Source organism: Pseudacidovorax sp., assembly GCF_017991995.1.
In the GTDB taxonomy this organism is placed as follows: domain Bacteria; phylum Pseudomonadota; class Gammaproteobacteria; order Burkholderiales; family Burkholderiaceae_C; genus Xenophilus.
In genome coordinates this window covers 1-55,506 of sequence record NZ_JAGOPN010000028.1, presented here as the reverse complement: position 1 = coordinate 55,506, position 55,506 = coordinate 1, and the positions used below count along the sequence as shown (strand labels likewise).

At 70.9% G+C, this 55,506-nt stretch carries 53 protein-coding genes and 1 tRNA gene (1 of these 54 only partly in view); 19 read left to right on the top strand and 35 right to left on the bottom strand.

Features of this window, described 5'->3' with window-relative positions; genetic code table 11:
• Positions 1–513 carry the final stretch of a translocation/assembly module TamB domain-containing protein gene (locus KBC94_RS27260; protein WP_366934738.1) on the top strand. The gene continues 3,570 nt to the left of window position 1, outside the view, so the window shows 513 of its 4,083 coding nt (coding positions 3,571–4,083); the start codon falls outside the window, past its left edge; the stop codon is at positions 511–513.
• 43 nt (positions 514–556) lie between these two features.
• Here the strand turns inward: KBC94_RS27260 and KBC94_RS27255 are convergent, their stop codons facing one another.
• Genes KBC94_RS27255 through KBC94_RS27225 form a run of 7 tightly spaced genes read right to left on the bottom strand, consistent with a single transcriptional unit; the run spans position 557 to position 7,443 of the window.
• Complete coding sequence (locus tag KBC94_RS27255) at positions 557–1,639, bottom strand: SMP-30/gluconolactonase/LRE family protein (protein ID WP_294378147.1); 1,083 nt, start codon at positions 1,637–1,639, stop codon at positions 557–559.
• A gap of 33 nt (positions 1,640–1,672) precedes the next feature.
• Positions 1,673–2,563 (bottom strand): alpha/beta hydrolase, encoded by an 891-nt coding sequence (locus KBC94_RS27250; protein WP_294378145.1) that lies wholly within the window; start codon positions 2,561–2,563, stop codon positions 1,673–1,675.
• A complete protein-coding gene (locus KBC94_RS27245) occupies positions 2,560–3,348 on the bottom strand; it encodes a shikimate dehydrogenase (RefSeq protein ID WP_294378143.1) in 789 nt (262 codons plus the stop codon). The genes KBC94_RS27250 and KBC94_RS27245 overlap by 4 nt, the downstream gene beginning before the upstream one ends.
• 13 nt (positions 3,349–3,361) lie before the next feature.
• Positions 3,362–4,180 (bottom strand): TIM barrel protein, encoded by an 819-nt coding sequence (locus tag KBC94_RS27240; RefSeq protein ID WP_294378140.1) that lies wholly within the window; start codon positions 4,178–4,180, stop codon positions 3,362–3,364.
• The gene (locus KBC94_RS27235; protein ID WP_294378137.1) at positions 4,177–5,604 is read right to left on the bottom strand and encodes an FAD-dependent oxidoreductase; all 1,428 of its coding nucleotides are present in this window, start codon (positions 5,602–5,604) and stop codon (positions 4,177–4,179) included. The genes KBC94_RS27240 and KBC94_RS27235 overlap by 4 nt, the downstream gene beginning before the upstream one ends.
• A gap of 30 nt (positions 5,605–5,634) precedes the next feature.
• Positions 5,635–6,432 (bottom strand): alpha/beta fold hydrolase, encoded by a 798-nt coding sequence (locus KBC94_RS27230; RefSeq protein ID WP_294378135.1) that lies wholly within the window; start codon positions 6,430–6,432, stop codon positions 5,635–5,637.
• A gap of 9 nt (positions 6,433–6,441) precedes the next feature.
• Entirely contained in the window at positions 6,442–7,443 is a 1,002-nt protein-coding gene (locus tag KBC94_RS27225) for a tripartite tricarboxylate transporter substrate binding protein (protein WP_294378133.1), read from the bottom strand.
• 123 nt (positions 7,444–7,566) lie between these two features.
• On the opposite strand from KBC94_RS27225, the gene KBC94_RS27220 reads away from it, so the two are divergent.
• A complete protein-coding gene (locus tag KBC94_RS27220) occupies positions 7,567–8,457 on the top strand; it encodes a LysR substrate-binding domain-containing protein (protein WP_294378130.1) in 891 nt (296 codons plus the stop codon).
• A gap of 64 nt (positions 8,458–8,521) precedes the next feature.
• Positions 8,522–9,145: a DUF2878 domain-containing protein gene (locus tag KBC94_RS27215; protein ID WP_294378128.1), complete on the top strand. Its 624-nt coding sequence runs from the start codon at positions 8,522–8,524 to the stop codon at positions 9,143–9,145.
• Between the two features lie 69 nt (positions 9,146–9,214).
• Here the strand turns inward: KBC94_RS27215 and KBC94_RS27210 are convergent, their stop codons facing one another.
• Positions 9,215–9,691 (bottom strand): GNAT family N-acetyltransferase, encoded by a 477-nt coding sequence (locus KBC94_RS27210; RefSeq protein WP_294378125.1) that lies wholly within the window; start codon positions 9,689–9,691, stop codon positions 9,215–9,217.
• 190 nt (positions 9,692–9,881) lie between these two features.
• Here KBC94_RS27210 and lplT point away from each other — a divergent pair, with 190 nt between their 5' ends.
• From lplT to KBC94_RS27195, 3 genes are read left to right on the top strand one after another with little or no spacing between them, the layout of a single operon-like run.
• Positions 9,882–11,126 carry a lysophospholipid transporter LplT gene (gene lplT / locus KBC94_RS27205; protein WP_294378123.1) on the top strand — a complete coding sequence of 415 codons (1,245 nt, stop codon included), beginning with the start codon at positions 9,882–9,884 and terminating at the stop codon, positions 11,124–11,126.
• Positions 11,123–12,262, top strand: a complete 1,140-nt coding sequence (locus tag KBC94_RS27200) for a glycosyltransferase family 1 protein (protein WP_294378121.1) — start codon at positions 11,123–11,125, stop codon at positions 12,260–12,262. Before lplT ends, KBC94_RS27200 begins: the two co-directional genes overlap by 4 nt.
• A gap of 22 nt (positions 12,263–12,284) precedes the next feature.
• Positions 12,285–13,460, top strand: a complete 1,176-nt coding sequence (locus tag KBC94_RS27195) for a nucleotide sugar dehydrogenase (protein WP_294378118.1) — start codon at positions 12,285–12,287, stop codon at positions 13,458–13,460.
• 142 nt (positions 13,461–13,602) lie between these two features.
• Here the strand turns inward: KBC94_RS27195 and KBC94_RS27190 are convergent, their stop codons facing one another.
• From KBC94_RS27190 to KBC94_RS27165, 6 genes are read right to left on the bottom strand one after another with little or no spacing between them, the layout of a single operon-like run.
• The gene (locus KBC94_RS27190) at positions 13,603–14,505 is read right to left on the bottom strand and encodes a 2OG-Fe(II) oxygenase (RefSeq protein ID WP_294378112.1); all 903 of its coding nucleotides are present in this window, start codon (positions 14,503–14,505) and stop codon (positions 13,603–13,605) included.
• Entirely contained in the window at positions 14,502–15,413 is a 912-nt protein-coding gene (locus tag KBC94_RS27185) for a phosphatase PAP2 family protein (RefSeq protein WP_294378109.1), read from the bottom strand. The genes KBC94_RS27190 and KBC94_RS27185 overlap by 4 nt, the downstream gene beginning before the upstream one ends.
• A complete protein-coding gene (locus KBC94_RS27180; protein WP_294378107.1) occupies positions 15,410–17,086 on the bottom strand; it encodes a glycosyltransferase family 39 protein in 1,677 nt (558 codons plus the stop codon). Before KBC94_RS27180 ends, KBC94_RS27185 begins: the two co-directional genes overlap by 4 nt.
• Positions 17,079–18,137, bottom strand: coding sequence for a glycosyltransferase family 2 protein (locus KBC94_RS27175; RefSeq protein WP_294378105.1), 1,059 nt, complete (start codon positions 18,135–18,137; stop codon positions 17,079–17,081). Before KBC94_RS27175 ends, KBC94_RS27180 begins: the two co-directional genes overlap by 8 nt.
• A 20-nt stretch (positions 18,138–18,157) precedes the next feature.
• The gene (locus tag KBC94_RS27170; protein ID WP_294378180.1) at positions 18,158–19,102 is read right to left on the bottom strand and encodes a lysylphosphatidylglycerol synthase domain-containing protein; all 945 of its coding nucleotides are present in this window, start codon (positions 19,100–19,102) and stop codon (positions 18,158–18,160) included.
• Positions 19,103–19,107: 5 nt separating this feature from the next.
• Positions 19,108–19,965, bottom strand: a complete 858-nt coding sequence (locus tag KBC94_RS27165) for a phosphatase PAP2 family protein (RefSeq protein WP_294378102.1) — start codon at positions 19,963–19,965, stop codon at positions 19,108–19,110.
• Between the two features lie 118 nt (positions 19,966–20,083).
• On the opposite strand from KBC94_RS27165, the gene KBC94_RS27160 reads away from it, so the two are divergent.
• On the top strand, positions 20,084–21,118 hold the full coding sequence (locus KBC94_RS27160) for an NAD-dependent epimerase/dehydratase family protein (protein WP_294378099.1): 1,035 nt from the start codon (positions 20,084–20,086) through the stop codon (positions 21,116–21,118).
• Positions 21,119–21,152: 34 nt separating this feature from the next.
• Here the strand turns inward: KBC94_RS27160 and KBC94_RS27155 are convergent, their stop codons facing one another.
• The 7 genes from KBC94_RS27155 to KBC94_RS27125 form a co-directional block, all read right to left on the bottom strand.
• A complete protein-coding gene (locus KBC94_RS27155) occupies positions 21,153–22,652 on the bottom strand; it encodes a sugar ABC transporter ATP-binding protein (protein ID WP_294378096.1) in 1,500 nt (499 codons plus the stop codon).
• Positions 22,649–23,743: a strictosidine synthase gene (locus KBC94_RS27150; RefSeq protein ID WP_294378092.1), complete on the bottom strand. Its 1,095-nt coding sequence runs from the start codon at positions 23,741–23,743 to the stop codon at positions 22,649–22,651. Before KBC94_RS27150 ends, KBC94_RS27155 begins: the two co-directional genes overlap by 4 nt.
• Positions 23,743–25,959: an SMP-30/gluconolactonase/LRE family protein gene (locus KBC94_RS27145; protein WP_294378089.1), complete on the bottom strand. Its 2,217-nt coding sequence runs from the start codon at positions 25,957–25,959 to the stop codon at positions 23,743–23,745. The genes KBC94_RS27150 and KBC94_RS27145 overlap by 1 nt, the downstream gene beginning before the upstream one ends.
• A 12-nt stretch (positions 25,960–25,971) precedes the next feature.
• Positions 25,972–26,994: a sugar ABC transporter substrate-binding protein gene (locus tag KBC94_RS27140; protein ID WP_294378086.1), complete on the bottom strand. Its 1,023-nt coding sequence runs from the start codon at positions 26,992–26,994 to the stop codon at positions 25,972–25,974.
• 69 nt (positions 26,995–27,063) lie between these two features.
• Positions 27,064–28,035, bottom strand: a complete 972-nt coding sequence (locus tag KBC94_RS27135; RefSeq protein WP_294378083.1) for an ABC transporter permease — start codon at positions 28,033–28,035, stop codon at positions 27,064–27,066.
• Positions 28,036–28,061: 26 nt separating this feature from the next.
• Entirely contained in the window at positions 28,062–30,341 is a 2,280-nt protein-coding gene (locus KBC94_RS27130; protein ID WP_294378081.1) for an AMP-binding protein, read from the bottom strand.
• A gap of 259 nt (positions 30,342–30,600) precedes the next feature.
• Complete coding sequence (locus KBC94_RS27125; protein ID WP_294378078.1) at positions 30,601–31,491, bottom strand: AraC family transcriptional regulator; 891 nt, start codon at positions 31,489–31,491, stop codon at positions 30,601–30,603.
• 187 nt (positions 31,492–31,678) lie between these two features.
• On the opposite strand from KBC94_RS27125, the gene KBC94_RS27120 reads away from it, so the two are divergent.
• From KBC94_RS27120 to KBC94_RS27100, 5 genes are read left to right on the top strand one after another with little or no spacing between them, the layout of a single operon-like run.
• Positions 31,679–33,805, top strand: a complete 2,127-nt coding sequence (locus tag KBC94_RS27120) for a molybdopterin oxidoreductase family protein (RefSeq protein WP_294378075.1) — start codon at positions 31,679–31,681, stop codon at positions 33,803–33,805.
• 18 nt (positions 33,806–33,823) lie between these two features.
• On the top strand, positions 33,824–34,129 hold the full coding sequence (locus tag KBC94_RS27115) for a ferredoxin family protein (protein ID WP_066118326.1): 306 nt from the start codon (positions 33,824–33,826) through the stop codon (positions 34,127–34,129).
• Complete coding sequence (locus tag KBC94_RS27110; protein WP_294378065.1) at positions 34,126–35,460, top strand: FAD-dependent oxidoreductase; 1,335 nt, start codon at positions 34,126–34,128, stop codon at positions 35,458–35,460. Before KBC94_RS27115 ends, KBC94_RS27110 begins: the two co-directional genes overlap by 4 nt.
• Positions 35,454–36,482 (top strand): GTP 3',8-cyclase MoaA, encoded by a 1,029-nt coding sequence (gene moaA / locus KBC94_RS27105; protein ID WP_294378063.1) that lies wholly within the window; start codon positions 35,454–35,456, stop codon positions 36,480–36,482. The genes KBC94_RS27110 and moaA overlap by 7 nt, the downstream gene beginning before the upstream one ends.
• A 60-nt stretch (positions 36,483–36,542) precedes the next feature.
• The gene (locus tag KBC94_RS27100) at positions 36,543–37,619 is read left to right on the top strand and encodes an RNA methyltransferase (protein ID WP_294378059.1); all 1,077 of its coding nucleotides are present in this window, start codon (positions 36,543–36,545) and stop codon (positions 37,617–37,619) included.
• Here the strand turns inward: KBC94_RS27100 and KBC94_RS27095 are convergent.
• From KBC94_RS27095 to KBC94_RS27075, 5 genes are read right to left on the bottom strand one after another with little or no spacing between them, the layout of a single operon-like run.
• Positions 37,543–38,340 carry a cyclase family protein gene (locus KBC94_RS27095; protein WP_294378056.1) on the bottom strand — a complete coding sequence of 266 codons (798 nt, stop codon included), beginning with the start codon at positions 38,338–38,340 and terminating at the stop codon, positions 37,543–37,545. The genes KBC94_RS27100 and KBC94_RS27095 overlap by 77 nt on opposite strands.
• 27 nt (positions 38,341–38,367) lie before the next feature.
• Positions 38,368–38,754, bottom strand: coding sequence for a Rid family hydrolase (locus tag KBC94_RS27090; RefSeq protein WP_294378053.1), 387 nt, complete (start codon positions 38,752–38,754; stop codon positions 38,368–38,370).
• Positions 38,751–39,737, bottom strand: coding sequence for a Bug family tripartite tricarboxylate transporter substrate binding protein (locus KBC94_RS27085; RefSeq protein ID WP_294378050.1), 987 nt, complete (start codon positions 39,735–39,737; stop codon positions 38,751–38,753). The genes KBC94_RS27090 and KBC94_RS27085 overlap by 4 nt, the downstream gene beginning before the upstream one ends.
• Positions 39,738–39,777: 40 nt before the next feature.
• Entirely contained in the window at positions 39,778–40,209 is a 432-nt protein-coding gene (locus KBC94_RS27080) for a hypothetical protein (protein ID WP_294378048.1), read from the bottom strand.
• Positions 40,210–40,220: 11 nt separating this feature from the next.
• Positions 40,221–41,360: an aminotransferase class V-fold PLP-dependent enzyme gene (locus tag KBC94_RS27075; protein ID WP_294378046.1), complete on the bottom strand. Its 1,140-nt coding sequence runs from the start codon at positions 41,358–41,360 to the stop codon at positions 40,221–40,223.
• A 38-nt stretch (positions 41,361–41,398) separates the two neighbouring features.
• Here KBC94_RS27075 and KBC94_RS27070 point away from each other — a divergent pair, with 38 nt between their 5' ends.
• The gene (locus KBC94_RS27070) at positions 41,399–42,094 is read left to right on the top strand and encodes a Crp/Fnr family transcriptional regulator (RefSeq protein WP_294378043.1); all 696 of its coding nucleotides are present in this window, start codon (positions 41,399–41,401) and stop codon (positions 42,092–42,094) included.
• A gap of 131 nt (positions 42,095–42,225) precedes the next feature.
• On the opposite strand, the gene KBC94_RS27065 is transcribed toward KBC94_RS27070, so the two are convergent.
• The 7 genes from KBC94_RS27065 to KBC94_RS27035 all read right to left on the bottom strand — a co-directional run bounded on the left by KBC94_RS27065 (position 42,226) and on the right by KBC94_RS27035 (position 47,137).
• A tRNA-Arg gene (locus KBC94_RS27065) sits at positions 42,226–42,300 on the bottom strand.
• A gap of 48 nt (positions 42,301–42,348) precedes the next feature.
• Complete coding sequence (locus KBC94_RS27060) at positions 42,349–43,104, bottom strand: 1-acyl-sn-glycerol-3-phosphate acyltransferase (RefSeq protein ID WP_294378040.1); 756 nt, start codon at positions 43,102–43,104, stop codon at positions 42,349–42,351.
• Between the two features lie 40 nt (positions 43,105–43,144).
• A complete protein-coding gene (locus tag KBC94_RS27055; protein ID WP_294378037.1) occupies positions 43,145–44,428 on the bottom strand; it encodes a dihydroorotase in 1,284 nt (427 codons plus the stop codon).
• 138 nt (positions 44,429–44,566) lie between these two features.
• Positions 44,567–45,529, bottom strand: a complete 963-nt coding sequence (locus tag KBC94_RS27050) for an aspartate carbamoyltransferase catalytic subunit (protein ID WP_294378034.1) — start codon at positions 45,527–45,529, stop codon at positions 44,567–44,569.
• Between the two features lie 87 nt (positions 45,530–45,616).
• Positions 45,617–46,114, bottom strand: a complete 498-nt coding sequence (gene pyrR, locus KBC94_RS27045) for a bifunctional pyr operon transcriptional regulator/uracil phosphoribosyltransferase PyrR (protein ID WP_294378031.1) — start codon at positions 46,112–46,114, stop codon at positions 45,617–45,619.
• Complete coding sequence (gene ruvX, locus KBC94_RS27040; protein ID WP_294378029.1) at positions 46,111–46,521, bottom strand: Holliday junction resolvase RuvX; 411 nt, start codon at positions 46,519–46,521, stop codon at positions 46,111–46,113. Before ruvX ends, pyrR begins: the two co-directional genes overlap by 4 nt.
• A complete protein-coding gene (locus tag KBC94_RS27035) occupies positions 46,514–47,137 on the bottom strand; it encodes a YqgE/AlgH family protein (protein WP_017757870.1) in 624 nt (207 codons plus the stop codon). The genes ruvX and KBC94_RS27035 overlap by 8 nt, the downstream gene beginning before the upstream one ends.
• On the opposite strand from KBC94_RS27035, the gene KBC94_RS27030 reads away from it, so the two are divergent.
• Entirely contained in the window at positions 47,138–48,634 is a 1,497-nt protein-coding gene (locus KBC94_RS27030; protein WP_294378023.1) for a deoxyribodipyrimidine photo-lyase, read from the top strand. It begins immediately after the preceding gene.
• 68 nt (positions 48,635–48,702) lie between these two features.
• Here the strand turns inward: KBC94_RS27030 and xdhC are convergent, their stop codons facing one another.
• Positions 48,703–49,521 carry a xanthine dehydrogenase accessory protein XdhC gene (gene xdhC, locus KBC94_RS27025; RefSeq protein ID WP_294378019.1) on the bottom strand — a complete coding sequence of 273 codons (819 nt, stop codon included), beginning with the start codon at positions 49,519–49,521 and terminating at the stop codon, positions 48,703–48,705.
• 116 nt (positions 49,522–49,637) lie between these two features.
• On the opposite strand from xdhC, the gene KBC94_RS27020 reads away from it, so the two are divergent.
• Positions 49,638–50,144 (top strand): hypothetical protein, encoded by a 507-nt coding sequence (locus KBC94_RS27020; RefSeq protein ID WP_294378016.1) that lies wholly within the window; start codon positions 49,638–49,640, stop codon positions 50,142–50,144.
• Between the two features lie 45 nt (positions 50,145–50,189).
• Here KBC94_RS27020 and uraH read toward each other — a convergent pair whose 3' ends face one another.
• Positions 50,190–50,540, bottom strand: a complete 351-nt coding sequence (gene uraH / locus KBC94_RS27015) for a hydroxyisourate hydrolase (protein ID WP_294378014.1) — start codon at positions 50,538–50,540, stop codon at positions 50,190–50,192.
• A gap of 128 nt (positions 50,541–50,668) precedes the next feature.
• On the opposite strand from uraH, the gene KBC94_RS27010 reads away from it, so the two are divergent.
• Genes KBC94_RS27010 through KBC94_RS26995 form a run of 4 tightly spaced genes read left to right on the top strand, consistent with a single transcriptional unit; the run spans position 50,669 to position 55,348 of the window.
• Positions 50,669–51,334 (top strand): GntR family transcriptional regulator, encoded by a 666-nt coding sequence (locus tag KBC94_RS27010; RefSeq protein ID WP_234196637.1) that lies wholly within the window; start codon positions 50,669–50,671, stop codon positions 51,332–51,334.
• A gap of 7 nt (positions 51,335–51,341) precedes the next feature.
• Positions 51,342–52,301 carry an allantoinase PuuE gene (puuE, locus tag KBC94_RS27005; protein ID WP_294378012.1) on the top strand — a complete coding sequence of 320 codons (960 nt, stop codon included), beginning with the start codon at positions 51,342–51,344 and terminating at the stop codon, positions 52,299–52,301.
• A 12-nt stretch (positions 52,302–52,313) separates the two neighbouring features.
• The gene (uraD, locus tag KBC94_RS27000) at positions 52,314–54,113 is read left to right on the top strand and encodes a 2-oxo-4-hydroxy-4-carboxy-5-ureidoimidazoline decarboxylase (protein ID WP_294378010.1); all 1,800 of its coding nucleotides are present in this window, start codon (positions 52,314–52,316) and stop codon (positions 54,111–54,113) included.
• Positions 54,110–55,348: a M20/M25/M40 family metallo-hydrolase gene (locus KBC94_RS26995; RefSeq protein WP_294378008.1), complete on the top strand. Its 1,239-nt coding sequence runs from the start codon at positions 54,110–54,112 to the stop codon at positions 55,346–55,348. Before uraD ends, KBC94_RS26995 begins: the two co-directional genes overlap by 4 nt.
• Positions 55,349–55,506 lie beyond the last annotated feature (158 nt).

The following is a 55,506-nucleotide window of genomic DNA, read 5'->3' as shown; positions in this document are numbered from 1 at the left end:
CGCTTCAACGGTCCCGTGGACAACCCGCAGCTGGACATCCTGGCCCTGCGACCCAACATCAGCCAGCGCGCGGGCGTGCAGATCACCGGCTCGGCGCAGGCGCCGCGGGTCAAGCTCTATTCCGACCCGCCGCTGTCGGACGCCGAGGTGCTGTCGTGGGTGGTGCTGGGCCGGGCCTCCGCCGCCAGCGGTGGCGAGGCGCAGCTGATGCAGCAGGCCGCCCTGGCGCTGCTGGGCCGCCTGGGTGCGGGCGGCGAAGGCGGCAGCCTCGCCAGCCGCTTCGGCCTGGACGAGATCGGCTTCAAGGGCGGCGGCAACGGCGACGTGGCCGGCTCGGCCATCACGCTGGGCAAGCGGCTCTCGGACGACTTCTACGTGACCTACGAGCGCAGCCTGGCGGGCACCCTGGGCACGATCTACTTCTTCTACGACCTCACGCGCAACCTTACGCTGCGCGGGCAGGCGGGGATTCAGAGCGGGATCGACCTGATCTACACGGTGCAGTACGACTGACGGGCGCGTGCAGAGCACGGCAGTCGAGGGGCAGGAAGACCCGTCAGCGGGACGGCGCAAACCCGACCTTGCCCGTGCGCAGGCGATAGACCTTGCCCACGCCTACCGTCGCGACATACAGCGTGCCCGCCTCCGGACCGCGACCGAAGCCCACGTTGACGGGACTTTCACGGTTCGGCAGGGTGAGTCGCGCCACCAGGGCGCCGTCCGGCGTCATCACGTAGATACCGGGTCCCGACGGCGCACTCGGCAGGGCGAGATAGAGGTTGCCATCCACATCCGTCGTCATGCCGTCCACGCAGCCGGCCTTCTCCAGGTCGAGCAGGACCCGGGGTGCGCCCGGCCGACCGGCGGCATCCAGCGGATACGCCACCAGGCCGCCCGCCCCCGTGCGGTCCAGGGCCGGCCTGCCCTGCTCGCCGAGCGCATTGGTCCCGGGATCGCAATGGCCCACGTACAAGGTCCGCCCATCCGGCGACAGCTCGATGCCGTTCATCTTGGCGTCGTTGCCGAGGATGCGCGATACCGGCCACAGGCCCTTCGAACTGGCCTCGGGCGGATCGAGCCGGTAGACGGCGTTGATCCGCTGTTCGATGGTCTCGGGTCCGAACAGGCGAAGGTCCGAGAAGAAGATGCGGCCGGCGCGATCAATCGCCACATCGTTCGGTGCATTGAACTGCCGGTTCTCGTGGAAATACGCGACCACGCGATAGCCACCGCTGCGCAGGTCGGTCACCGAGACGCGACGACCGCCGTAGTCGGCCCCTTCCGCGGCGACCAACCGATCCTGCGCGTCGATGGCCAGGCCGGCCGCCATGTTGCTGGGCTCGCGGAAGATGCGCGGCGTGCCACCGGGCGGCACCACCCAGATGCGACCGCCCTGCACACCGGCCGCATCGCTGCAGCCGACCGAGCGTGTGATCTCGGTGAAGTAGACGCTGCCGTCGGACGCACTGGCGATGCCTTCCATCACGCCGCAGCCGCCCGCGTGAACCAGCTCGAAGGAAGGTGCGGGAAAGAACTCCTGCTGGCGCGCCGGTGCGGCATCGCCGAGTTGGCTCAGCCGCATGGGCGCCGTTTGCGCATGGGCCTGCAGCGCCAGCACGAGCCCCGCCAGCAGAATCATCGGTCGCATGTCATGTCTCCTTGTTCTCGGCGTTCAGGCGTGGCGTTGGAGGAAGGGCAGGACATGCGCCAGCACCTCGTCCGGTGCCTCCTCGGCCATCAGGTGACCGCAGTCGACGGCCGCGCCCTCGACATCGTCGGCCCAGGCCCGCCAGGTCTCGACCGGATCCGGTGCACCTGCAGTCGACGCAGACCACAGCACCTGCAGGGGGCAGGCGATGCGGCGGCCGGCCGCGAGATCGTCGCGGTCGTGCTGCAGGTCGATCGAGGCCGCCGCGCGGTAGTCCTCGACCATGGCATGCCGCACCGACTCCCGGGCGAATGCCCGGTGGTACTCGGCCAATGCCTCGGGCGTGACCGCGTCGACCTTGAGCACCGCATTGCGCAGCGCCCAGTCCAGGAAGTAGCCCGGATGGGCGCGCAGCATGCGCTCGGGCAGGTCGAAGGGTTGCGCGAACAGGTACCAGTGGAAGGCCTTGAGCCCGAAGGCCATGCCGGCGCGCTGCCACATCGTCTCGGTCGGGACCACCGTCAACGAAACGAAGGCGCTGACAGCCTCCGGACGATCCAGGCACAGGCGATAGCCGACGCGCGCGCCGCGGTCGTGGCCCATGACCGCGAAGCGTTCGAAGCCAAGGGCCTGCATCAGGGCCACCTGATCGCCCCCCAGCGTGCGCTTGCAATGATGGATATGCAGCGGATCGCCGCCCGGCCCGACGCTGTCGCCGTAGCCGCGCAGATCCGGGGCCACGACGGTGAAATGCCGCGCCAGCGTCGGCGCGATGCGGTGCCAGGCCACATGGGTCTGCGGATACCCATGCAGCAGCAGCAGCGGCGGCCCGCTGCCACCCACCTCTGCATGGATGGTTGCGTCACCGAGTGCGAAGCGACGCACGTCGAAACCTGGAAAGAAAGGCGTGCTCATCGCTGGTCTTCGTCGAAGAAGAAATCGGCCATCGCTTCGAGCTGCTCGTCCATCATGTGCCGGCCCGGCACGACGCGCGCACCGAGTTGCCGTGCATGCGCCAACAGCGGCGTGATGGACGGCTCCATGATGACCTCGGCCACCGTGTGGCCGGGCAGGATGGCCGACGGCGCGATGGGCAGTGGATCATCGGGCCGCATGCCCGCGGGCGTCGCATTCACGACGAGATCGCGCGGACTGGCAGCGTCCCACCGGCCGGCGGCATGCCCAAGCGCACGCAGGCGATCGACCAGGGCAAGCTGCTTCGTCTCGTCGACGTCGTGCACGTCGATGGCCGCCGCGCCCGCCGCGGCCAGCGACAAGGCGATCGCGCAGCCTGCGCCGCCCGCGCCGACCAGGCCCACACGACGTCCCTCGACGTCGAAGCCGCTGCGTACCAGCCCGCGCAGAAAGCCGGCACCGTCGAGCAGGTCGCCCTGCCAACCGTGCGGGGTGCGCCGGACCACGTTCACGGCGCGCGCCCGCTGCGCGGCCGGCAGCAGTTCCATCGACAGCGCAGCCACGCGCTGCTTGTGCGGCACGGTGACGACGATGCCCGCGAAGTTGTGCACCACATGCAGGGCGTCGAGCAGGCTGCCTACCGCCTCTCCCCGCACATGCATCGGCACCAGCACCGCGTTCGTTCCCCGCGCCTGGAGCAGGCGCGTCAGCGGCAGCGGCGCCTTCACCTGGGCAACAGGGTCTCCGATGATGCCGAGCACGACGGTGCGGCCGTCGAGCCGCATCCCCTTCCAGGGTTCATGAGTGGTCATGGCCGAGCCCTCGAAGGAAGTGATGGGCGCTGCGCCAGGCGGCGGCGGCGCGCGAATGGATGTCGAGCGTGGCCGTTCGGATCGCACTCGGCGACTCCACCGACAGCACCGCGTCGTCGCCCAGGTAAGGCAGCAGACGATGGACCGGCAACGCACCCTCGCCGGCAAAGAGCCGGTGGGCCCGGCCCTCTTCGCTGGCCGACAGGCCAGGATGCCGCCGGGCGGGTGCGTCATTGATCTGCATGAAGTGGTGGTCGATGGACGGGTCCGCCATGTCTTCCGGCGTGCAGCCTGCGCGGAAGAAATGCAGCGCGTCGACCACCACGCGCACCGCATCGTGCGCGAATGGCCGGACCAGTTCCCGGGCCACCTGCAGCGAGCGCGCCGCCGTGTAGACCATGAACTCGAGGCCGAGATTCAGGCCGTGCGAGGCGGCACGCTCGGCCAGCATGCCGATGTGGGCCGTGGCGCGGCCGGTGTCGACGTCGTCCACGTTCACCATCAGCCGCCGTGCGCCCAGCGCCTGGGCCGAAGCCAGGACGCCGTCGAACGCCCGCGCGTCGAACGCAGGCCCGATGCGCACGATCTCGACATCGTGTACCTCGATCCCCAGGTCGTGAAGGCGAGCGAGCGTCTCGCGCAGCATCGGGCCGCCCTCGTGCATGGGAAAGGGCGCCTCGCCGGGACGCGCTGGATGCAGCCGCATCCCGACGCCGCGAAACCCCGCCGCATGGGCCGCCTCCACCAGTTGCGGCGGCGACGCATCGAGCATGCCCAGGTGCGCGAGCGAGAGCGCGAAGCTCATGCCGGCACCGCCGCGCGCGCCTGGCGCAGCGGCACGCCCTGTGCCGTCAGCGCCGCCTGCAGCCGCTTCAGGTCCACGTTGCGCGGCAGCACGTTGTGGTCGGCCGCCAGCGCTGCGGCCGTGCCGGCGGCCTGGCCGGTGAGCCAGCACTGGGGAATCTCCCGCAGGAAGCCGTGGGAGTTCGCATCGCAGGCGATGTGCTTGCCCGCCGCCAGCACGCCGTCCAGCGTCTCGGGCACGAGCGCACCGTAGGGCACGGAGATGTTGGGAAAGCGCGGCGACGGGCTGGGACTGATGCCGATCTCGTCGGGCTCGATGGCACCGGCGTCCCACGTACCGCGAAGCACCCGCTTCACGCCCACCAGCCGGCGTCCGTGGCGCGTACCGATCTGCGGTGCCATGAGCATGATCCAGGCGCGCTCGAAACCCGGTGCATGTGCGCGGTAGAACGCCAGATGGTCTTCCATGCTCCGGCGCGATTCCCATTCGACCTGCGTCATGTCGTCGACATCGAGCGCGCTGAAGCCGGCCTTGCGCGGACCGAGGAAGGTGGCGACGTCGTTGCGCCACGAGACGAGGGGCTTCTCGAAGCTGCCGACCGTCTCGCGACCGCGCGCCATGAACGCGGCAAAGGCCTCGGGCTCGTGGGCGCGGAAGTCGAGCCAGCGCTGCATGTCCACGCCCGCGTACAGCCAGGAGGTGTTGATGCAGTGATGGATCTCGCGCGCGTCGATGTCCGAGTCGTAGGCCGCACCGGCCGCGGCATAGAGGTCGCCCTCGCCCGTCGTGTCGACGACCACGTGGGCCAGGATCGCGCGGCGGCCCTGCTTGCTCTCGAAGATGGCGCCGGTCACGCGGCCGTCGTCGACCACCGGCGCGACCATCCAGGCGTGCAGGATCAGGTCGACGCCCGCCTCGCGCACCATCTGGTGGTACACGCCCTTCAGCCGCTCGGGATCGATGGTCGGCGAATGGGTGACCACGCCGTGGAAGGCCGCGGTGCGCAGCGCCCAGTGCGCGGCCTGGTCCGGATCCTTCGATCCCCACGCCTCGCGCGGCGGCCCCGCGACGGCATCGGCACCCAGTCGCTCCATGATCTCGGCGGCAAGCCCCTGGATCACCGGCTCGCCCTCCCAGTCGCTCATCCGGTCGATCCAGATCACGAGGCCGCCGGTGGAGAGGCCGCCAAGGTGGTTGTAGCGTTCGAGCAGCACCACCCGCGCGCCGGAACGCGCAGCGGCAACCGCGGCCGCGACGCCGGACGGGCCGCCGCCCAGCACCAGCACGTCGCAGCGTGTGTGCACCGGCGTGTGCCGTGCGGCCTCGGCGATGTGGCCTTGCGGCGCACGCTGCGTGCGCTGGCTCTGGCGCAGGTTGACGTCGGATTGGAAGAAGTGGCGGTCTTCCGCGGTGAGGGTTCCCATCGTGCAGCTTTCGAGAAGGAGAAGTGGATGTCAGGCGGCCAGTTCGCGAAGGAGCGCGCTCAAGGGCCCGGGGGCGGTCACCATCGCGTCATGGCCGGTCGCGAGCTTTCGCGTCTGCCAGCCCGCGTCCGCGCGCACGCGGGCCTTGGTCGGCTCCAGCGTGGCGATCGGATCGACGGTGCATTCGATGTAGGTCTTTGGCAGGCCGTTGCCCAAGGAGGACTTGAGCTGCAGCGGCTGCAGGTAGGTGCCCACGGGTTGCGGCGTCATGCGGCGCTGGACCCATGCTGCATCGGCCGCAGCCGTGACCCCGAATGCCGACGGCGGCAGCGCAGGCGCCGCGCCCACGCCGGCACCGGTCTCACGGATGGTCTTCATACGCTGGTCGACCACGGACTGCGGGAAGTCCGAGAACAGGCTCTTGCCGGATTCGAGAAGCAGCGAATCCAGGAACACCAGCTGCCTCAGCCGGGCGCGCGCACGATCGGCGACGCCGGAGATGACGATGCCGGCGTAGCTGTGGCCCACCAGCACCACGTCTTCCAGCTCCTCGTACTCGAGCAGGTTGACGATGTCGTCGATGTGCGTGTCGAGGTTGACCTGGGGCGACAGGAGGTGCCGGCGCTCGCCGAGCCCCGTGAGCGTCGGCGTGAAGACCAGATGTCCCGCGGCGCGCAGTGACGCCGCCACGTGCTTCCAGCACCAGCCGCCGTGCCAGGCCCCATGCACGAGGACGAAGGGGGGTGAATCCGAGCGCGCCGAAGCGCGCAGCGGGCCGGCGAGGCTGGCTGCGGCCAGGCCGACAGCGAAGAGATCTCTGCGTTGCATGTCCGCTCCTTATTCGTTGCGTGCGCCGGTCAGCTTGATCACGCGGCCCCACATCGCGGTGTCTTCCACGATCTGGCGGGCGAGCACATCGGGCGCACTGCCGATGGCCAACCAGCCCTGGTCCTGCAAGCCCTGCTTCACGGCGGGGATGCGCAGGATCCGGGCGATCTCCTCCGACAGGCGGTCGGCCGCGGACGAGGGCAGGCTGGCCGGGCCGAAGATGGCGTTCCACGAAGTCACGTCGAACGGGCTGCCCGAGGCGTCGAGCGCCGACTGGATCGGCGGCACATCGCCCGCGCCCGGAGAAGGCTGGGCCGAGCTGATTCCGTAGAGCCGCAGGCGCCCGTTCTTCGCCTGCGGCACGGCGATGGAGGGAATCATGAATGCCAGGTCGATCTGCTGGCCCATGAGCGCCGTCGCGACCTGCGGAAAGCCCGGGAAGGGCACATGCACCGCGCGGATGCCGGTGTGGGCCTTGAGCAGCTCCATGGTCAGGTGCGAACCCGAGCCTGGCCCGATGGACCCATAGCTGAGCTTGTCACCCCGGGTCTTCGCAAAGTCGAGAAAGCCGCGCAGGTCAGCCGCCGGCATCGCATTGCTGCCCACGAGCACGAAGGGACTGCTCGCGACGAGCGAGATGGGCCGCAGGTCGCGCGCCACGTCGTAGGGGGTGGAAGGCGTCAGCGCCTTGGCGGTGGTGAGCGGGCCATTGCCGGTGAGGCCGATGGTGTGCCCGTCCGTTGCCCGCGCCACCGCGGTGACGCCGATGCTGCCGGTGGCGCCGACCTTGTTGTCGACGACCACCGGTTGGCCGAGGGCCTGACCGAGGGGATCGGCGATCAGGCGCGCCAGCGCGTCGGGGGACGAGCCTGGCGGAAAGCCGACGATCAGGCGCAGCGGCTTCTGGGGCCATGCAGGACTGGCGTGCACCAGGGCCGGCGCCAGCGACGCTGCGAGCGCACCGCGCAGCAGATGGCGCCGTCGGGATGAGAAGTCGATAGGGGCTTGCATGCGTGTCTCCGGTCTGTCCGCGTTTGTCGTCCCCCCCATTCTTGAACCGGCGCACCGCGGCGAGCGTGATACTTCGTCATTCTTCGCATCACGCTTCGTGATGACCTGGAGGGGACAACGACCATGCCGCCACTCACCCCACCGCGCACGCCCCGCAGCCACACCGTCGACATCGACCTGCTGCGGGTGTTCGACACCTTGCTGCGCGTCGGCAGCTTCACCACGGCCGCCAAGGCGCTGTCGCGCACGCAATCGGCGGTCAGCATGCAGCTGAAACGGCTGGAAGATCAGCTCGGCGTCCAATTGGTTGACCGCAGCAAGCGGCGGCTGAACGCCACGCCCGAGGGCCTTCAACTGCTGCCGCTGGCGCGGCAGATGCTCGGCCTGAACGACCAACTGTTCCACGACATCGACATCGCAGAGGTGTCGGGAAGCATCCGCATCGGTGCCATCGAGCACTACGCCACGCGCGTGCTGCCGGCGCTGATCGCGGAGTTCTGCCGCCTGTATCCGAGGATCCATGTCGAGCTGGAGCACGGGGTGTCGTCGCTCATGCACGCGGAACTGGGTGCACGCTATGACCTTGTGGTGGGCATCGGACCGGTCGGCTCGGGGGAGGGTCGACGCCTGTCGAAGTCGCGCGTGGTGTGGGCATCGACGCCAGGCTCGACCACCCATCTGCAACGCCCATTGCCGCTCGCGCTCAATCCCGAGGGCGCGATGCTGCGTGACTGGGCGACGCACGCGCTCGACCGGGCGGGCATCGCCTGGCGGATCGCCTACACGAGCACCACGGTCACGGGGCTCGAAGCGGCGGTGCGCGCGGGCATCGCCATCGGCGTGTTCCGCGAGGCCACGATCTCGAAGCGGCTCAAGGTGCTGGGCGGACGTGAGGGCATGCCCGCCATGCCGGAATGCGAAGTCTGGCTGGCGGCCGCGCCCTTGCCAGGACGCAGGGCGGTGGAGCTTCTTGAAGCGTTCCTCATCCAACGGTTGCGCAGATCGCCGCGCTGAGCAAGCCGCACCTGCAGGCACGGTCGTCTCTCATCCAACCCGCTGCACGCGCCGTAGAAGCGACATGGCCACCCAAGCGTCCCCTCCTTCCCCCAGCCAGAGCGCGGCAGCGAAAGCCGTGGCACCCTTGCCGCCGCGCCGGCTGCTGTGGGCCAACTTTGCCTGGACGCAGATCGCCTGGTTCGCCGCCGTGCTGGGCGCGGCGCACGGCTGGCCGGTGCTGGGCTGCCTGCCGTTGGTGGCGGGGTTGGCTTGGCACCTCTGCACGGTCCGGCGCGCGCAGCCGGAGGCGCGGCTGCTGCTCTATGCCGTGCTGCTGGGCACGCTGGCCGATGCCGGACCGGTGCTGCTGGGCGCCGTGACCTATCCCAGCGGCCAGTGGACGGCGGCGCTACCGCCCTTCTGGCTGAGCGGACTGTGGGCCGCCTTTGCCACATCGATCAACCTCACGCTGCGCTGGCTGCACGGCCGGCCCGCGCTGGCGGCACTGCTGGGTGCGGTGGCGGGGCCGCTCGCCTTCTCGTCGGGCGTGCGGCTGGGCGGCGCGCAGTTCGTCGACGCGCCGCTGGCCCTGGGCTGGCTGGCGGTCGAATGGGCGCTCCTGCTGCCGCTGCTGTGCTGGCTGGGACGGCGACATGACGGCGCGGCCGGCCCCGCTGCGGCCGTGCCGCTGCGCGAAGGCGGTTGAAGGCAGGGTGCCGCCGACGGCAGCGCGCGGCCACCCGTCAACGCGGTCGATCCGCCCGGCGCCGTCAGGCTACAGCGGCCGCACCATGAAGCGCGCGGCCGCGTCATAGCTGGCCAGCTTGGCCGCCAGTGCGGGCACCTCGCGCACCTCGAAGCCCTGCCGCGCCCAGAAGCCGGCCGAGCCGTTGACGGCCACCAGCGCCATCTCGCGGCAGCCGGCGGCCACGGCCTGCGCGGCCAGCAACGGCATGGCGCGCCCGGCCGCCCCCAGGCCCCGGGCCACGGGCAGCAGCGCCATGTCGTGCAGGTAGTAGATGGGCGCAGGCTCGGGCAGGCGCTGCAGCAGCGTGTCCAGCGCGGGCGGCGCATCGGCATGCCAGGGATGGCTCAGCACATAGCCGGCGAGCGCACCGTCGCGCGTGACCAGGCACAGGCAGCCGCCGCCGAAGAGGGCCAGGCGCTCGGCGAAGACGGCCTCGCCCTCCGGATAGTCGGGATGGACCTCGGCCGCGATCTGCAGCACGGCGGGCAGATCCTGGCCTTGCATCGGCCGCCAGTGGGCAGCGGGTGGCGAAGCAGGCGAGGCAGGCGAGGCAGGCGAAGCAGGCGAAGCAGGCGAAGCAGGCGAAGCAGAAGCGTCGGACATGCCCCGAGCATAGACAGCGCGCCACCGTCACCGCAGCGACACGTTCGCGCCCTCCAATGCCGGCCATGCACAGCCCAAGCCGGAACCACGCGTGAGCCGCGGCATGCACTGGCTGCTGGCCGCGCAGTTCTTCTCGGGCCTGGCCGACAACGCGCTGCTGGTCATCGCCATCGCGCAGCTGATGGCGATGGGTGCGCCGGTGTGGATGGCACCGATGCTCAAGTTCTGCTTCACGCTGGCCTATGTGCTGCTCGCGCCCTGGGTGGGCGCGCTGGCCGACCGCTGGCCCAAGGCCCTGGTCATGCTGGCCGCCAACCTGCTCAAGGCGGGCGCGGCCTGCGGCATGGTGCTGGGGCTGCACCCGCTGTTCGCCTTCGCGCTGGCGGGGCTCGGGGCCGCGATCTATTCGCCGGCCAAGTACGGGCTGATCACCGAGCAGGTGCCGCCCGCGATGCTGGTGCGCGCCAATGGCTGGATCGAGGTCAGCACGGTCTGCGCCATCGTGCTGGGCACGGGCTTCGGCGGCCTGCTCGTCAGCGCGCGCATGCCGGGCGTGGGCATGGCCCTGGCCGTGGTGCTGGCCACCTACGCGCTGGCAGGCCTGCTCAACCTGCTGATCCCGCGCGGCGTGTCGCACGGCAGCGGCGTGGGCTGGGCGCCGGCCGCGCTGGTGGGCCGATTTGCCGTCGCCAATGCCACGCTGTGGCGCGATGCGCAGGGCGGGCTGTCGCTGGCCATCACCACGCTGTTCTGGGGCGCGGGCGCCACGCTGCAGCTGGTGGTGCTGGCCTGGGCGCAGGACGCGCTGGACCTGGGCCTGGACCAGGCGGCCTACCTGCAGGCCGTGGTGGCGCTGGGCATCGTGGCGGGCGCGGCGCTGGCCGGGCGCCTCGTTCGTCTGCACCAAGCCCCCCGCGTGCTTCCGCTGGGCGTGCTGATGGGCGCCGGTGTGCCGTTGATGGTGAGCGTGGACACGCTGCCCGTGGCCGTCGTCCTGCTCACGCTGATCGGCGCCCTGGCCGGCCTGCTGGTGGTGCCGATGAACGCGCTGCTGCAGCACCGCGGCCATGTGCTGCTGCGACCGGGCGAATCCATCGCCGTGCAGAACTTCAACGAGAACCTGGGCGTGCTGCTGATGCTGGGCGTGTATGCCGCCCTGCTGGGCCTGGACCAGTCCATCGCCCTGCTCACGGGCGCCCTGGGCGCCTGCGTGGCGCTGGGCACGCTGCTGGCCGCAGGCCTGTATGCGCGCCGCAGCGCGGCACGACCTCATTGCGCCAGCGCGCCCCAAGCACCCTCTCTGTCTGCCACCTCTTCCACCAGGGACCTGCCATGAAACTGCTGATCGTCTCGGATGCCTGGGAACCCCAGGTCAACGGCGTCGTGCGCACGCTCAAGATGACGCGCCGCGAGCTGCAGCGCCTGGGCGTGGAGGTGCATGTGCTGTCGCCGCTGGACTTCCGCTCGGTGCCCTGCCCCACGTACCCGGAGATCTCGCTGGCGCTGACCTCGCGCGCCGGCGTGGCCCGCCGCATCGACGCCATCGACCCCGACTGCCTGCACATCGCCACCGAAGGCCCGCTGGGCTGGGCCGCGCGCAGCATCGCCCTCTCGCGCGGCTGGCCCTTCACCACGGCCTACCACAGCCGCTTTCCGGAATACGTGCATGCCCGCGTGCGGCTGCCGCTGGGCTGGAGCTATGCGGTACTGCGCCGCTTCCACAACGCCGCGCGGGCCACGCTGGCGCCCACACCGGCCATCGTGGACGACCTGAAGCAGCGCGGGTTCACGCAGGTGCGGCTGTGGTCGCGCGGCGTCAACCTGGCGGCCATGACCCCCGAAGGCCCGCGCATGGAGCGGCCGGCCGAGCCGGTCTTCCTGTACGTGGGCCGCATCGCGGTGGAAAAGCAGGTGCACAAATTCCTCGAACTCGACCTGCCCGGCCAGAAATGGGTGGCCGGCGAAGGCCCGGAGCTGGCCAAGCTGAAGGCCCGCTTCCCCGAGGCCCGCTGGCTGGGCCTGCTGGACGTGGAGGCGCTGGCCAGCCTCTACCGCACGGCCGACGTGACCGTCTTTCCCAGCGTCACCGACACCTTCGGGCTGGTGATGGCCGAGTCCATGGCCTGCGGCACGCCGGTGGCCGCCTACCCGGTGCCCGGCCCCATCGACGTGGTGGGCATGGATTCGCCCGGCGGCGTGCTCGACCAGGACCTGCGCGCCGCCTGCCTGGCCGCACTGCACAAGCCGCGCGAGGGCGTGCGCCGCTTTGCCGAGCGCTACAGCTGGCCGGCGGCCACGCGGCAGATGCTGCAGGCGCTGGCGCCGCGGCGTGGCGACAAGTCCGCCGCGCTGGCCGCCGCCGACCGCATCGCCGCCGAGGGCACGGCCGCAGTCGATGACGACCGCGCCGGCAACGGCGGGGCCGCACAGGGCAGCGGGCCCACCGCCGTGGCCGTGGCCGCCACTGCCTGATCGCCACCGCGGAGCCGCCGCCATGAAGATCGCCGTCGTCGGGGCCGGCTACGTCGGCTTGGCCAATGCCGTGATGCTGGCGCGCCATCACCATGTGGTGGTGCTCGACACCGACGCACGCAAGATCGAGGCCCTGCGCGCCGGCCTGAGCCCCATCGTCGACGCCGAGCTGCAGGCGCAGCTGGCCGGCGGCGGGCTGGACCTCACTGCCACGCTGGACCGCAACCTGGCCTACGACGGCGCCGAGCTGGTGATCGTCGCCACGCCCACGGACTACGACCCGGTGGCCAACCACTTCGACACCCGCAGCGTGGACGCCGTGACGGCCGATGCGCTGGCCTGGGCGCCGCAGGCACTGGTGGTGGTCCGCTCCACCGTGCCCGTGGGCCACACGCGGGCGCTGCGCGCGCGCCTGGGCCACGACGCGATCGTTTTCGCGCCCGAGTTCCTGCGCGAAGGCCGCGCGCTGCACGACAGCCTGCATCCCAGCCGCATCGTGGTGGGCGACACCGGCCCGCGCGGCCAGCGCGTGGCCGCCCTGCTGCGCGAGGGCGCCCTGGCGATCGAGGTGCCGCTGCTGCTCACCGGCAGCAGCGAGGCCGAGGCCATCAAGCTCTTCGCCAACACCTGCCTGGCGATGCGCGTGGCCTTCTTCAACGAGCTGGACACCTATGCCCTGAGCCATGGCCTGGATCCGCGGCAGATCATCACCGGCGTGGGGCTCGATCCGCGCATCGGCCTGCACTACAACAACCCCAGCTTCGGCTACGGCGGCTACTGCCTGCCCAAGGACACGCAGCAGCTTCTGGCCAACTACGCCGACGTGCCGCAGAACCTGATCCAGGCCATCGTCACCGCCAACACCACGCGCAAGGACTTCCTGGCACGCGACATCCTGGCGCGCATGCATGGCGCGGCGGGCACGGTGGGTATCTACCGGCTGACCATGAAGGCCGGCTCGGACAACTTCCGCACCAGCAGCGTGCAGGGCATCATGAAGCGCATCAAGGCCAAGGGCGTGCCGGTGATCGTGTACGAGCCCACGCTGGCCGATGACCAGTTCTTCGGCTCGCCGGTGGTGCGGGACCTGGCGCGGTTCAAGCGCGAGGCCGCGCTGATCGTGGCCAACCGCGCCACGCCAGAGCTGGACGACGTGCGGGACCGGCTCTACACCCGCGACCTCTTCGGTGGGGACTGAGAACGCTCCCCCCAAGCCGCTTCGCGGCTCCCCCTCCCTGGCGCCTTCGGCTTGGAGGGGGCGCACCCAGAGGCCTGGCAAAGCCAGTTCCTCGGGTGCCCTGGCATGGCCTGCTCCGCGGCCATCGGTGTGTCGAATTTGCTCAGGTCTGCTGCGCCTCGCCCGCGCTCACGAAGCGGCGCTCGCGCATCCACTTGGTCACGACCCACTTCTCGCCCTGCTCCACGGGGCTGCTGGCATGCAGGCAGCGCGGGTCCACGCCGCCCTGGCCGTCGCCGTACTCGAAGTAGCAGGCATGGCCCTGCACGGGCGAGAAGGCCAGTCCCAGGTGGGGAAACACGGTCTGGCCCCCTGCCGGCACGTCGTTGAGGTAGGTCACCAGCGTGCTCACGCGCTGGCCGCTGCGGGCCACCGAGTCGCGGTTGGCGGCATTGGTGGGCGCCAGGTAGTCGTGGTGCGGCTCGCTGCCCGCGCCGACCGGGTAGTGCAGCAGCTGCAGCCCCTCGCCGTTCTCCAGCGGCAGGTTCATCAGCGCCGACAGGCGCCGGTCGAGGCGGGCCACCAGCGGGTTCTCGCCCAGGCGGAAGAACATGCCCCAGCTGCTGCGATGCTGGCTGACCACGTCCCGGCCGCTCATCGGATCGACCAGCGTGGACGGCCGCAACCGCGGGCGCGCCATGTCGATCAACGCCCGGCATTCGGCCGCGTCCAGCACCGGGCCCAGCGCGGCCCACACGGGATCGTGGCCGCGCGCATGCACGGTGACCTCGCGGTCCGCCGCAGCGATGCGGTGGCCCGCCGCCAGGCGTGGCCGGGCGATGAAGGGATGTGCCGCCGGCTCATCCGGCACCGCCACGCTGTCCACCGGCGAAGCGACGCCACGTTGGCGGGCGTCCACGAAGGCCGCGACGATGGCCTGCGCCGCAGGGCCGGCCATGCCCTGACCGACCATCGCGTCGACCAGCCCACCGGGTGGCGCGCCGGCATCGAGGTTGTGGGTGATCCAGTGGCCCAGCTCGGGCAGGAAGCGAAGGACGGTACTCATGACAAGGGAATGATCGGCCGGACTGGCAGCCCGCAGCCTGACGCGGAAGGCACCCGCTGGCCCGCGCGCGCCGACCGTTGCCGGCCGATGCGCCGCCGCAGACTGCGCCACCGCACCACGGCCGCACGCAGGGCCATGGCCACGCCGGTCATCACCAGCAGGCTGAAGACCACGTCGCTGGCAAAGTGCCCGCCCTGGGCCACCCGCGCCGCGCCGAGCAGCAGGCACAGCAGGGCGCCGGCCGCCCACCAGCGCCGGCGCACCCGCCGCACGCCCCACAGGCCGAAGCCCGCGATCACGAAGCCGGTGGCCGCATGGCCGCTGACGAAGGAACAGTTGCGCTCGCAGGCCCGCGAGAGGCTGCCCACCGGCACATAGTCGCTCGGCCCGCCGAAGGGTCGGACCTGCTGCGGCCGGGGACGGCCGACGTGCTCCTTGAGGCCCTGGTTGACCACCAGGCACACGCCCAGCAGCAGCAGCGCCACGGCGGCCAGCAGCCGGCCGCGCCAGCGCCGCACCACGCCGAAGGGAATGCGCCGCGCCGGCACCAGCAGCACCAGCAGCCCCGCCATACCCAGCACGCGGCCGAGTTGCGGCACCAGCCGCCACAGGTCCAGCACTCCGTGGTACAGGTTGCCGATGAAGCCGGTGGGAATCTGCGGCAGGTAGAAGGGCGCGGAGGCCGCCAGGTCCAGCGCCGGCCAGGTGCGGAAGACCAGGCCGCAGGCCAGCATGGCCGCCAGCCAGCCGAGCCAGGCCACCTGGCGCGGGCACGGTCGACGACGCGCGCGACCGGGCACCGGCCGGACCTGGGGCGCTGCAGATGCAGGGGCTGATGCAGCAGGTGCCATGGACGCCATCGGCACGGCGCACATCTCCTCACCCAGGGCAAGCGGCTGCAGGCTCATGGTGCACCGTTCCATCGCAGCAGCACCAGGCCGCCCATGCGCAGCAATGGCTGCCAGGTCGGCAGGGTGGCATCCGCGCCGGACGGCCGGCGCCCCGCCGGCAGGGCCGCCAGTTGCGCCGCGAGGATGTCGACCTGGTCCTCGCGCGCCAGGGCCAGATCGCCCGGCAGGGGCGGCCGTCGCGGGGCTTCGCGTCGGGCATAGACGGCCACGCTGGGCAGGTGCAGACCCCACTGCACCAGCGTCGCATCGGCCGCGTTGTCGGTCCGCGCCAGCACTTCGGCGGCCCGCTGGCCCGCCGCGCGCACCGGCGCCTGTAGCTGCCGGCCCCACCATGGCACGACGGCCAGTGTCAGCACGAGGGCCACACCGGCGCCGGCCGCGCTCCAGCGCACGGACGGGGACCAGCGGCGCAGGCGCAGCAACAGCAGCACGCCCAGCGCGGCGGCCAGGGCCGCGACGGCCAGTGGCGCCAGCGCGGCGGGCTGGCCGATCAGCGCGCGATAGAGCGGATTGGCCACGCGCGCCGCATGCAGGGCGATCCAGGCCGTCACCGCCACGGCCGCCGCCGGCCACACCGCCAGCAGGCCCGCCTGCACGTAAAGGGCCCAGCGTGCATTGGGCGCGCCTTCCAGCCAGCGCGCCGCCTCGCGCCCGGCCAGCAGCGCCACCGGCGTGAAGCCGTACAGCACATAGTGCGGCAGCTTGGTGCCCGAGAAGCTGAAGAACACCAGCACGAAGCCCGCCCACAGCAGCAGGTAGCGGCCCAGCGGCTCGCGCCAGTGGGCGCGCAGGCGGGCCAGCAGCGGCACCAGCAGCGGCGTCCACGGCAGCATCAGCAGCGGCAGCAGCACCACGTAGTACAGCAGGCTGCCGCCATGGCCTTCCAGCGGGCCGCCGTAGCGCTGCAGGTTGTGGCGCAGCAGGAAGCCGTCGACGAAGGCCATGCCATGCCGGTGCAGCGCGTAGGCATACCAGGGCAGCGCGACGGCCACGAAGATGAGCCACGCCCCGCCGTCGCCCAGCAGTGCCCGTACGCGCGGTGCCCAGCGCGCGCGGCCCGAGGTGACGATCCACAGCAGCAGGGCGGCCACGGGCACCAGCAGCGCCACCGGCCCCTTGGTGAGCACGCCCAGCCCGCACCACAGGGCGGCCCTTCGCAAGGCAGCACGCGCATCGGCGCCGCCTTCGGCATGTCGCCACAGCTCCAGCGCCGTGAGGGCCAGCCACAGGTTGAGCAGCGCATCGGCCGTGGCCGCGCGGCCGATCAGCAGCACGCCCGCGCTGGTGCCCAGCACCGTGCCGGCCAGCATGGCGGCGCGGTGGCCCCAGCGCGGCCAGGCGAAGGCCGCCACGGCCAGCACCCAGGCCCAGGTGGCGATGCCCGAGGGCAGGCGCAGCGCCGCCTCGTTCAGGCCGAAGAGTTGCACGCTCGCGGCCTGCAGCCAGTAGATGAGGATGGGCTTGTCGAAGCGCGGCTCGCCGTTGAGCGTGGTGTGGCCCCAGTCGCCGCTGGCCAGCATCTCGCGCGTGGCCTCGGAGAAGGCGCCTTCGTCCACATCGAACAGCGGTGCCAGCCCCAGGCCCAGCAGTGCGACCAGGCCCATGGCCAGGGCCCACAGCGCCATCGAGCGGCGCTCGGCGGCGGGCCGCGTCGCGATGAACTCAGCCACGCGCATCGGCGCTCCCGGTGCACCAGCCCTCGGCGGCCGACGGTGGCGCGGCCTGGCCACGCCGCAGCACATAGGGCGAGCCATGCCGGCCGCCGTAGTAGATGCGGGTGACCAACTCGGCCAGCACGCCGGTCATCAGCAGTTGCAGCCCGCCCAGCAGGCAGAAGAAGCCCAGCGACAGCAGCGGCCGGCCGCCGATGTCGTGGCCCGCCAGCTTGAGCGCCGCCAGGTAGGTCAGGATGAGCGCGCCCGCCCCGCCCACCGACAGCCCCAGCACGCCGAAGAAATGCCCCGGCCGCGCCGCGAAGCGCATGAAGAAGGTGATGGCCAGCAGGTCCACCACCACCCGCAGCGTGCGCGAGAGGCCGTACTTGGACTGGCCCGCGCGACGCGGATGGTGCGCCACCGGCTCCTGCGCCATGCGCGCCGGCGAGGTCACGGTCGCGAGCCAGGCGGGGATGAAGCGGTGCATCTCGCCATACAGCCGCACCTCGCGCAGCGTCTCGGCGCGGAAGGCCTTGAGGCTGCAGCCCAGGTCCTCGAAGTCCAGCCCCGTCACACGGCGGATCAGCCGGTTGGCCAGGCGCGAGGGCAGCTTGCGCAGCCAGAGCCCATCCTGCCGGTCGCGGCGCCAGCCGGCCACGATGTCCAGGTCTTCGGCGAGCAGACGTTGCACCAGGCGCGGGATGTCGCGCGGATCGTTCTGCAGGTCGCCGTCGAGCGTGACGATGACGTCGCCGCGTGCCGCGTCGATGCCGGCCTGCATGGCGGCCGTCTGGCGGAAGTTGCGCGCCAGGCGCAGCACGCGCACATGCGGGCCCAGCTCGGCGGCGCGGCGCTCCAGCGCGGGGCCGGTGCCGTCCTGGCTGCCGTCGTCGACCACGATCAGTTCCCAGGGCGCGGGGTAGTCCGACAGCGCGGCCTGCACGGCGTCGATCAGGGCGGCGGCGTTCTCCACCTCGTTGTACATGGGCACGACGACGGAGAGGCGGTGCGCCGGCAGCGGCGCGGCGTCGCGCACAAGCAGATGGGTGGGGTCGATGCGGTCCATGGAAGAGCAAGAGGGGGGATTCACGGCAGCGCCCGCGCGGGCGCTGCAAGGCCGCGGCGCGCCGCCAGCACGGCCAGCGCCGCGCCCACGCTCGCCAGCAGCCAGAGGGCATGCACCAGCAGGGCGGCGCCGATGACGGTGGTGGCGTCCATCGGCGCGGCGCCCGCGGCGCACGCATGCACGCCCGCCAGCGCGCCGGCCTCGAAGACGCCCAGCCCGGCGGGCGCCTGCAAGGGCAGCGACGCACCCGCCTCGGCCCCGGCCGCGCCGCACCAGCCGAGGGCCACCGGATGCAGCCCCGCCGCATGCAGCAGCAGGGTCGAGACGCCCAGCTTGATGGCCCAGTTGGCCACGCAGAAGACCCACGAGCGCCAGCCGCCCCGGCCGCCATACAGCCCCTGCAGCAGGCGCTGCAGCCGGGGCGCGCCGTCGGCTTCGATCACGTCGCCCACACGCCCGACCCAGCCCCTGCGCAGCACCACGGCGGTCAACAGGACCAACGCGGCAACGGCGGCCAGCGCCAGGGCCGGCGACACCAGCAGCGCCAGCACCATCGTGCCCAGCACCACCGCGTCCTGCAGCCGCAGCCACAGCAGGCTGGGGAGCGACTGGGCCAGCGGCACCTGCCAGTGGCGATGCAGCCACCAGGCATAGCCCGCCTCCCCGGTGCGCAGCGGAAGCAGCGACACGGCCGCGTTGTGCCAGGCGAACAGCGCCAGGCAGTCGACGAAGCGCGCGCCGGTGCGGGCGCGCCATTCGGCATGCAGCCGTGCTGCACGCAGCCCGTAGGTGGCCAGCACGCCCGCCAGCGCCAGGGCCCAGGTCGCGGTCGGCATGCGCCGAGCGGTGCCGGCCAAGGCGCGGGCATCCACGCCACTGAGCAGCCAGGCCAGCAGCAGCAGCGCAACCAGCGCCGACAGGGCCTGCATCGCTCGGCGGATCGCGGAACCGGCACGCAGCGGCATGGGGCTCACCCCGCCCGCTCCGCCATCCAGCCAGAGCGGCGCCCCGACACCGCGGGCACCACCACCCGGCGCAGGCGCAGCAGGCCACCGGCCACGCCGGCCAGGCCCAGGGCCCACTGCACCGGCGCGCCCAGCGGATAGCCGGTCGCCGTCCACAGCATGGCCAGGCCGGCGCCCAGCTGCACGGCGGCCATCACCGCCTGGGCCCGGCGCCGCGTGAGCAGGCCGCTGAGGTCCCAGCGCTGCGCCGCCCGCAGGCTGAGCGCCGCCGCCACCAGTCCCAGCGCCGCACCGGCCAGCACGTCGCTGGGCCAGTGCGCGCCCACCGCGATGCGCGACAGCGCCACCGCCGCCGCCATGCCCCACAGCAGCGCGCGCTGCGCCGCCGAGCAGCGGCGCGTGTGCAGCACCACCCAGACGAAGGCCACCGCCGCCAGCGCATGCCCCGAGGGCATGGCCAGGTGCACCAGCGGATCGCCGATCACATGCAGCTGTTCCGGCGGCAGCACGCCCGGCGGGCGCAGCTGCACGAACAGGCGCTTGGGCACATGCGAGAGCAGCCCACCCAGCGGAAAGGCCCACATCAGCGCGTTGATGAGCCGCATCGCCCCACGCTCACGGCCCGGCGACAGCGCCAGGCCGACCAGCCCGATGGACAGGCCCAGCCCCAGCACGCTCAGGCCCGACCAGAGCGTCTCGGGCAGCCCGGCCGCCCATGTGTTGAGGCCGCGGAAGAGCGGCAGGTCGGCCTCGGTCAGGCGCAGCAGTAGCGCGCCGAGCAGCAGGGCCGCCACGGCCAGGGGCAGCCGGTGCATCGGCAGCGCCGAGGACGCGATGGAAGAAGAGGTCGGGGTCGAGGACATGGCGCAGCGGGGCAATGGACAACGCGGACCGCCTGACGGTAGGCAGGCTCCATGTCAGCGGTGCGACCGAAAGCTGAATGCCACATGGCTGACTTGTGGCGGCGTCACATTGCGGCGCATGACCTCCGTGCTCGTCACCGGCGCTGCCGGCTTCATCGGCGCCCATGCCGCGGCGGCCCTGGCGTCGGCCGGCCACCGCGTGGTGGGCTGCGACAGCTTCAACAGCTATTACGACCCGCGGCTCAAACACGCCCGCGTGCAGGCCCTGCTGACGCCGCTGGGCGTGGAGGTGGCCGCGCTCGACCTGTCGGACGTGGCCGCCACCCAGGCCTTCTGGGCCCGCCACCGCTGCGAGGTGGTGCTGCACCTGGCCGCGCAGGCCGGCGTGCGCCATTCGGTGCAGCGGCCGCTGGAGTACGCCACGGCCAACCTGGTGGGCTTCGCCTCGGTGCTGGAGGCCTGCCGGTTGAACGGCGTCCGCCACCTGCTCCACGCCAGCTCATCGAGCGTGTACGGCCAGCGGGCCGACGCGCCCTTCCGCGAGCAGGACAGCACCGATGCGCCGGCCTCCTTCTATGCCGCCACCAAGAAGGCCAACGAGCTGATGGCGCATGCCACGGCGGCCGTGCACGGCCTGCCGGCCACCAGCCTGCGCTTCTTCACCGTGTACGGGCCCTGGGGCCGGCCCGACATGGCCTACTGGGGCTTCGCCGAGGCCATCCAGGCCGGCCGGCCGATCACGCTCTATGGCCACGGCCTGCTGCAGCGCGACTTCACCTGCATCGACGACGTGGTGGATGCGCTGCTGCGCCTGGTGCGGCGCGGACCGCCCGCGCCCGATGCGGAAGGCGTGCCGTGCGAGGTGCTCAACCTCGGCCACCGGCAGCCGGTGCGGGTGGTCGACTTCGTGGCGCAGCTCGAAGCAGCGCTGGGCCGCCGGGCCGTGGTGGCCTTCGCACCCAGGCCGGTGGGCGACGTGCCGCTCACCTGCGCCGACCCGTCGCGGCTGGAGGCGGCCATCGGCCCCTGGGCAGCGACGCCGCTGGCGGAAGGGTTGCCGCGCTTCGTGCAGTGGCTGCGGGGGTGGAAGGGATGGGGCGAAGACCCGGCCCGGGTACCGGCGGCGGCCTCGGTCCAGCTCGCCCCCGCCTGAGCACCGACCGGGCGAGCTACTCCGCCACAGACGCTCAGTGGATCGCCGCGTACATGATGTCTTCCTGCGTCACCCGGTCGCCCGCGAACTCGGTCACCACCTTGCCCTGCTTGGCCACCAGGATGCGGTCCGACAGCGCCATCACCTCCGGCAGGTAGGAGGAGATGACCACCACCGCCTTGCCTGCATCGGCCAGGCGGTTGATCTCGGCATGGATCTCGGCGATGGCGCCCACGTCCACGCCGCGGGTCGGCTCGTCGAAGACGATCAGCTCGGGCTCCTGCACCAGCGACTTGGCGATCACCACCTTCTGCTGGTTGCCGCCCGACAGCTCGATCACCTTGACCTCCTTGCCGATGGCCCGCACGTTGAGCAGCCGCGTCCAGTGCTCGCCCACCTGGCGCGCCCGCTCGCGCGACACCAGCCCCCCGATGCCGCGCAGCTTGCCCAGCAGGCCCATGTAGATGTTGTGGGCGATGGACATGGTCTCGAAGAAGCCCTCCACCTTGCGGTCCTCGGTGATGTAGGCGATGCCGTCGCGCACCGCCTGCCGGCCCACGCGGTAGCGCACCGGCCGGCCGTGCAGCAGCACCTCGCCGCCATGGAAGAAATCGCGCTTGATCAACCCGGCCACCACCTTGAAGGTCTCGGTGCGGCCCGCCCCCACCAGGCCGAACACGCCCGTCACCTGCCCGCGGAACACCGACAGCGAGTTGTTCTTGACCATGGCGGCCATGCGCAGGTTGCGCACCGACAGCACGCATTCGCCGGGCGGCCGCACGCTCGCCTTCTTCTGGCCGTAGAGGGTCTGCGACAGGTCGCGGCCCACCATGGCCTGCACGATGCGGGCGGTGTCGAAGTTCTGGCGCAGGTCGGTCACCACGTGGCGACCATCGCGCAGCACGGTGATGCGGTCGGCCAGCAGCAGCGCCTCCTCCAGCGCATGCGAGATGAAGACGATGGACACGCCCCGCGCCTTGAGGTCGAACACCAGGTCGAAGAAGTACTTCTTCTCCTCGGGCGTGAGGCTGGCCGTGGGCTCGTCGAAGATGATGATGCGGGCCTTGTGCAGCACGGCGCGGGCAATCTCCACCATCTGCTTCTTGGCCGCCCCCAGCGAGGCCACGGTGGCCGTGGGATCGACGTCGAAGTTGAGCGACTGCAGGAACTGCTGGGCGGCGATGTAGATGCCGCGCAGCCGGTTGAAGAAGGCCTCCTGCCCCAGGAACAGGTTCTGCGCCACCGTCATGCTGGGCACGAGGCTGGTCTCCTGGAACACCATGGCGATGCCGCGCTGGCGCGCCTCCAGCGGGGTGCGCAGCTGCACCGGACGGCCTTCCACATGCAGCTCGCCGCTGCTGAGCGCCACCACGCCGGCCATCACCTTGGTGAGGGTGGACTTGCCGGCGCCGTTCTCGCCCAGCAGGGCGTGGATCTCGCCGGACTGCAGCGCGAAGTCCACGCCGTCGATCGCCGGCACGCCGCCGTAGGTCTTGGTGGCCTGGCGCAGTTCGAGCACGGGGATGGCGGTCATGCGGGAGCTCCTCGGTCCAGCGGAAGGCGCAGCAGGCGACCGCTGCCACGCGAGGCGATGTACAGCGCGCCGTCGTGCTCGGCCACGGCGGTGATGCCGTGGTGCCGGCCGTCCACCTGGCTGTGCAGCGAGCGGGTGACGCGGCCTTGCGCGTCCATGTGCAGCACCAGGCCGTAGGAGCGCGGCGGCGCCCAGGGCTTGAGCACGCCCATCTGCTTGACGCCCGCGCCCTGCAGCGGCTCCAGGAAGCTCTGGCCCGACGAAAGCGCCGGCGCGATCCAGTAGCGCGGGTCGATGTCGGCCAGCATGCGGCGGCGGTAGGCGTCCTCGCGCAGCACGAATTCGACCAGCTGGGTGCGGCAGACGAAGCAGCAGACCCAGAAGCCACCCTGCGCTGCCGGCACCAGCCGCGAGGGATAGCCGGGCAGCTCGGCCAGCATCGGCGAAGGGGCCGCGCTGCCATTGCCGGCCCGGCGTTGCACGCGGTGGCGCCAGCTTTCGCTCCAGAGCTGGCCGCCGGCACCGTCGCTGGCCACGCCGGCCACGTAGTGCTGGCGCTCCGCCAGCAGCGTGACCTGCCCGCTGGCGGGCTGCCACAGACCCACGCGGCCGGTGGCGCCGTGGCTCATCAGGTCGCGGCACCAGTCCGCCGGACCATGCACGGTGGAGCCGTCGCCCACCAGCAGGCTGCCATCGGCCGTGAAGGCCAGGGCCACGACGCTGCGCAGCGGCTGCTGCCCCAGCTGCCGGAGCACGGCCCCTTCGGCGCCGCCCAGCAGGCGCACCTCGGCACCGTCCAGCGCCACGGCCACGCGGCCGTCCACCGCGGCGGCCAGCGCCGTGATGGGCACGCCGAAGCGCTGCTGCGGCTGCAGCCGCCCGTCCTGCCAGGCATGCAGCGTGTCGCCCGCAGTGGCGAGCAGCCGGCCCTGGCTCACGGCCAGGTCGTCCAGGCCGGGCAGCTCGGCCACCACCTCGGCCTCGTCGAGCTGCCGGTTGGGCCGCAGCGCGCCGTCCATCACCGGCACGGCGATGGAGGCGCTGCCCCGGCCCAGCAGCCGGTCGGCGGCATGGCGCAATGTCTGCAGCATCAGCGGCTCCCCCTGCCCCAGCGGCGGTCGTATTGCACGAAGTCGGGATCGGCCCCTTCGAGCCTGTAGCGGCCGATGCGGTTGTTGGAGATGCCGCCCAGGTACAGGTGGCCCCGGTGCTCGCGCATGGAAGTGATCATGGGATGGTTGACGCCGCCCAGGTCCCACAGCGTCTCCAGGATCTCGCCCGATTCGCTGAACTTGAGCACGCAGCCCGTGTTGATGTTGGGGAACAGCCATTCGTCCACCGGCACGCGCGTGGCCATGCGGCGGCGGAAGCCCGGCATGCGCAGCGCCAGGTCGTAGGCCGGGCTGCGCATGCCCACCAGGGCCAGCCAGTAGTGGCCGTCCGAGGCCAGGTTGATGTTGTCCGGGTAGCCGGGCAGGTTGTCGATGACCATCTGCACCTGGCCCTTGCGCGGCCCGTCGAACCAGTAGCGCTGCACGCAGCAACCCCAGGTCTCGGCGAAGAGGATGGATTGCCCATCGCTCGCGATGGCGATGCCGTTGGGAAAGCGCAGCCCGCGCAGCACCGTGCGGGTGGAGCCGTCGCGCGGGTCGTGGCAGATGATGCGGCCGTTGCCCCGCGCCTCCAGCCCGTCCACCGGCCATTCGTGCATCTCGTAGCGCACGGTGGCCTCGCTGAAGAAGATGCGGCCGTCGTCGGCGATGTCCAGGTCGTCGGCCAGGCGCAGCCGGCTGTCGTCGTTGATGGAGCTCCAGCTGCGGTTGGTCTCGTCGCTGACCCGCTGCACCTCGCGCTGCGGCGTGATGCGGTACAGGCCCATGCCGCCGACGCAGACATGCAGGTTGTCCTCGCGGTCGAAGGCCATGCCCAGCGGCTGGCCACCGATGTGGGCATAGACCTCCATGCGCTGGTAGTCCGGCGCGAAGAAACGGATCACGTCGCCATGGCGCGAGCCGGCATAGAGGTTGTCGTCGCGGTCCAGGATCACGTCCTCGGGCGCCTCGATGCGGCCGGTGCCGATCAGCGTCACGTCGCGCAGCTTGTTGTTGAGCGCGTAGGGGCTGCGGGCGTCGGTGCCGCAGTCCGGCGCGGGCGGCAGCGACAGGTAGGTGGGGCTCACGTAGACCTTGCTCACGATGCGCTGGCGGTTCTTGAGCCAGCGCACGTCCACCACCGCCGCCGTCACCAGCACGGCGGCCAGCACCATGCGGATCACGCCGCCGGGTGCCGACATGGAGGTCAGGCCATTGGTGACCAGCAGCACGATGAGCGTGCCCACCAGTGCCTTGGTGACCGAGCCGCGCCCGCCGCCCAGGCTGATGCCGCCCAGCACCGCGGCGGTGAGCACCAGCACCTCCAGGCCCACGCCGATGTCGGCCCCGGCCGTGGCCAGGCGCGAGGCGAAGAAGCAGCTGCCCGCGGCCGTGAGCACGCCGCTGGCCACATAGCACAGCGCCACCGTGCGCCGCACCGGGATGCCGCTGTTGTAGGCCGAGCGGCGCGAGCCGCCGATGGCCAGGATGTGCCAGCCGGCCCGCAGCCGCGTGAGCAGGATGTGGCCGCCCAGCGCCACCACGGCATAGAACCAGGCCACCGTGGGCAGGCCCAGGAAGGTGCCGCTGCCCAGGAAGTCCCACACCGCCGAGTCGGGCAGGCCACCGGCGATGGCGGTGGAGTACTCCAGGCTCAGGATCTCGTAGAGCGAGCGGAAGATGATCAGCGTGACCAGCGTGGTCAGGAAGGCCCGCAGCCGCAGGTAGCCGATCAGCAGGCCGTTGACGGCGCCCATGGCCGCCCCCGCCACCAGCGTGACCAGCACCGACACGCCCACCGGCCACTTGAGCACATGCATGCACAGCAGGGCGCAGAAGTTGGCCAGCGCGAACATCGAGCCCACCGACAGGTCGATGCCGCCCACGATCATCACCAGCGCCAGGCCCAGCACCACGAAGCCGACCTCGCCCGCCTGGCGCAGGGAGTCGGCCATCATGTTGGCCGAGTAGAAGTTGGGCACCAGCGCGCCCGAGGCCAGCACCACCAGCACCAGCAGCAGCACCGGGACGGCCGTCTCCGTCCAGCGCTTGGACAGGATCTCGCCGATCCAGTGGTCGGGCCACCAGCGGTAGCGCAGGCGCGCCAGGCGCTCGCGCCAGTCGGGGGGAGCGGCGGCCGGCCGGGCCCGTGCCGCCGCGGGGGCGGACAGGGAAGCCCCGGCCGGCAGGCCGGCGTCAGCTGCGAGATGCGCCATGGCCGCTGCGCGTCAGTTGGCCGAGAGCTTCCAGCAGGTGCCGTCGGCGCCCGCATTGGCCTTGGTGATGGGCACCAGCGTGGTGTAGATGTTCTGCTTGGCCGCACCCGGCTTGACGCCGCCCTGCACCAGCCACTTGATCATGGCCGCCATGTTGCTGGCCTGGGTGGGCACGTCGTAGCTGACGTCGTAGTCGAAGGCGCCGGACTTGACCTGGTCGCAGGCGCCCTTCTGCTCGCCGCCGCCCGAGGTGGCGAGGAAGACCTTGCCCGTCAGGCCCGCCTCCTTGATGGCGGCGGCGGTGCCGATGTCCATGCCGTCCCAGAAGCCGATGATCCCGCACAGGTCGGGGTTCTGCTTGAGCACCGTCTGCGTCAGCGCCTTGGCCTTGGCGGCGTCCCAGTCGGCTGCCTGGTTGGAGACCACCTTGATCTGCGGGTTCTTGGCCAGCACGTTCTCCACACCCTTGAGCGTGTAGGCGCTGGTGGCGGCCGTGGGCGCGCCCTGCATGATGGCGATCTTGTTGGACTTGCCCTTGCAGGCCTCAACCACCGCATTGGCCTCGCGCTCGCCGATGTCCACCCAGTCCGCGCCCACGTAGGCGGTCGAGGGCTGGGTCGAGCGCATGTTGATCTGCACGATGTAGATGCCCTCCTCCTCGGCCTTGCGGATGAGCTTGGCATAGGTCTGGATGTCGGGGTTGTGCACCACGATCACGGCCGGCTTCTCGGCGATCAGCGCCGTCAGGGCCTGGGCGCCGGCATTGGTGTTCCAGTTGGGATCGCGCACCACCACCTTCATGCCCCAGGGTTCGAGGTCCTTCTTGAGGCCCTGGTACCAGCCCTGGGCCAGGTCGAAGCCCATGGCCACGGGGATGTAGCCCACGGTCTTGCCCGCCAGGGCCTTGCGGTAGCCGTCGCGGAAGGGCTCGTCCAGCCCCTTGCCCTGCGCCAGCGCCTGGGTGGCACCGGCCGCGCCGAGCACCAGCGTGGTGGCCAGCGCCAGGCGGCGCAGCATGTCGGATGCGGTCTTCATGTCGTCTGTCTCCTCGTTGTCGTCACTGGGCGCCAAATTCGCCTGGCGCCGGGGCCGGGAACCGGTGGATCAGATGTCGCCCTGCTGGGCGGTCTCCTCGTTGCGCGGATTGAGGAAGGAGTCGATCAGGATGGCGGCCAGCAGCACCACGCCCTTGATGATGTTCTGCAGCGAATAGGACAGGTCCAGGATCGTCATGCCGTTGAGCAGCGTCCCGATGAGCAGCGTGCCGATGACCACGTTGAGCACGCCGCCGCGCCCGCCGGCCAGGCCGATGCCGCCCAGCACCACCACGAGCACCACGTCGTAGATCATGGTCGAGTTGAAGATGCGCGTGGGCATGCTGCTGACCGAGGCCGCCATCACCATGCCGGCGAATACGCCGATGAGTGCGGCCAGCACGTACTCCAGCACCACCATGGGCCGGGTGGGCAGGCCGGTGGCCCGCGCGGCATTGGGGTTGTCGCCCATTGCATAGATGAAGGCGCCGGCCCGCATGCGCCGCAGGAAGAAGGCCATGGCCGCGGCCGACAGCCCGAACATGACCACCGGCATGGGCACGCCCGCGAGCGTGCCGCGGCCGAGCCAGGCCAGGCTGTCGAGCGCCGCGGGCCACTGCACCACTTCGAGCTGGAAGAAGAAGGCCTGCCCCAGCCCCGCCAGGAAGAGCCCCGAAGCCAGCGTCGTGAAGAGCGAGGGCACCTCGGCATAGGCGATCAGCCAGCCATTGACCGCGCCGAAGACCAGCGACAGCGCCAGCGCGATCAGGCAGGCCGAGGGCAGGCTGTGGCCGTTCTGCACCAGCTGCAGCAGCAGCCCCGACGGCACCGCCAGCGCCGCGATCATCGAGATGTCGATGCCCCGCCCGATGACCACCGTGGCCATGCCCAGGCCCAGGATGCCGAGGATGGCCACGTTCTGCACCAGCGTCAGCAGGTTGTCGACCTGGGCGAAGCCGGGCAGCAGCATCGCGAAGCCACCGAACAGCAGCAGGAACAGGGCGAAGACGATGGTCTGCTGGGAAATGCGCATGCGCTTCATGCTCGGGTCTCCTGCGTCGTTCTTGTTCAGCCCAGGGCGGCGCGCAGCGTCTGGCGCAGCTCGCGCTTGAGGATCTTGCCGTTGAGGTTGCGCGGCAGCGGCTCGGTGCCCAGCGTCCAGGTCTCGGGCACGGCGTAGTCGGACAGGCGCTCGGCGCAGAAGGCGGCCAGCGCGGCCTGCAGGTCTTCGTCCATGCGGTCCACGCAGGCGAAGGCATGCACCCGCTCGCCCAGCACCGCGCAGGGCACGCCGACGAGGGCGGCCTCGACCACGCGTGGGTGTTCGGCCAGCACGTTCTCGACCTGGGCGCAGAAGATCTTGTAGCCGCCGCGGTTGATGACGTCCTTCTTGCGGTCGAGGATGCGCAGGAAGCCGTCGGCATCCATGCTGCCGATGTCGCCCGAGCGCCAGAAGCCGCCGCGGAACTCGCTGGCCGTGGCCGCCTCGTTGCGCCAGTAGCCCCGCACGACCATGGGCCCGGCGATCCAGATCTCGCCGGCCTCGCCGCGCGGCAGTTCGTTGCCGGCCTCGTCCACCACGCAGATGTCGCCGCAGGCCACGGGCAGGCCCACGCTGTCGCGGTGCGTGGCCGTCATGCCGGCCGGCATGATGGTGGCGGGCGAGCAGGTCTCGGTGGCGCCGTAGGCGTTCATCAGCGTCAGGCCGGGCAGGCGCTCGGCCAGCGCCTCGATGGTGGCGGTGGGCATGGAGGCGCCGCCATAGGCGCCGATGCGCCAGCTGCCCAGGTCGTGTTCGGCCATCTCGGGCAACAGCAGGCACAGGTTGTACATGGCCGGCACCATGATGCTGTGCGTGATGCGCTCCTGCTCGATCAGCCGCACGCAGTCGGCGGCCTTGAACTGCGGCATCAGCACCATGCAGCCCCGACAGTGCACCAGGGTGTAGAGCTGCGCGACAAGGCCTGTGACGTGACTGAGCGGCACGGCCACCAGGCTGCGGTCGCGCGGGCCCAGCTGCATGGCATGGGCGAAGTGCTGCACCGAATGGGCCACGTTGAAGTGGCTGATCATGGCGCCCTTGGGCCGGCCGGTGGTGCCCGAGGTGTAGAGCAGCACGGCCAGGTCTTCCTCCTGCACCGGCTGCGGCTGCAGGCGCGGGGCCGACTGCATCAGTGCGTCGAAGGCCTCGAAGCCGGGCGCCACCCGGCCGGTGGCCACGCGCAGCCGCAGGGCCGGCAGGCTCTGGGCATCGGGCACCAGGGCCTGCAACTCCTCGGCGCAGATCAGCACGGCGGCCTCGGCATCGGCCAGGTTGTAGGCCAGCTCGGCGGTGCGTGCCCGCATGCTGATGGGCATGGCCACCGCACCGAGCCAGGCGCAGGCCAGCGTGGCGATCACGAACTCGGGCCCGTTGCCCAGGTACAGGGCGACGCGCTCGCCCGCCGTCACGCCGCGCGCGGCCAGGCCGCCGGCACAGCGGGCGACGGCGTGCTGCAGCTCGCGCCAGCTCAGCCGCAGCGCGCCGCACACCAGCGCGTCCGCCTCGGCATCGCCCGCCACGGCGTCCACCAGCATCTGCGCGATGCTGCCGGGCCGCTGCACGAAGCAGCGGACCATGCGGCCGTCGAAATGCACTTCACGTCGGATCTCGGGCATCGGGGCTCCCCAGGGCAGGTTGGAGGGTGCGGCCTGCGGGGCCGGCGCCGGGGCGGGCTCGGCCAGTACGCCGCGCATCAGCATCTCGATGCCGTGGCGCACGGCGTCCTGCAGGCTCTGGTCGGCATGCTCGTCAGGGCGGTACCAGCGGCCGATGCCGCCCAGCGCGCCGACCACGGTGTAGACCGCCATGGCCGCATCGCTGCGCACGATCCAGCCGGCCTGCATGCCGGGGTCGATGAGCGCATGGAAGCGGGCATCGATCTCGGCGCGCAGCGCGGCCAGTTCCTCGCGCCGCGGCGCGGCCAGCAGTTCCTCGCCCAGGCGCACCACGCACAGGCCGAAGGGACTGGTCACCGCCGCGGCATAGGCCTGCAGCGCCTCGCGCAGATGGCTGCGGGCCTGGGTGGGCGGCACGGCGCCCAGCGGCGCAGGCACCGCGTCGCGCAGGGCGGCCAGGCCGCGCTGCATGCATTCGAAGAGGATCTGCTCCTTGGCCTGGACGTAGTGGTAGACCGTGGGCTTGGTCACGCCCAGCCGGCGGGCGATGTCGTCGATGGAAGTCCCCTGCACGCCGCGGCTGGTGAACAGCGCCGCCGCCGCCTGCAGCACCGCGTCGCGCTTGGCGCCGTGGCGTTGCTGGCGTTCGCTGGCACCGGGCCAGGGCGAGACGAGGGACTCAGTAGGCATGCGACTCCTGAAGCCTGAATTCGGGCTGACCGCCGCAGTGCGGGGCCAGCGCCTCAATGGCCGAAAAGGGTACTCTGGAGTAGCCTTCTTGACTGGCGGCGATTATTGGGAGCGCTGGACCGGTCCGCGTTCACGGACTTACCCTGAATTGCGGTGCAGCATGGCGAAGGGAGAAGCGGGCGCAGGCAGGCCCTGCCGAAGCAGGTCGAAGACGGGTGACGAGGCCCTGCAGCAGGGCGGTCCGGAAGACCGGCGAGGCTCAGCGCCGGCCGAGCAGCCGGTACTCCCGCGGCGTGCAGCCCGTGGCGCGGCGGAAGGCCTTGGAGAAGCTCGCGGCCGTGGAGAAGCCCGCTGCATAGGCGATCTCCTCGATGGGGCATTCACGTTCGCGCAGCCAGGCCTTGGCCCGCGCGATGCGCCGCTCGGCGACGAAGGCATGCGGCGGCTGGCCGGTCGCAGCGCGGAAGCTGCGGGTGAAGTGGCCCACGCTCATGCAGGCGACCTCGGCCAGTTCGGCCACGCTCAGCTCCAGGTCCAGCCTGGCATCGATGGCGTCGAGCACCCGGGCCAGACGTCGGCTGTCCATGGGGCGCGCCGCCTTCTCGACCAGCGGCCGTGCGGGCCCTTCTTCGGCATAGTGACGCAGCAGGTGGGCGCTGAGCGCCACCGACAGGCTTTCCACCAGCAGCCGGCCGGCGCCCGACTCCTGGTTCAGCTCGGCCACGATCTGCTGTGCGACGGCCGCCACGAAGGGATCGTGCTCGATGGTCTGGTAGCGCAGCACGGCGCGCGCAGGATCGATGTCGAACTCGCGCTGCACCGTGTCGGCAAACGGCCGGGCCGGCAGGAACAGGTGCAGGCAGTCGGCCATGGGCTGGACGACGTTGATGTATTCCTCTTCGATGCCGGCGGGGCACAGCCAGATGGTGCCCGGCCGCCCCACGGTGTTCTCGCGCCGGCCGCCGCCCCGGCGGTCCACGCGGGTGTGGCCGCCGAGCTGGATGGCGACCTCGGTGTCGCGCGGCACCAGCCGCGGCAGCTCGCCCGCCGCATGGCTCCAGCGCTCGGCCAGGACATGACGCCAGCCCTGCGCATTGGAGGTCTGGTGCATCGTGCTGTTGACGTACTTGTCGACCGAATGTCCCAACATGGTGCTGGCGGGGTTGTCGATGCGCCGCGGCGGTGGGTGTGGGGCGCTGCACGCAGTTTCCGTGCCAATGGTCGACATGGCCGAGCGGGACAAAAACAGAGCAAACCCGGACAAGGGCTTCGGGGCCTTGCCTCGCCAGACTCGATGCATCCCACCGATGCGCCGACGAGCGAAAGGAAAGAACGCCATGACCCGCACCACCGTGATGGGCGCCTGCCCGCATGACTGCCCCGACACCTGCTCCCTCATCACCACGGTCGAAGATGGCAAGGCCATCGCCGTGCGCGGCAATCCCGACCATCCCTTCACCCGCGGCCGGCTGTGCGTGAAGGTCAACAACTACCAGGACCGCGTCTACAGCGACCAGCGCCTGCTCTATCCCATGCGGCGTACCGGCCCCAAGGGCAGCGGCCAGTTCGAGCGCATCGGCTGGGACGAGGCCATTGCCGAGATCGCCGCGCGCTTCAAGGACGTGATCGCGCAGGACGGGCCGCAGGCCATCCTGCCCTACAGCTACCTGGGCACGCAGGGCATCCTCAACGGGCTGAACGTGGGCGATCCACTGTTCAACAAGCTGGGCGCCACCGTGTGCGAACGCACCTTCTGCGACTCGGGCTCGTGCACCGCCTACATGATGACCATCGGCCACACGCCGGGCGTGGACCCCGAGAGCTTCGTGCATGCGCGCTACATCATCCTGTGGGCCTGCAACACGCTCAGCACCAACTCGCACCACTGGCCCTTCATCGAACAGGCCAAGAAGAACGGCGCCAAGCTGGTGGTGATCGACCCGGTGCGCACGCGCACCGCGCGGCTGGCCGACTGGCACATCCCCATCCGCCCCGGCACCGACGGCGCACTGGCGCTGGCCATGGCGCACATCCTGATCAAGGAAGGCCAGCTGGACCGCGACTACATCGCGCAGCACACCGTCGGCTTCGACGAGCTGGCCGAGCGCGTGGCGCAGTACACGCCCGAGTTCGCGGCCGGGGAGACGGGCATTCCGGTCGAGGACATCCTCAAGCTCACGCGTGAGTACGCCAGCACGCCGCCGGCCGTGATCCGCATCGGCGTGGCGGTGGAGCGCCATGCGGGCGGCGGGCAAACGGTGCGCGCCATCTCCTGCCTGCCGGCGCTGATCGGCGCCTGGAAGCATGTGGGCGGCGGCCTGCTGCAGTTGCCCATCTGGGCCTTCCCGGTCAACTGGCCCGGCCTGATGCGTCCGGACCTGCAGCCTGCCTCGATGCGCGTGATCAACAGCTGGCGACTGGGCCCGGCGCTCAATGGCGAGCTGCCTTCGGGGCCGCCCATCCGCGCCCTCTTCGTCTACAACGCCAACCCCATGGCCATGGTGTGCGAGCAGGACAGGATCGCCCAGGGCCTGGCGCGCGAGGACCTGTTCACCGTGGTCAGCGAGCACTTCATGACCGACACGGCGCGCTATGCCGACATCGTGCTGCCTGCCACGACGCAGCTGGAGCAGGAGGACATCATGTTCTCCTGGGGGCACCTCTACCTCAGCTACAACAACCAGGCCATCGCGCCGTTGGGCGAGGCCATCCCCAACACCGAGCTGTTCCGCCGCCTGGCGAAGGCGCTGGGCATCGACGACCCCTTCTTCCAGCGCAGCGACGCGCAGATGATCGCGGAGTCGATGGACTGGAGCAGCCCCGTGATGCAGGGCATCACGCTGGACGAACTCAAGGCGCGCGGCTACATGCGCCTGGCCATGCCCGCGGCGGCCGACTGGGCGCCGCACCGCGAGGGCAACTTTCCGACGCCCTCGGGCAAGTGCGAGTTCAAGTCCTCATTGGCCGATGGGGGCAACTTCGTCGCGCCGCTGTTCCGCCAGGGCTACGGTGCCGACCAGTCGGGCGAGCCGGTGGACCCGCTGCCGCACTACATCCGTCCCAACGAAACCCCGGCCACCGCGCCAGTGCTGGCCGAGCGCTACCCGCTGAGCCTGATCTCGCCCAAGAGCCATGCCTTCCTCAACTCCAACTTCGGCAACCTGCCGGCGCAGCAGATGCAGGCCGGCGAGGAACAGCTGGTGCTGCTGCATCCGGAAGACGCCGGCCGACGCGGCATCGAGGCCGGCACGCCCATCCGCGTGTTCAACGACCGCGGTGCCTTCGAGGCCAAGGCCACGCTGTCGGCCGACGTGATGCCCGGCCTGGTGGTGGCGCCCTCGGGCTACTGGCACCGCAGCAGCCGTGGCACCGGCAACGTGCATGCGATCACGCCGACCGTGTTCGCGGACCTGGGGCGCGCGCCGACCTTCTCGGACACGCTGGTGCAGGTCGCAGCCCTCTGAGCGGAAGACGGACACCCCATGGCCTACGTCGTCACCGACCTGTGCAGCGGCTGCCGCTACACCGAATGCGTCACCGTCTGTCCCGTGGAGTGCTTCCACGTCGACGAACGCATGACCTACATCGACCCCGACAACTGCATCGACTGCGGCGGCTGCGCGCCCATCTGCCCGGTCGGCGCCATCCAGGCGGACTTCCTGCTGGCGGCGGACAAGAAGGAATGGATCGGCATCAACCGCGAGCGCGCCGCGCTGACGCCGGTGCTCACGCAGCGCCTGCCGCCGCTGCCGGGCGCGCCGGCGCTGCCGCAGGGCGCAGGCGCATGAGTGCCCCACCCGTCGGCCCCCGCATCGCCGTCGTCGGCGCCGGCCCCAGCGGCTTCTACACCGCCGAGGCGCTGCTGCGCGCCGGCATTCCCGGCCTGCAGGTGGACCTGATCGAGCGCCTGCCGGTGCCGCATGGCCTGGTGCGCTACGGCGTGGCGCCGGACCATCCCAAGCTCAAGCAGGTGAGCGCCGTGTTCGAGCGCATTGCCGCCATGCCGGGCATGCGCTTCGTGGGCGGCGTGGCGCTGGGCCAGGACGTGACGCTGGACGATCTGCGCCGCAGCTACCACGCGGTGGTGCTGGCCACCGGCGCCGCGCAGAGCCGGCGCCTCGGCATACCCGGCGAGAACCTGCCCGGCTGCCATGCGGCCGGCGACTTCGTCGGCTGGTACAACGGCCACCCCGACCAGCGCGACTGCCACTTCGACCTCTCGGCCGAACGGGCCGTGGTGGTGGGCCACGGCAACGTGGCGCTGGACGTCGCGCGCATCCTGACGCGGCCGGTGGACGAACTGCGCCGCACCGACATCGCCGCCCATGCGCTCGACGCTCTGGCCGACAGCCGCGTGCGCGAGGTGGTCGTGGTGGGCCGCCGCGGGCCGGCGCAGACGCACTTCTCGCCCAAGGAGCTGCACGAGTTCGGCACCCTGGCCGGCTGCGATGCGCTGCTGGACGGCAGCGACTGGACGGCGCGCAGCTTCGAGCCACTGCCCGAGGCGGACGCCGAAGCCCGCGCGGCGATCCAACTGCTGCGAGGCTTCTCGACGCATGCGCCCGCGCAGCCGCGGCGCTGCGTGTTTCGCTTCCACCTGGCGCCGGCCGCCATCAGCGGCCACGGGCGGGTGCAGGCCATGCACTTCGTCCGCCCGCCGGAGGCCCCGGCCGGCGGCGAGCTGACGCTGGACTGCGGCCTGGTCTTCGCCAGCGTGGGCCGTCGCGCGCTGCCGCTGCCCGGCGTGCCCTACGACGCCGGGCGAGGCGTGCATGCCAACGCGCACGGGCGCATCACCGAAGCCGGCCGGCCCGTGGCCGGGCTGTATGTCTGCGGCTGGGCCAAGCGCGGGCCGCAAGGCACCATCGGCAGCAACCGCGCCTGCGGCGTGCAGACGGCCGAAGCCGTGCTGGCCGACCTGCCCTTGCTGCGCGAGCGGCACGTGTCGCCGACCCTCGCCATGCAGGCCGCCTGCGAACGCGCCGTGGACCATAGCGCCTGGCAGCGCATCGACCGCGCCGAACTCGCCCGCGGCACCGCCCTGGGCAAGCCGCGCGAGAAATTCGTCGACGTGGACGCGATGCGGGCCGCTGCCCGCCTGGAGGCCACCGCATGCTGATGGACACCCGCAGCCGGGGCGCACTTCCCCCGCTGGTCGACCCCTTCGGCCGCGCGGTGCGCTACCTGCGCCTGTCGGTCACCGACCGCTGCAACCTGCGCTGCGCCTACTGCATGCCGCAGGACATGCGCTTCGCGCCCAGCCCGGAGCTGCTGTCGCTGGAGGAGCTGGAGCGCGTGGCGCGTGCCTTCATGCGTCAGGGCGTGCGCAAGCTGCGCATCACCGGCGGCGAGCCGCTGGTGCGCCGCGGCATCCTCTCGCTGTTCGAGGGCCTGTCCGATGGCCTGCGGGACGGCTCGCTGGACGAGCTGACGCTCACCACCAACGGCACCCGCCTGCCGCAGCTGGCCGAAGGGCTGGCCGCGGCCGGCGTGCGGCGCATCAACATCTCGCTCGACACGCTCGACGCCGATCGCTTTGCGCAGCTCACGCGCGGCGGCTCGCTGCAGGCGGTGCTGGACGGCATCGACGCCGCGCTGGACGCGGGCCTGGCCGTCAAGCTCAACGCCGTCGCGCTGCGCGGCAGCACCGAGCACGAGATCCACGACCTGATCGCTTTCGCGCATGGCCGCGGCATGGCGTTGACGCTGATCGAGACCATGCCGCTCGGCGACACCGGCATGGACCGGGCAGACGGCTTCCTGAGCCTGGCAGCGCTGCGCCGGCAGATCGCGCAGCGCTGGACGCTTGCCGATGTGGCCGAAGGCAGCGGCGGTCCGGCCCGCTATGCGCGCGTGGCGCAGACCGGCGGCCTGCTCGGCTTCATCACGCCGCTCACGCAGCATTTCTGCGGCGACTGCAACCGTGTGCGCGTCACGGCCATGGGCATGCTCCACACCTGCCTGGGCCACGAGGACGGCACCGACCTGCGACGCGCGCTGCGCGCCTCGGCCAATGACGATGCGCTGCATGCCGCCATCGACGGCGCCATCGCCCGCAAGCCGCAGGGCCACGACTTCCGCATCACCGGGCGCGAACAGCCCGTGCGGCTGGTGCGGCACATGTCGGTGACCGGCGGATAGGCCGCGTGGGGCAGGGTCGAAGACGGGCGCGCTAGCATCGCCGCCTTACTCCTCGCCCCCATGCATCTCCACGACCTGCGCCTTCGCCTGCGCGCCGCTGGCGCGGGCCCCAGCCACGAGCACCGCATCCTGCGCACTTGGTCGCAGGCGCTGCCGCGCGATGGCGGCAAGCGACCGACCGCCAACTACTTTCCCGCCGGCCTGCTGGCCGAACTGCCCGCCATCGATGCCGAGCTGGCGGCGCTGGCGCGCGTGCAGGCGGTGCACCCCGGTGAGGACGGCGCCGAGCGCCTGCTGGTGGGCCTGGCCGATGGCCAGACGGTGGAAAGCGTGCTGCTGCCGCGCGGCGGCGTGTGCGTCTCGTCGCAGGTCGGCTGCGCGGTGGGCTGCCAGTTCTGCATGACGGGCCAGGCCGGCCTGCTGCGCCAGGTGCGCAGCGCCGAGATCGTGGCCCAGGTGGCCCTGGCACGGGCCCGGCGACCGGTGAGCCGCGTGGTGTTCATGGGCATGGGCGAGCCCTCGCACAACCTCGACGGCGTGCTGGAGGCCATCGACTTCCTGGGCACCGTGGGCAACGTCGGCCACAAGAACCTGGTCTTCTCGACCGTGGGCGACCCGCGTGCCTTCGAGCGGCTGCACCGGCAGACGGTGCGGCCCGCGCTGGCCCTGTCGCTGCACACCACCGACGCCGCGCTGCGTCGCCGCCTGCTGCCGCGCGCGCCCGACCTCACGCCCGAGCAACTGGTGGAGGCGGCCGATGCGTACGCCCGCGCCAGCAGCTACCCGGTGCAGTACCAGTGGACGCTGCTGGAAGGCATCAACGACCGGCCCGAGGACATCGAGGGCCTGGTGCGCCTGCTGCGCGGCCGCTGGGGCGTGCTCAACCTGATCCCCTTCAACAGCGTGGAAGGCAGCGGCTTCGCCCGGCCCACGCTCGACCATTGCGAGCGCATGGCGCGCACGCTGCACGCGCGCGGCATCCTGACCAAGCTGCGGCATTCCGCGGGGCAGGATGTGGATGGCGGCTGTGGCCAGCTGCGCGCGCGGGCGCTGGGTGGCGCTACGCAGCCGCTGCTGCGGGCGCCTCGACCAGCGCCAGCACCCGCAGCGGACTGCCCGAGCCTTCCTCGATCTTGAGTGGTGCCGAGATGATCAGCGCGCCGGTGGGCGGCAGCTGATCGAGGTTGCGCAGGCACTGCAGGCCGTAGCGGTTGGCACCGTGCATCAGCGTGTGGCACGGGTAGGCCAGCGGCCAGGCGTAGGACTGGCCGGCATCGGTGTTGATGGTCTCCACGCCGAAGCCATGCACCTCGCGCTCGCGGATCAGCCATTCGACCGCCGCCTGCGTGGGGCCGGGGGTGTGCGCGCCATCCTCACGCATGTTGACGAAGGCGGCCGGGTCCGCCAGGCGCTTCGACCAGTCGGTGCGCAGCAGCACCCAGGCACCTTTCGGGATGCGGCCGTGCGCCGACTCCCATGCCTGCAGGAACTCCACCGTCAGCAGCCAGTCGTCGTTCGCGGCCACCTGCGCACTGGCATCGACCACCACGGCCGGCGCGATGAACTGCTCGGGTGCGATGGTGTCGACGGTGTTGCCTGCATGGTCGCGGCCGCTCACCCAGTGGGCGGGCGCGTCGAAATGCGTGCCCGTGTGTTCGCCGCAGGAGAAGTTGTTCCAGTACCAGCCCGGGCCGGCTTCGTCGTAGCGCGAGATGCGTTCCTTCTTGAAGGCCGCCACCTGGCCGAACTGGGGCGGCAGCTGCAGCGGCGGAAAGTCTTCGCTCAGCGTGTGGGTGAGGTCGATGGTGCGGATGGTCTGCGCGCGCATCGCCGCGGCAAGCTGGGTCAGTAGGGTCATCGGTGGTCCTGGTTGGGAGGGAGAAGGTCAGGCGTTGCGCCGGGCGGTCACTTCGATCTCGACCCGTGCGCCCTCCACGGCGAGCGGGCTGCACACGGTGGTGTTGGCCGGGCGGTTGTCGCCCAGTCGCCGTCGCAACGCATGGCTGACGGCCACCACATCGCCGCGGTCGGGCACGTAGACGCGCACGCGCACCACGTCGTCGAAGCCGGCGCCCGCCTCGGCGAGCGCATCGCCGATGGTGTCGAGCGCCAGTTCGGCCTGGGCTGCGGCGCCCTCGGGAAGGCGGCCAGTGCGGAAGTCCTGTCCCACGGTGCCGGAGACGAAGACCCAGCGGCCATCGACCACCGCCCGTGCGTAGCCGGCCAGCTCTTCCCAGCGCGAGCCGCTCAGGATGAAGCGGCGGCCGTTCATGTCGCCTTGAAGCCGGAATCGCGGATCACCTTGCCCCAGGTGGCGTTGGCGTCGACCACCCAGCGCCCCACCTCGGCGGAGGACGCGGGCGTGACCTCGTTGCCCATCTTGGCCAGCCGCTCCTGCAGGTCCGGTTGCGCCAGCACGGTGCGCACGGCACGCTCGAAGGGCTCGACCACCTCGGGCGGCACGCCCTTGGGGCCGAAGAAGGCGAGCCAGGGGTTCTTGTCGATGCCCGCAAAGCCCAGCTCGCGGAAGGTGGGAATGTCCGGCGCGGTGCGGCTGCGCGTCTCGCCCGAGCTGGCGAGGATGCGCACCTTGCCGACCCGGTGGTGCTCGATCAACTCGGTCATCGAGGCGATGCCGATCGGGATCTGGCCGGCGAGCAGGTCCTGCACCATCGGCGCGCCGCCCTTGTAGGGCACGGAGTTCAGCGGCACGCCGAAGGACTGGCCGATCACATGACCGATGAACTGCGGCACGCTGCCTGCGGCCGGGATGCCGTAGTTGGCCTCGGTGGGCCGGGCCTTGACCCAACTGCCGAGTTCGGCCATCGAGGTGACCCCCGTGGCCGCGCTCACCGCCAGCACGTTGTAGTAGCTGGCCACGCCGGCCAGCGGCGTGAAGTCGCGCACCGCGTCATAGCCTGCCGCCGCGATCGTGAGCGGCACGATGACCTGCGTGTGATCGATGGACAGCATGATGGTCGAGCCGTCGGGCGCGGCGGCCTTCAGCGCCTGCGCCGCGATCTGGCCACCGGCGCCGGGCTTGTTGTCGATGACGAAGACCTGGCCGTTCATGGCCTTGCCCAGGCGGTCGACGATGGCGCGGGCCACCACGTCGGTGGCGCCTCCTGGCGGAAAGCCCACCAGCACGCGCACCGGGCCGCTGTAGGGCTTGGCGCCCGCGGCAAGCGGCAGCGACGAAAGCGCGGGCAGCGCGCAGGCGGCGGGAAAGAGGCGGCTGAACTGGCGTCGGTTCATGGCAGGGGTCCTCGGTTCATGGCGTCGTGGAAAAGAAAGCTCATCGGGCGAGCAGCGACTGGATCAGCAGCACTTCCACCTCGTGGCAGCGCACCAGGCGCAGCCAGCGTGCGTCGTCCATGTCGGGCTTGCGCGCGGCATGGAGGCTGATGCGGCAGCCGGGCGTCGCTGCACCGGGCAGGGACGCGGCCTCGACCGTGGCGTGGATGCGGGGCGCCAGCGCATCGGGCGCGCCGCCGACGTGATAGGTGACCCTGCCGCGCGCCGCATCGAGCACCGGCCGCACAAAGCCCTCGGAGCCGTCGAACAGCGAATGGCCCTGCACCACGCCATCACCCACGTCACGGGTCTGCCAGCAGCCCAGCGCCCAGCGGCCGAGTTCCAGGCCGTCGACCAGGAAGGCCAACGCCCGGTCGGCGGGCACGGCGCACAGCACCGACGCGCAATGGATGGAAGCGGGAATGGCATCCATGACGGTGCCGTTCAGCGCGTCAGTCGCGCCAGCTCACGCAGCGCGCCGACCACGTCTTCCGCCGTGTTGTAGAAGTGCGGCGCGATGCGGATCACGTCGTTGCGGGCCGACACCACGAAGCCGGCAGCCAGCATCCGCGCCTCCACGTCGGCGGCGTTGCGCACGCGGATCGCGGTGTTGGCCCCCTTGGCGCCGGGGGCCGTCGGGCTCACCACCTCGAGTCCGAGACGTGGCGCCTCTTCCAGCGCCACGGCCGAGAGCAGGCCCAGCCACTCCTCGATGGCCGGCACGCCGACCTCGTTGAGCAGGCCGATGCTGGCGCGCGCCACGCTCGCGCACATCATGGGGGGCGTGCCCGTGTTGAAGCGTTGCGCACTCGCGGCAAAGTCCAGCCGGGCAGGATCGAAGGCGAAGGGATTGACCCGGCCGAACCAGCCGGTGACGGCCGGCTCCAGCTGGCGAGCCAGCTCGGGTCGCACGTAGAGGAAGGCGATGCCCGGAATGCCCAGCAGGTACTTCTGGGCGCCGGCGGCGAGCATGTCGACGCCCTGGGCGCGCACGTCGATGGCCAGCGAACCGGCCGACTGGTAGGCATCGACGAACTGCAGCGCGCCCTGCGCGCGCGCGGCGGCACCCGTGGCGGCGATGTCCACGAGCTGCCCGTCATAGAAGCAGGCCTGCGACACGGAGACCAGCGCGGTGGACGCGTCGATGGCCTGCACGAGCCGGGCCGTGGTGTCGCTCGCGCCGGGTCGGGCCTGCACGAAATGCACCCGGGCGCCGCGCCGCGACTGCTGCGCCAGCCACACGTGGCAGACCGAAGGAAAGTCCAGGCTGCCGGTGACGATGCCGTCGCGCCCGTCCTCGAAGCGCAGTGCCGAGGCGATGCTGGACGCGGCATCGGACACGCTGCCGAGCACCGCCACATCGTCGGCATCGGCATGGATCATGCGAGCGAACTCGGCACGCGCCAGCGCCACCTGTTCCATCCAGTAGCCCCAGTCGGCACCACGCGTGGTCCACACCGCCAGGTAGTCGTCGATGGCCTGCTTGACCGGCAGGCTCATCGCGCTCTGCGAGCAGCTCGACAACTGGACGGTGTTCTCCAGGATGGGGAAAAGCTTTCGGTATGAAGAAAATGGATGAGTCATGACGCTGTTGTTGTGGAGGCCTTGGGATGCTTGAAGCGATGAATCCGCACGCCGGCGCGGCGGCTTCGCCTTCGGCCTGGATCGAGGTGCCGCAGTTCGACTGGCAGGCACTGGCGGCGGCCGGCGTCCTGCCTGCGGTGGCTTTCCACAAGGGCCAGACGCTGTTCTCGCAGGGGGATGCCGCAACGCATGTGCAGCTCATCGAACAGGGGCGGGTCCGGCTGATGCTGTGGTCCGAATCCGGTCACGAGAAGCACCTGGCCATCGTCGGCCGCCATGGCCTGGTGGGCGAGTGCAGCGCCTTTCTGGATGGCCGGCAGTCGATGACGGCCGTGGCCTCGTGCGACGGGATGGCGCGCCAGATCGAGCGCACCCATCTGCTGCGCTGCATGCAGGCCGACGCCACCTGTCTGCGGCAGGTGCTGTGGCTCATGGGCACCAAGCTGCGCGTACTGGCGCAGCAGAACCTGCTGTTGAGCCAGACCAGCGCGGCCGAGCGTGTCGTGCACCACCTGCTGCAGCTGGCCGACACCTATGGCGAGACGCAGACCGCGGGCGTGGCGATCGGCGTCTCCTTCACGCACCAGGAGATGGCCAACATCACCGGCCTGAGCCGCGTGATGACCTCGAACGTGATGAGCCAGCTGCAAGGCCAGGGGCTGATCGAGATGGCGAAGTCCCATTGCGTGATCCGCGACATGCAGGGGTTGCGGCGACTGGCGCCGAAGCTGTAGACGCCCGGGGGCGGCGCAGCCAGTCTAGGAACGCGGCTGGGGGGTGTATGTCAACGGCTTTACAAGGTGCATCGCGCAATGCCCCCCAAAGAGAAAGCCCGCACAGGCGTTGGCATGTGCGGGCTTGAAGGTGGTGCCCCCAGCAGGAATCGAACCTGCATCTGCCCCTTAGGAGGGGGCCGTTCTATCCATTGAACTATAGGGACCGGGGCACTGGCCGCGCGCCGTGGGAGGCCGGCGGCAGGCCCGCGACTTTAACCCAAGCGGCCGGCCTCGCCGCGCAGGGCCAGCACGTCGGCATGCAGGCTCTGTGCCCAGCCGCGGCGGTCGTGGCCCTCGGCCGGTTGGGGTTCACCGAACTGCACGACGGCCACCAGCGGTGGCGCGCGCAGGGTGCGCCACAGCGAGCTGATCAGGGTGTCGTCGTCGATGTAGATCGGCGCGAAGCTCACGTCGCCAGTGGCGGCATCCAGGAAGCGAAGCGCCACCGGCTGCACCGGCGCATCGGCCGAGATGGCCGACTGCAGCAGGTTGGCATGGAAGGGCAGCAGGCCGCGGCCGTCGCTGGTGGTGCCTTCGGGGAAGACGGCGATGCGGTCGCCCGCGCGCAGCGCCTCGGCCATGTGGTGTGCCACGCGCAGCGCATCGCGGCGCTTTTCGCGCTCGATGTAGAGCGTGCCGGCGCCGGTGGCCAGCGTGCCGATCAGCGGCCAGTGCCGCACGGCCGACTTGGAGACGAAGCGCACATGGCGGGCCGCATGCAAGGTCATGATGTCCAGCCACGAGACATGGTTGGCCACCACGAGCACCGGCCCCGTCTGGGGCACGGGCCCGCGCACCACCAGGCGGATGCCCAGCAATTGCAGCGCGCGCTGCGCCCAGCGCTCCACATGATCGGCCCGCGCCGGCGCGTCCAGCGCATCGAATCGGCGGCGGATGATCCACCAGCCCCGCAGGGCATGGGCCAGCAGCCGCACAAGGCGGCCAAGCGCGACAAGGGATCGGGGCATGGGTGTCGGTCGACGAACGCGAAGGAGGCCGGCGCGCCGCTCAGGCGGCCTCGTGCACCAGCTGTCCGCCCACGAAGGTCGCGCGCACTGCGCCCAGCAGCGCGTGGCCGGCGAAGGGCGTGTGCTTGCCCTGGCTGCGCAGCGCCTCGGGCAGCACCTGCCATTCGCGGCGCGGGTCGGCCACCACCACGTCAGCAGGGCCGCCCACGGCCAGGCGGCCGAGTTGCGCGCCGGTCTCGCCCAGCAGGCGCGCCGGCGCCTGGGTGATGGCCTGCACGGCGCGCGAAAGTCCGGCGCCACTGCGCTCGGCCCACCGCAGCGCCAGCGGCAGCAGCAGCTCCAGGCCGGTAGCGCCGGGTTCGCTTTCGGCAAAGGGCAGGGTCTTGGCGTCGGCCTCGACCGGCGTGTGGTCGGAGACCAGCGCGTCGATGGTGCCGTCGGCCAGCGCGGCCGAGAGCGAATCGCGGTCGCGCTGCTGGCGCAGTGGCGGCGTCAGGCGCGCACGGCTGTCGAAGAAGCCGATGTCGGTGTCGGCCAGGTGCAGCGAGTTGATGCTGACGTCGCAGCTCACCGGCAGGCCTGCCGCCTTGGCCTCGCGCACCAGCTGCACGCCGGCCGCGCTCGACAGTCGGCACAGGTGCACGCGGGCGCCGGTGGTCTTCATCATCTCGAAGATGGTGAACAGGGCGATGGTCTCGGCGGCCACAGGCACGCCCGACAGGCCCATGCGCGTGGCCAGCGCGCCGCTGGCGGCCACGCCCTTGCCCAGGTCGCGGTCCTGCGGGCGCAGCCATACGGTGTAGCCGAAGGTGCTGGCGTACTGCAGCGAGCGCTGCAGCACCACGTTGCCGGACAGCGGCACCTCGGCCTGGCCGAAGCCGATACAGCCGGCCTCGGTCAGCTCGGCCATCTCGGTCAGCACCTCGCTCTTCAGGCCGCGCGTGAGAGCGCCTTGCGGAAAGAGGCGGGCCTTCTGCAGCTTCTCAGCGCGGAACTTGAGCATCTCGACCAGGCCGGGCTCGTCGAGCACCGGGTCGGTGTCGGGCGGGCAGACCAGGCTGGTCACGCCGCCGGCCACGGCCGCGGCCATTTCGCTTTCGAGCATGCCTTCGTGCTCGTAGCCGGGCTCACGCAGACGCGCGGCCAGGTCGACCAGGCCGGGCAGCACCAGGCAGCCGCTGGCATCGATGGTGCGCTCGGCGTTGAAGCCAGCAGGCACCTCGCCGATGCCGGCGATGCGGCCATCGGCGATGGCCACGTCAGCCACGCCATCAAGGCCCGAGGCCGGATCGATCACCCGGCCGTGTTGGATCAACGTATTCATCATTCTTCCCATCAGCAAATGGCGTCCGAGCGGCGTAGCGAGCGCGTCGAGGTTGTGCCGAGCAGCGCAGCCGTACTCACGTACGGCGAGCAGCGCAGGCGCAAGATCGGCGCGCGCAGTAGCCGAGCGGGCGCCATTTCATGCTTCGTTACCTGCCACGATGCTCATGACCGCCATGCGGACCGCGATGCCGAAGGTCACCTGCGGCAGGATCACGCTCTGCTTGCCGTCCACCACTTCCGAGGCGATCTCCACGCCGCGGTTGATGGGCCCCGGATGCATCACGATGGCGTCGGGCTTGGCCAGCTGCAGCTTCTCGGGCGTGAGACCGTAGGTCTTGAAGTACTCCTGGCTCGACGGCAGCAGCGCGCCGCTCATGCGCTCGTTCTGCAGGCGCAGCATGATGACCACGTCGCAGTCCTTGATGCCCTCTTCGAGCTTGTGGAAGACCTTGACGCCCATCGGCGCCAGGTCGCCCGGCACCAGGGTGCGCGGGCCCACCACGCGCACCTCGGCGGCGCCCAGCGTGGTCAGCGCGTGGATGTCGGAGCGGGCCACGCGCGAATGCAGCACGTCGCCCACGATGGCCACCGTGAGGTTGGAGAAGTCCTTCTTGTAGTGGCGGATGGTGTACATGTCGAGCAGCCCCTGCGTGGGGTGCGCATGCCGGCCGTCGCCCGCATTGATGACGTGCACATGCGGTGCCACATGCTGCGCGATCAGATACGGCGCGCCCGACTCGCTGTGCCGCACCACGAACAGGTCGGCCGCCATTGCGCTCAGGTTGGCGATGGTGTCGAGCAGCGTCTCGCCCTTGGCCGTGGAGCTGCGGGCGATGTCGAGGTTGATGACGTCGGCCGACAGGCGCTTGGCCGCGATCTCGAAGGTGGTGCGGGTGCGCGTGCTGTTCTCGAAGAAGAGGTTGAACACGCTCTTGCCACGCAAGAGCGGCACCTTCTTGACCTCGCGGTCGCTCACGCTGACGAAGTTGGCGGCGGTGTCCAGGATCTGCGTGACGATGGCCTTGGGCAGGCCCTCGATGGACAGCAGGTGGATGAGCTCGCCGTTCTTGTTGAGCTGGGGGTTGCGTTTGTAGAGCATCCGATCAGGCCTCCCGCCGGGCCGCCCCAAGGGAGGCCTGCGCCCCCTCGGGGGGCAGCGAATACACGAAGTGATGAGCGTGGGGGTTCAACGCACTTCCTCGACATGAAAGCGGAGGCTGCCGTCGTCGCCGCGTGCGAGCGCCAGAAGCTGCGTATCGGGCAGCGTCAGATGCGCCGCCGCGAAGTCCGCCGCCACCGGCAGCTCGCGCCCGCCCCGGTCCACCATCACCGCGAGCCGCACGCAGGCCGGACGGCCGAAGTCGAACAGCTCGTTGAGCACCGCGCGGATGGTGCGGCCGGTGTAGAGCACGTCGTCCAGCAGCAGCACGTCGCTGCCATCGACATCGAAGGGCAGCTGCGTCTGCGCACTGGCGGCCATGCCGCGGCGGGCGAAGTCGTCGCGGTGCATGGCCGAGGAGATGACGCCGGGCGTGCCAGGCAGGCCCAGGTCTTTCTGCAGCCGCTCGACCAGCCAAGCGCCGCCGGAGGTCACGCCCACCAGGCGGGTGTGGTCGCGCATCAGCGGCTTCACGCCGGCCAGCAGCGTCTGGTAGAGCCCCTCGGCATCGGGCAATGCGTTCACGGAAGGTTCCTCAGGAATTGTTCAAGGATGATGCAGGCGCTGGCGGCGTCGGCGTCGCGCGCGCCGGAGGCGATGGCCTCGGTGGTGCTGTAGCGCTCGTCCACCTGGTAGACCGTCAGGCCGAAGCGGCCATGCAGTTGGCGGGCGAAGCGCTGGGCGGCGCGGGTGTTGTCGTGCGCGGCGCCGTCGGGGTGGTAGGGCACGCCCACCACCAGCGCGTCGGGCTGCCATTCGCGGATGCGGGCCTGGATCTGGGCGAAGCGGGCGTCGCCCTCGGCCTTGATCGTGGCCTGCGGCGTGGCGTTGCGCAGCAGGCGGTTGCCGCTGGCCACGCCGGTGCGCTTGAGGCCGAAATCGAAGGCGAGGAAGGTCTGGAAGTGCGCGGGGACGTCGGCGTTCTCAGGCATGGCCGGCTTCCGGCGACAGGGTCCAGGCGGCCAGGCCGAGCAGCGACAGCGCCTTGTCATAGCGCTGCTCCACCGGCGTGTCGAAGATGACGGCCGGGTCGGCGCCCACGGTGAGCCAGGCGTTCTCGGCGATCTCGGATTCGAGCTGGCCCTGCTCCCACGACGAATAGCCCAGGGTGACCAGCACCTTGCGTGGGCCGGCGCCGGTGGCCATGGCCTCCAGCACGTCCTTGGAGGTGGTCATCTCCAGGCCGCCCGGGATGGTCATGGTGGAGGCGTAGACCGAGTGCGGCTTGCCGTCGTCGGCCGGCGGGGCGCCGGTGGTGTCCTCGCCCACGACGGGCTCATGCAGCACGAAGCCGCGTTCGGTCTGCACCGGTCCCCCCTGGAAGACGGGGGCATCGTCGAGGTCGGGGCGGGCCAGGCGCAGCTCGATCTTCTGGAACAGGCCCTTGAGGTCGATGTCGCTCGGCTTGTTGATGATCAGCCCCAGCGCGCCGCGTTCGCCGTGCTCGCACAGGTAGACGACGCTGCGGCTGAAGGCCTGGTCCTGCATGCCCGGCATCGCGATGAGGAAGTGATGCGTGAGATTGGTCAGGGCAGAATCGACGGACATATGCCTCCAATTTTAGTGGCCGTCGACAAGCCCTTCGCCCGGGGGCTCATGTGGTTCCGGCGTGACCTGCGGGTGCAGGACAACGCGGCGCTCTACCACGCACTGCGCAGCTGCCGTGAGGTGGTCTGCGCCTTCGTGTTCGACCGGGCCATCCTCGACGCTCTGCCCCGGCGCGACCGGCGGGTCGAGTTCATCCAGGAGTCGGTGCTGCAGTTGCAGGCCGCCCTGCGCAGCATGGGCGGTGACCTGGTGGTGCGCCATGCCGTGGCCGAGGAAGAGATCGCCCCCCTCGCCCGCCAGCTGGAGGTACAGGCCGTCTTCGCCAACCGTGACGACGAGCCCGCCGCCCTGGACCGCGACGCCCAGGTGCTCGGCGCCCTGGCCAATGCGGGCGTGAGCTTCCAGACCTTCAAGGACCATGTGGTCTTCGAGCGGGACGAGGTGCTGACCCAGGCCGGCGGCGTCTATTCGGTGTTCACGCCCTACAAGCGCGCGTGGATGGCCAAGGCGGAAGACGCCTTCTACCTGAGCCCCTACCCGGTGGAGCGCCATGCCGACGCCCTCATCCCCACGCCGGCCGAGCACCGCACCGAGGTGCCGGCCTTGGCCGACCTGGGCTTCGAGCCCACCAACCTGCACGAGCTGGGCCTGGGCGGCGGCATGGCCGGCGCGCGGCAGCTCTTCGACGAATTCGTCGGACGCATCGACCGCTACGACAGCACCCGCGACTTTCCCGCCGTGCGCGGTCCCAGCTACCTGGGTGTGCACCTGCGCTTCGGCACGCTCTCCATCCGCGAGGCGGCGGCCACCGCCCATGCCCTGGCCGGCAACGGCAGCCGCGGCGCCGCCACCTGGCTGGGCGAGCTGATCTGGCGCGACTTCTATGCCCAGGTGATGGCGCACCGGCCCGACCTGGCCGAGGGCAAGAGCTACAAGCCCGAGTACGACCGCATCCGCTGGCACCACGGCAAGCATGCCGACCAGCTCTTCGCCGCCTGGTGCGAGGGCCGCACCGGCTATCCGCTGGTGGACGCCGGCATGCGCCAGCTGGTGCAGTCGGGCTACATGCACAACCGGCTGCGCATGGTGACCGCAAGCTTCCTGTGCAAGGACCTGGGGTTGGACTGGCGCCGCGGCGAGGCCTTTTTCGCCGAACACCTGAACGACTTCGAATTCGCCTCCAACAACGGCGGCTGGCAATGGGCCAGTTCGAGCGGCTGCGATGCGCAGCCCTACTTCCGCATCTTCAACCCGGTGACGCAGAGCGAGCGCTTCGACCCGGAGGGCAAGTTCATCCGCCGCTACGTGCCCGAGCTCGCCAGGCTGTCCAACAAGATGATCCATGCGCCGTGGCTCGCCAAGCCGGTCGAACTCGAAGCCGCCGGGCTGCGCATCGGGCAGGACTATCCGGCGCCGGTGGTGGACCATGGCGAGGCGCGGCAGCAGACGCTGGAGCGCTATGCAGTGGCGCGGGAAAGCGCCGAGCGCGCGGCCTGAGCGGGGGCTCCCAGCCTTGGCGTTGGTTGGCGTTGGGTCATGCGGCCAGCGCCCGACGCCAGCGGCGTTCAGCCCGCGGCCGCGCGCCGCTGCAGCAGTTGCGCCGCCACCGCGACGGCGATCACCTCGGGCTCCTTGCCCGTCACACCCGGCACGCCGATGGGGCAGGTGACGCGCGCCATCTCGGCCTCGCCGAAGCCGCGCGCTTCCAGCCGATGCCGGAAGGTGGCCCACTTGGTCTTGCTGCCGATCAGGCCCACGTAGGGCAGGTCGCCCCGCTCGCGCAGGCGCCTGAGGCAGGCAATGACGATGTCCAGGTCTTCCGCATGGCTGAAGCTCATGATGAGCACATGCGTGCCCGGCGGCAGCGTGGCCACGGCGTCCTGGACCGGCTCGCTGTGCTCGGTGTGCACCTGAGCCGGCAATGCATCGGGGAAGACGCCATCGCGGCTGTCAATCCAGCGCACCGAATAAGGCAGCGTGGCCAGCAGCCGCGCCAGCGCCAGGCCTACATGGCCGCCGCCGAAGATGGCGACGGGCGCGAGGTGCTCGGTGAGCTGCCGGCGCAGTTCGGCCGCATCGGCTGCCCCCACGCGGCGCATCGACAGATGCACCACGCCGCCGCAGCACTGACCCAGGCTGGGGCCGAGCGGGTAGCGCTTGCGCAGCGGCCCGGCGGCCGGCGACTGGAGCAGGACGTGGGCCTCGTCGATGGCCTGGAATTCGAGCTGGCCGCCGCCGATGGTCGCCGTGAGGCCCTGCGCCCAGACCAGCATCCAGGTGCCGGCCTCGCGCGGGGCCGAGCCTTCGGTGGCCTCGACGCGCACCAGCACGCCGTCTTCGGCGGCCAGACGGGCAAGGCCGTCGTCGAGGGCGCCGGTGCTCATCGCGCGTCCCCAGGCAGCTGCGCGGACCGGTGCCGCGCAGCACCCCGGGCGGGGCCCGCAGGCGCCGTCATCAATGGAAACACGGCCGCGCCGCCGCGCAGGTATAAAGCCGCGCCATGATCAAGAACACCTTCTCGCGCCTGGGCCTGCTGGCCGCCTGCACCGTGGCCGCTGCATGGCTGGCCGGCTGCGGCAGCACCGGCTCCACGGTGCCGGGCCAGATCTCCGACGCCACGGCGCCGCGCGAAGCGGTGGCCGCCGCCGAGCCCGCGGGCAGCTCCCGCGCCCGCACACCGCGCGAGTACCGGCAGGATGCCGCCCGTCATGTCTATGCGCGCAACGCGGATCGCATCTACGCCGGCAAGCTGCCGCCCATGCTCTACGCCGTCGGCGTACTGGAAGTGAAGCTCGACGCGCGCGGCCAGGTGACCGGCATGCACTGGCTGCGGGCGCCGAAGCACGCGCCCGACGCCATCGCCGGCATCGAGCGCACCGTCCTGGCCGCGGCGCCCTACCCGGTCGCCACGCGGCTCGGGTCCGTCGTGTGGACCGACACCTGGCTCTGGGACCGGAGCGGCCGCTTCCAGCTGGACACGCTGAGCGAAGGCCAACTGCAGCAGTAAGGCAGGCCCGCCGCTGCCGAACCGATGCAGAGGCGGGCGACGCATTCAGGACCCCCGGTACGTGGAGTAGCTCCACGGGCTCACCAGCAGCGGCACGTGGTAGTGCTGGTCGGTGTGGGCCACGCCGAAATCCAGCGCCACGCGGTTGAGGAAGTTGGGCTGCGGCAGCTCGACACCGCGCGCCTTGAAATACCCCGCCACATCGAACACCAGGCGATAGGTGCCGGCCTTGAGGCTGCTGTTGTCATACAGCGGCCCATCGCTGCGGCCGTCGTGGTTGAGGGCGAAGCGCCGCACCAGCGTGGCCGCCTCACCGTCCGTCGTGTAGAGCGCCACCTCCATGCCGGCGGCGGGGCAGCCGTGCATCGTGTCCAGTACGTGGGTGCTCAGGCCCATGGGGCATCTCCTTGCGAGTCGTTGAAATGGACGGCAAAACGCACCGGGGTGGGACCGGGGCAGGACCGGGCGATCCGTCCACAAAAGTGTATACACATTTGTGTCGTGAAGCTATCATGCCCGCCATCATGGAGCCGACCACGACACGCGCGATCGTCGATGCCCTGACCCGGGCCATCGTCGAACACCGGCTGCAGCCGGGCAGCAAGCTGGCCGAACAGAAGCTGGCCGACCACTTCGGCGTCTCGCGCACGCTGGTGAGGCAAGCTTTGTTCCAGCTCTCGCAGAACGGGCTGATCCGCCTGGAGCCGGCACGCGGTGCCTTCGTGGCCGCGCCCTCGGCGGACGAGGCCCGCCAGGTGTTCGGCGTGCGCCGCATGCTGGAGGCCGAGATGGCGCGCGAGTTCGCCCGCCAGGCCACGACGGCGCAGATCAAGGCCCTGAAGGAACACGTTGCACAAGAAAAGGCCGCCGTGGCCGGGGAGGACGTGGAAGGTCGAACCGAGCTGCTCGGCGACTTCCATGTGCGCATGGCGGAGCTGATGGGCAATCAGGTGTTGGCGCAGATCCTGAGCGATCTGATCTCGCGCTGCGCCCTGATCACGCTCATGTACCAGAGCGCCGCCGAGGCCGCGCATTCCAACGACGAGCATGCCGACATCGTCCGCGCCCTGGCGGCGCGCGATGGCGACAAGGCTGCGCGGCTGATGACCGAGCACCTGCAGCACGTCGAGGACAACCTCACCCTGGACCGCAAGGTTCCCACCAGCGACATCACGCTGGCGCTTTCCTGAGACCCCCATGCCCACCGTCTACGACGCCACCCTTCCCTATCCGCGCGACCTCGTCGGCTACGGCCGCGATGTGCCGCATGCCCGCTGGCCGGGCGGTGCCCGCATCGCGGTGCAGTTCGTCCTCAACTACGAGGAGGGCGGCGAGAACAACGTGCTGCACGGCGACCCGGGCTCGGAGCAGTTCCTGTCCGAGATGTTCAACCCGGCGAGCTATCCCGACCGGCACATGAGCATGGACGGCATCTACGAATACGGCTCGCGTGCCGGCGTATGGCGCATCCTGCGCGAGTTCGAGCAGCGCGGCCTGCCGCTCACCGTCTTCGGTGTGGGCATGGCACTGCAGCGCTACCCCGAGCTGGCCGTCGCCTTCAAGGAGCTGGGCCACGAGATCGCCTGCCACGGCTGGCGCTGGATCCACTACCAGAGCGCCGACGAGTCGCTGGAGCGCGAGCACATGCGCTTGGGGCTGGAAGCGATCGAGAAGCTCACCGGCGAGCGCCCGGTCGGCTGGTACACCGGGCGCGACAGCCCGCGCACCCACCGCCTGGTGGCCGACGACGGCGGCTTCGAGTACGACAGCGACTACTACGGCGACGACCTGCCCTTCTGGATGAAGGTGCAGAAGACCGACGGCAGCGTGGTGCCGCAACTCATCGTGCCCTACACGCTGGACTGCAACGACATGCGCTTCGCCCTGCCCCAGGGCTATTCGCATGCCGACCCCTTCTTCCAGTACATGAAGGACAGCTTCGACGCGCTCTATGCTGAGGGCGATCCGGCGGGGCTGGACCGGCCCAAGATGCTGAGCATCGGCATGCACTGCCGCCTGCTGGGCCGCCCGGGCCGCATCACGGCGCTGCAGCGCTTTCTGGACCACATCGGCCGCCATGACAAGGTATGGGTGTGCCGGCGCGTGGACATCGCGCGCCACTGGCGCCAGACGCATCCCTTCACCGACGCGGCCTGAGGAGACACGACCATGGCTCTGACCATCGAACAACTCAACGCCGCCTCCGCCGCCGACGCCGTCGCACTGCTGGAGGGCACCTACGAGCATTCGCCCTGGGTGGCCGAAGGCGCGCTGGGGGAGCGGCCCTTCCGCTCGCTGCAGCACCTCAAGGCCGCCATGGCCCAGGTCGTGACGCGCGCGCCGGCCGAGCAGCAGCTCGCCCTCATCCGCATGCACCCGGAGCTGGCCGGCAAGGCGATGGAGACCAACGCCCTCACCGCCGAATCGACCAACGAGCAGAGCAAGGCGGGCCTGACGGCCTGCACGCCCGAGGAGCTGGCGCGCATCCGCGAGCTCAATGCGGCCTACGGCCAGAAGTTCGGCTTCCCCTTCATCCTGGCCGTGCGCGGCCCGCGCGGCACCGGCCTGCCCAAGGCCGAGATCCTGGCCACCTTCGCGCGGCGGCTGAACAACCATCCGGACTACGAGCGGGCCGAGGCGCTGCGCAACATCCACCGCATCGCCGAGATCCGGCTCAACGACAAGTTCGGCGTCTCGCCCGAACTGGGCAACCAGGTGTGGGACTGGCAGGAGCAACTCGCCCTGCACAGCGACCCGGGCTTTGCCGAGCAGGGCCAGCTCACCGTCACCTACCTCACCCAGGCGCACCGCGCCTGCGCGCTGCAGATCAGCACCTGGATGCACGAGGTGGGCTTCGACTCGGTGGAGATCGATGCCGTGGGCAACGTGGTCGGCCGCTACGAGGCCGAGGGCTTCGTCACCAGCGGCGGGCCGGTGCCCGGCGCACCCACGCTGCTGACCGGCTCGCACTACGACACGGTGCGCAACGGCGGCAAGTACGACGGCCGGCTGGGCATCTTCGTGCCCATGGCCTGCGTCAAGGAACTGGCCCGCCAGGGGCGCCGGCTGCCCTTCGCCTTCGAGGTGGTGGGCTTCGCCGAAGAGGAAGGCCAGCGCTACAAGGCCACCTTCATCGGCTCGGGTGCGCTCACCGGCCACTTCAACCCGGCCTGGCTGGACCAGGCCGATGCCGACGGCATCACCATGCGCGAGGCCATGCAGCAGGCCGGCCTGAAGATCGAGGACATCCCGAAGATCCAGCGCGACCCGGCCAAGTACCTGGGCTTCATCGAGGTGCACATCGAGCAGGGCCCGGTGCTCAACGAGCTGAACCTGCCGCTGGGCATCGTCACCTCCATCAACGGTGGCGTGCGCTACGTGGGCGAGATCCACGGCATGGCCAGCCATGCTGGCACCACGCCGATGGACCGCCGCCGCGATGCGGCCTGTGCCGTGGCCGAGCTGATCCTCGCGGCCGAGAAGCGCGCCCGCCAGGACGCCGACTCGGTCGCCACCGTGGGCATGCTGAACGTGCCTGGCGGCTCGATCAACGTGGTGCCGGGCCTGGCCAAGTTCAGCCTGGACATCCGCGCGCCACGCGACGACCAGCGCAATGCCGTCATCGCCGACGTGCTGGCCGCGCTGGAGGAGATCTGCACCCGCCGCGGCCTGCGCTACACGCTCGAAGAGGCCATGCGCGCCGCCGCCGCGCCCAGCCATCCGGACTGGCAGGCCCGCTGGGAGACCGCCGTCGAATCGCTCGGCGTGCCGCTGTTCCGCATGCCCAGCGGCGCCGGCCATGACGCCATGAAGCTGCACGAGGTCATGCCGCAGGCCATGCTTTTCGTGCGGGGCCTCAACGGCGGCATCAGCCACAACCCGCTCGAATCCACCACCAGCGACGACATGCAACTGGCCGTGCTCGCCACGCAGAAGCTGCTGGACAACCTCGCGAAAGAACAACGATGACCGACTACGCCCAGCTCGACGCCTGGATCGACGCCCATTTCGACGAGGAGGTCAAGTTCCTTCAAGAAATGGTGCGCGTGCCCACCGACACCCCGCCGGGCAACAACGCACCGCATGCCGAGCGCACCGCCGAGTTGATCGCCGGCTTCGGCTTCGACGCCGAGAAGCACGCCGTGCCCGCGCAGGAGGTCAAGGACTACGGCCTGGAGTCGATCACCAACCTGATCGTGCGCCGCCGCTATGGCGACGGCGGCCGCACCGTGGCGCTCAATGCGCACGGCGATGTGGTGCCGCCCGGCGAAGGCTGGACGCATGACCCCTACGGTGGCGAGATCGTGGATGGCAAGCTCTACGCCCGCGCTGCGGCCGTGAGCAAGAGCGACTTCGCCAGCTTCACCTTCGCCGTGCGCGCGCTGGAGGCGGTCGCGAAGCCGGCCAAGGGCGGCGTCGAGCTGCACTTCACCTACGACGAGGAATTCGGCGGCATCCTGGGCCCCGGCTGGTTGCTGAAGAAGGGCCTCACGAAGCCCGACCTGATGATCGCCGCCGGCTTCAGCTACGAGGTGGTCACGGCCCACAACGGCTGCCTGCAGATGGAAGTGACGGTGCACGGCAAGATGGCCCACGCTGCCATTCCCACCACCGGCGTGGATGCGCTGCAGGGCGCGGTGCACATCCTCAACGCGCTCTATGCGCAGAACACCCTCTACCAGCAGGTCACGTCGAAGGTGGAAGGCATCAGCCATCCGTACCTCAACGTGGGCCGCATCGAAGGCGGCACCAACACCAACGTCGTGCCCGGCAAGGTGGTGTTCAAGCTCGACCGCCGAATGATCCCGGAGGAGAACCCGGCCGAGGTCGAGGCCGCCATCCGCGACGTGATCGCCAAGGCCGCGGCCGAGTTCAAGACGCCGGCGGGCGGCATCGAGGTCGAGGTCAAGCGCCTGCTGCTGGCCAATTCGATGAAGCCGCTGGCGGGCAACCAGCCGCTGGTCGAGGCCATCCAGAAGCATGGCCAGCAGCTCTTCGGCCAGCCGATTCCGGCCATGGGCACGCCGCTCTACACCGACGTGCGTCTGTACGGCGAGGCGGGCATTCCCGGCGTGATCTACGGCGCCGGCCCGCGCACGGTGCTGGAGTCGCACGCCAAGCGCGCCGACGAGCGCCTGGAGCTGGAAGACCTGCGCCGCGCCACCAAGGTGATCGCGCGCACGCTGGCCGACCTGCTGGCCTGATCCTCCGCGGCCCCCTCCACTGACCGTTCGCGCTGAGGTTCTATGGTTCTCGTCAAGCGACAGTGGCCGCCAGGCGGGCATCGAACATCGCGTGTTGCTTGAACAGCGAGAAGGCCACGCGCATGAGCTTTCGGGCCAGCACCACCAGAGCCGCAGTC

Coding starts and splice junctions, on each gene's coding strand:
- KBC94_RS27255 (WP_294378147.1), bottom strand. CDS start 1,639: ATGATTCTGCTGGCGGGGCTCGTGCTGGCGCTGCAGGCCCATGCGCAA.
- KBC94_RS27250 (WP_294378145.1), bottom strand. CDS start 2,563: ATGAGCACGCCTTTCTTTCCAGGTTTCGACGTGCGTCGCTTCGCACTC.
- KBC94_RS27245 (WP_294378143.1), bottom strand. CDS start 3,348: ATGCGGCTCGACGGCCGCACCGTCGTGCTCGGCATCATCGGAGACCCT.
- KBC94_RS27240 (WP_294378140.1), bottom strand. CDS start 4,180: ATGAGCTTCGCGCTCTCGCTCGCGCACCTGGGCATGCTCGATGCGTCG.
- KBC94_RS27235 (WP_294378137.1), bottom strand. CDS start 5,604: ATGGGAACCCTCACCGCGGAAGACCGCCACTTCTTCCAATCCGACGTC.
- KBC94_RS27230 (WP_294378135.1), bottom strand. CDS start 6,432: ATGCAACGCAGAGATCTCTTCGCTGTCGGCCTGGCCGCAGCCAGCCTC.
- KBC94_RS27225 (WP_294378133.1), bottom strand. CDS start 7,443: ATGCAAGCCCCTATCGACTTCTCATCCCGACGGCGCCATCTGCTGCGC.
- KBC94_RS27220 (WP_294378130.1), top strand. CDS start 7,567: ATGCCGCCACTCACCCCACCGCGCACGCCCCGCAGCCACACCGTCGAC.
- KBC94_RS27215 (WP_294378128.1), top strand. CDS start 8,522: ATGGCCACCCAAGCGTCCCCTCCTTCCCCCAGCCAGAGCGCGGCAGCG.
- KBC94_RS27210 (WP_294378125.1), bottom strand. CDS start 9,691: ATGCAAGGCCAGGATCTGCCCGCCGTGCTGCAGATCGCGGCCGAGGTC.
- KBC94_RS27200 (WP_294378121.1), top strand. CDS start 11,123: ATGAAACTGCTGATCGTCTCGGATGCCTGGGAACCCCAGGTCAACGGC.
- KBC94_RS27195 (WP_294378118.1), top strand. CDS start 12,285: ATGAAGATCGCCGTCGTCGGGGCCGGCTACGTCGGCTTGGCCAATGCC.
- KBC94_RS27190 (WP_294378112.1), bottom strand. CDS start 14,505: ATGAGTACCGTCCTTCGCTTCCTGCCCGAGCTGGGCCACTGGATCACC.
- KBC94_RS27185 (WP_294378109.1), bottom strand. CDS start 15,413: ATGAGCCTGCAGCCGCTTGCCCTGGGTGAGGAGATGTGCGCCGTGCCG.
- KBC94_RS27175 (WP_294378105.1), bottom strand. CDS start 18,137: ATGGACCGCATCGACCCCACCCATCTGCTTGTGCGCGACGCCGCGCCG.
- KBC94_RS27170 (WP_294378180.1), bottom strand. CDS start 19,102: ATGCCGCTGCGTGCCGGTTCCGCGATCCGCCGAGCGATGCAGGCCCTG.
- KBC94_RS27165 (WP_294378102.1), bottom strand. CDS start 19,965: ATGTCCTCGACCCCGACCTCTTCTTCCATCGCGTCCTCGGCGCTGCCG.
- KBC94_RS27160 (WP_294378099.1), top strand. CDS start 20,084: ATGACCTCCGTGCTCGTCACCGGCGCTGCCGGCTTCATCGGCGCCCAT.
- KBC94_RS27155 (WP_294378096.1), bottom strand. CDS start 22,652: ATGACCGCCATCCCCGTGCTCGAACTGCGCCAGGCCACCAAGACCTAC.
- KBC94_RS27150 (WP_294378092.1), bottom strand. CDS start 23,743: ATGCTGCAGACATTGCGCCATGCCGCCGACCGGCTGCTGGGCCGGGGC.
- KBC94_RS27145 (WP_294378089.1), bottom strand. CDS start 25,959: ATGGCGCATCTCGCAGCTGACGCCGGCCTGCCGGCCGGGGCTTCCCTG.
- KBC94_RS27140 (WP_294378086.1), bottom strand. CDS start 26,994: ATGAAGACCGCATCCGACATGCTGCGCCGCCTGGCGCTGGCCACCACG.
- KBC94_RS27135 (WP_294378083.1), bottom strand. CDS start 28,035: ATGAAGCGCATGCGCATTTCCCAGCAGACCATCGTCTTCGCCCTGTTC.
- KBC94_RS27130 (WP_294378081.1), bottom strand. CDS start 30,341: ATGCCTACTGAGTCCCTCGTCTCGCCCTGGCCCGGTGCCAGCGAACGC.
- KBC94_RS27125 (WP_294378078.1), bottom strand. CDS start 31,491: ATGTTGGGACATTCGGTCGACAAGTACGTCAACAGCACGATGCACCAG.
- KBC94_RS27120 (WP_294378075.1), top strand. CDS start 31,679: ATGACCCGCACCACCGTGATGGGCGCCTGCCCGCATGACTGCCCCGAC.
- KBC94_RS27115 (WP_066118326.1), top strand. CDS start 33,824: ATGGCCTACGTCGTCACCGACCTGTGCAGCGGCTGCCGCTACACCGAA.
- KBC94_RS27110 (WP_294378065.1), top strand. CDS start 34,126: ATGAGTGCCCCACCCGTCGGCCCCCGCATCGCCGTCGTCGGCGCCGGC.
- moaA (WP_294378063.1), top strand. CDS start 35,454: ATGCTGATGGACACCCGCAGCCGGGGCGCACTTCCCCCGCTGGTCGAC.
- KBC94_RS27100 (WP_294378059.1), top strand. CDS start 36,543: ATGCATCTCCACGACCTGCGCCTTCGCCTGCGCGCCGCTGGCGCGGGC.
- KBC94_RS27095 (WP_294378056.1), bottom strand. CDS start 38,340: ATGACCCTACTGACCCAGCTTGCCGCGGCGATGCGCGCGCAGACCATC.
- KBC94_RS27090 (WP_294378053.1), bottom strand. CDS start 38,754: ATGAACGGCCGCCGCTTCATCCTGAGCGGCTCGCGCTGGGAAGAGCTG.
- KBC94_RS27085 (WP_294378050.1), bottom strand. CDS start 39,737: ATGAACCGACGCCAGTTCAGCCGCCTCTTTCCCGCCGCCTGCGCGCTG.
- KBC94_RS27080 (WP_294378048.1), bottom strand. CDS start 40,209: ATGGATGCCATTCCCGCTTCCATCCATTGCGCGTCGGTGCTGTGCGCC.
- KBC94_RS27075 (WP_294378046.1), bottom strand. CDS start 41,360: ATGACTCATCCATTTTCTTCATACCGAAAGCTTTTCCCCATCCTGGAG.
- KBC94_RS27070 (WP_294378043.1), top strand. CDS start 41,399: ATGAATCCGCACGCCGGCGCGGCGGCTTCGCCTTCGGCCTGGATCGAG.
- KBC94_RS27060 (WP_294378040.1), bottom strand. CDS start 43,104: ATGCCCCGATCCCTTGTCGCGCTTGGCCGCCTTGTGCGGCTGCTGGCC.
- KBC94_RS27055 (WP_294378037.1), bottom strand. CDS start 44,428: ATGAATACGTTGATCCAACACGGCCGGGTGATCGATCCGGCCTCGGGC.
- KBC94_RS27050 (WP_294378034.1), bottom strand. CDS start 45,529: ATGCTCTACAAACGCAACCCCCAGCTCAACAAGAACGGCGAGCTCATC.
- ruvX (WP_294378029.1), bottom strand. CDS start 46,521: ATGCCTGAGAACGCCGACGTCCCCGCGCACTTCCAGACCTTCCTCGCC.
- KBC94_RS27035 (WP_017757870.1), bottom strand. CDS start 47,137: ATGTCCGTCGATTCTGCCCTGACCAATCTCACGCATCACTTCCTCATC.
- KBC94_RS27030 (WP_294378023.1), top strand. CDS start 47,138: ATGCCTCCAATTTTAGTGGCCGTCGACAAGCCCTTCGCCCGGGGGCTC.
- xdhC (WP_294378019.1), bottom strand. CDS start 49,521: ATGAGCACCGGCGCCCTCGACGACGGCCTTGCCCGTCTGGCCGCCGAA.
- KBC94_RS27020 (WP_294378016.1), top strand. CDS start 49,638: ATGATCAAGAACACCTTCTCGCGCCTGGGCCTGCTGGCCGCCTGCACC.
- uraH (WP_294378014.1), bottom strand. CDS start 50,540: ATGGGCCTGAGCACCCACGTACTGGACACGATGCACGGCTGCCCCGCC.
- KBC94_RS27010 (WP_234196637.1), top strand. CDS start 50,669: ATGGAGCCGACCACGACACGCGCGATCGTCGATGCCCTGACCCGGGCC.
- puuE (WP_294378012.1), top strand. CDS start 51,342: ATGCCCACCGTCTACGACGCCACCCTTCCCTATCCGCGCGACCTCGTC.
- uraD (WP_294378010.1), top strand. CDS start 52,314: ATGGCTCTGACCATCGAACAACTCAACGCCGCCTCCGCCGCCGACGCC.
- KBC94_RS26995 (WP_294378008.1), top strand. CDS start 54,110: ATGACCGACTACGCCCAGCTCGACGCCTGGATCGACGCCCATTTCGAC.